This is a genomic window from Streptomyces sp. NPDC030021 (genome assembly GCF_055574035.1).
In genome coordinates this window covers 1-52424 of record NZ_JBVIAH010000037.1, presented here as the reverse complement: position 1 = coordinate 52424, position 52424 = coordinate 1, and the positions used below count along the sequence as shown (strand labels likewise).

Annotated in this window: 52 protein-coding genes and 1 rRNA gene; 23 read left to right on the top strand and 30 right to left on the bottom strand. The window is 71.2% G+C overall.

The genetic code is table 11. The features are described from left to right. Nucleotides 1-91: 91 nt before the first annotated feature. From ACZ4YL_RS39930 to ACZ4YL_RS39910, 5 genes are all read right to left on the bottom strand, one after another. Nucleotides 92-1330 (bottom strand): ABC transporter permease, encoded by a 1239-nt coding sequence (locus tag ACZ4YL_RS39930; RefSeq protein ID WP_468123294.1) that lies wholly within the window; start codon nt 1328-1330, stop codon nt 92-94. Continuing rightward, the gene (locus ACZ4YL_RS39925) at nt 1320-2000 is read right to left on the bottom strand and encodes an ABC transporter ATP-binding protein (RefSeq protein WP_468123293.1); all 681 of its coding nucleotides are present in this window, start codon (nt 1998-2000) and stop codon (nt 1320-1322) included. Before ACZ4YL_RS39925 ends, ACZ4YL_RS39930 begins: the two co-directional genes overlap by 11 nt. Next, a complete protein-coding gene (locus tag ACZ4YL_RS39920) occupies nt 1993-3549 on the bottom strand; it encodes a peptidoglycan-binding domain-containing protein (RefSeq protein ID WP_468123292.1) in 1557 nt (518 codons plus the stop codon). The genes ACZ4YL_RS39925 and ACZ4YL_RS39920 overlap by 8 nt, the downstream gene beginning before the upstream one ends. 7 nt (nt 3550-3556) lie before the next feature. Further along, nucleotides 3557-4480: a hypothetical protein gene (locus ACZ4YL_RS39915; protein ID WP_468123290.1), complete on the bottom strand. Its 924-nt coding sequence runs from the start codon at nt 4478-4480 to the stop codon at nt 3557-3559. Between the two features lie 92 nt (nt 4481-4572). Then, a complete protein-coding gene (locus ACZ4YL_RS39910) occupies nt 4573-4956 on the bottom strand; it encodes a hypothetical protein (protein ID WP_468123288.1) in 384 nt (127 codons plus the stop codon). Between the two features lie 415 nt (nt 4957-5371). Between ACZ4YL_RS39910 and ACZ4YL_RS39905 the strand changes: the two genes are divergently transcribed. Continuing rightward, nucleotides 5372-5938, top strand: a complete 567-nt coding sequence (locus tag ACZ4YL_RS39905; RefSeq protein ID WP_468123286.1) for a GNAT family N-acetyltransferase — start codon at nt 5372-5374, stop codon at nt 5936-5938. Here the strand turns inward: ACZ4YL_RS39905 and ACZ4YL_RS39900 are convergent. Next, complete coding sequence (locus ACZ4YL_RS39900; RefSeq protein ID WP_468123301.1) at nt 5922-6818, bottom strand: NADP-dependent oxidoreductase; 897 nt, start codon at nt 6816-6818, stop codon at nt 5922-5924. The genes ACZ4YL_RS39905 and ACZ4YL_RS39900 overlap by 17 nt on opposite strands. 173 nt (nt 6819-6991) lie before the next feature. Here ACZ4YL_RS39900 and ACZ4YL_RS39895 point away from each other — a divergent pair, with 173 nt between their 5' ends. Both ACZ4YL_RS39895 and ACZ4YL_RS39890 read left to right on the top strand, forming a co-directional pair. Next, nucleotides 6992-7408 carry a winged helix-turn-helix transcriptional regulator gene (locus tag ACZ4YL_RS39895; protein ID WP_468123284.1) on the top strand — a complete coding sequence of 139 codons (417 nt, stop codon included), beginning with the start codon at nt 6992-6994 and terminating at the stop codon, nt 7406-7408. Between the two features lie 41 nt (nt 7409-7449). Next, on the top strand, nt 7450-8178 hold the full coding sequence (locus ACZ4YL_RS39890) for a Mut7-C RNAse domain-containing protein (RefSeq protein ID WP_468123282.1): 729 nt from the start codon (nt 7450-7452) through the stop codon (nt 8176-8178). A 67-nt stretch (nt 8179-8245) separates the two neighbouring features. On the opposite strand, the gene ACZ4YL_RS39885 is transcribed toward ACZ4YL_RS39890, so the two are convergent. Further along, entirely contained in the window at nt 8246-8695 is a 450-nt protein-coding gene (locus tag ACZ4YL_RS39885; RefSeq protein ID WP_468123280.1) for a hypothetical protein, read from the bottom strand. Nucleotides 8696-8833: 138 nt separating this feature from the next. On the opposite strand from ACZ4YL_RS39885, the gene ACZ4YL_RS39880 reads away from it, so the two are divergent. Then, complete coding sequence (locus ACZ4YL_RS39880; protein WP_030757909.1) at nt 8834-9178, top strand: YnfA family protein; 345 nt, start codon at nt 8834-8836, stop codon at nt 9176-9178. Nucleotides 9179-9232: 54 nt separating this feature from the next. Beyond that, nucleotides 9233-9997: an SDR family NAD(P)-dependent oxidoreductase gene (locus ACZ4YL_RS39875; protein ID WP_468123278.1), complete on the top strand. Its 765-nt coding sequence runs from the start codon at nt 9233-9235 to the stop codon at nt 9995-9997. On the opposite strand, the gene ACZ4YL_RS39870 is transcribed toward ACZ4YL_RS39875, so the two are convergent. Further along, complete coding sequence (locus ACZ4YL_RS39870; RefSeq protein ID WP_468123276.1) at nt 9994-10665, bottom strand: polysaccharide deacetylase family protein; 672 nt, start codon at nt 10663-10665, stop codon at nt 9994-9996. The genes ACZ4YL_RS39875 and ACZ4YL_RS39870 overlap by 4 nt on opposite strands. Before the next feature lie 292 nt (nt 10666-10957). Here ACZ4YL_RS39870 and ACZ4YL_RS39865 point away from each other — a divergent pair, with 292 nt between their 5' ends. Then, nucleotides 10958-11776 carry a hypothetical protein gene (locus ACZ4YL_RS39865; protein ID WP_468123275.1) on the top strand — a complete coding sequence of 273 codons (819 nt, stop codon included), beginning with the start codon at nt 10958-10960 and terminating at the stop codon, nt 11774-11776. 77 nt (nt 11777-11853) lie between these two features. Here ACZ4YL_RS39865 and ACZ4YL_RS39860 read toward each other — a convergent pair whose 3' ends face one another. Next, complete coding sequence (locus tag ACZ4YL_RS39860; RefSeq protein ID WP_468123273.1) at nt 11854-13047, bottom strand: RtcB family protein; 1194 nt, start codon at nt 13045-13047, stop codon at nt 11854-11856. 191 nt (nt 13048-13238) lie between these two features. Here ACZ4YL_RS39860 and ACZ4YL_RS39855 point away from each other — a divergent pair, with 191 nt between their 5' ends. The 3 genes from ACZ4YL_RS39855 (at nt 13239) to ACZ4YL_RS39845 (ending at nt 16476) form a co-directional block, all read left to right on the top strand. Continuing rightward, on the top strand, nt 13239-14084 hold the full coding sequence (locus tag ACZ4YL_RS39855; protein WP_468123272.1) for a DUF3558 domain-containing protein: 846 nt from the start codon (nt 13239-13241) through the stop codon (nt 14082-14084). Between the two features lie 115 nt (nt 14085-14199). Then, the gene (locus ACZ4YL_RS39850; protein WP_468123270.1) at nt 14200-14961 is read left to right on the top strand and encodes a DUF3558 family protein; all 762 of its coding nucleotides are present in this window, start codon (nt 14200-14202) and stop codon (nt 14959-14961) included. Nucleotides 14962-15144: 183 nt separating this feature from the next. Further along, the gene (locus ACZ4YL_RS39845) at nt 15145-16476 is read left to right on the top strand and encodes a DUF2637 domain-containing protein (protein ID WP_468123268.1); all 1332 of its coding nucleotides are present in this window, start codon (nt 15145-15147) and stop codon (nt 16474-16476) included. 88 nt (nt 16477-16564) lie between these two features. Here the strand turns inward: ACZ4YL_RS39845 and lysS are convergent, their stop codons facing one another. After that, entirely contained in the window at nt 16565-18292 is a 1728-nt protein-coding gene (gene lysS, locus ACZ4YL_RS39840; protein WP_468123267.1) for a lysine--tRNA ligase, read from the bottom strand. Nucleotides 18293-18461: 169 nt separating this feature from the next. Between lysS and argS the strand changes: the two genes are divergently transcribed. From argS to ACZ4YL_RS39820, 4 genes are all read left to right on the top strand, one after another. Further along, a complete protein-coding gene (gene argS, locus ACZ4YL_RS39835) occupies nt 18462-20222 on the top strand; it encodes an arginine--tRNA ligase (RefSeq protein WP_468123265.1) in 1761 nt (586 codons plus the stop codon). Nucleotides 20223-20378: 156 nt separating this feature from the next. Further along, nucleotides 20379-21848 (top strand): hypothetical protein, encoded by a 1470-nt coding sequence (locus tag ACZ4YL_RS39830; protein ID WP_468123263.1) that lies wholly within the window; start codon nt 20379-20381, stop codon nt 21846-21848. Between the two features lie 410 nt (nt 21849-22258). Continuing rightward, a complete protein-coding gene (locus ACZ4YL_RS39825; RefSeq protein ID WP_468123262.1) occupies nt 22259-24478 on the top strand; it encodes a hypothetical protein in 2220 nt (739 codons plus the stop codon). Nucleotides 24479-24582: 104 nt separating this feature from the next. Further along, nucleotides 24583-25380 (top strand): VOC family protein, encoded by a 798-nt coding sequence (locus ACZ4YL_RS39820; protein ID WP_468123299.1) that lies wholly within the window; start codon nt 24583-24585, stop codon nt 25378-25380. 181 nt (nt 25381-25561) lie between these two features. Here the strand turns inward: ACZ4YL_RS39820 and ACZ4YL_RS39815 are convergent, their stop codons facing one another. Further along, nucleotides 25562-25684, bottom strand: a complete 123-nt coding sequence (locus tag ACZ4YL_RS39815; protein ID WP_468123261.1) for a hypothetical protein — start codon at nt 25682-25684, stop codon at nt 25562-25564. 312 nt (nt 25685-25996) lie between these two features. After that, on the bottom strand, nt 25997-26467 hold the full coding sequence (locus ACZ4YL_RS39810; RefSeq protein ID WP_468123260.1) for an ATP-binding protein: 471 nt from the start codon (nt 26465-26467) through the stop codon (nt 25997-25999). Nucleotides 26468-26520: 53 nt separating this feature from the next. On the opposite strand from ACZ4YL_RS39810, the gene ACZ4YL_RS39805 reads away from it, so the two are divergent. The 4 genes from ACZ4YL_RS39805 to ACZ4YL_RS39790 are packed head-to-tail and all read left to right on the top strand — an operon-like array spanning nt 26521 to nt 29604. Continuing rightward, nucleotides 26521-27345, top strand: coding sequence for a helix-turn-helix domain-containing protein (locus ACZ4YL_RS39805; protein WP_468123298.1), 825 nt, complete (start codon nt 26521-26523; stop codon nt 27343-27345). Continuing rightward, on the top strand, nt 27342-27587 hold the full coding sequence (locus ACZ4YL_RS39800; RefSeq protein ID WP_468123258.1) for a DUF397 domain-containing protein: 246 nt from the start codon (nt 27342-27344) through the stop codon (nt 27585-27587). Before ACZ4YL_RS39805 ends, ACZ4YL_RS39800 begins: the two co-directional genes overlap by 4 nt. Nucleotides 27588-27617: 30 nt before the next feature. Next, nucleotides 27618-28850: a hypothetical protein gene (locus ACZ4YL_RS39795; RefSeq protein ID WP_468123256.1), complete on the top strand. Its 1233-nt coding sequence runs from the start codon at nt 27618-27620 to the stop codon at nt 28848-28850. Beyond that, complete coding sequence (locus ACZ4YL_RS39790; RefSeq protein WP_468123255.1) at nt 28831-29604, top strand: alpha-ketoglutarate-dependent dioxygenase AlkB; 774 nt, start codon at nt 28831-28833, stop codon at nt 29602-29604. The genes ACZ4YL_RS39795 and ACZ4YL_RS39790 overlap by 20 nt, the downstream gene beginning before the upstream one ends. 2 nt (nt 29605-29606) lie before the next feature. Here ACZ4YL_RS39790 and ACZ4YL_RS39785 read toward each other — a convergent pair whose 3' ends face one another. Further along, nucleotides 29607-30398, bottom strand: coding sequence for a TetR/AcrR family transcriptional regulator (locus ACZ4YL_RS39785; protein ID WP_468123253.1), 792 nt, complete (start codon nt 30396-30398; stop codon nt 29607-29609). 101 nt (nt 30399-30499) lie between these two features. Here ACZ4YL_RS39785 and ACZ4YL_RS39780 point away from each other — a divergent pair, with 101 nt between their 5' ends. Both ACZ4YL_RS39780 and ACZ4YL_RS39775 read left to right on the top strand, forming a co-directional pair. Further along, nucleotides 30500-31435: an ABC transporter ATP-binding protein gene (locus tag ACZ4YL_RS39780; protein WP_468123252.1), complete on the top strand. Its 936-nt coding sequence runs from the start codon at nt 30500-30502 to the stop codon at nt 31433-31435. Then, nucleotides 31432-32187 (top strand): ABC transporter permease, encoded by a 756-nt coding sequence (locus ACZ4YL_RS39775; RefSeq protein WP_468123250.1) that lies wholly within the window; start codon nt 31432-31434, stop codon nt 32185-32187. The genes ACZ4YL_RS39780 and ACZ4YL_RS39775 overlap by 4 nt, the downstream gene beginning before the upstream one ends. A 65-nt stretch (nt 32188-32252) precedes the next feature. Here ACZ4YL_RS39775 and ACZ4YL_RS39770 read toward each other — a convergent pair whose 3' ends face one another. The 3 genes from ACZ4YL_RS39770 to ACZ4YL_RS39760 all read right to left on the bottom strand — a co-directional run bounded on the left by ACZ4YL_RS39770 (nt 32253) and on the right by ACZ4YL_RS39760 (nt 34784). Continuing rightward, nucleotides 32253-32525 carry a DUF1876 domain-containing protein gene (locus tag ACZ4YL_RS39770; RefSeq protein ID WP_030722627.1) on the bottom strand — a complete coding sequence of 91 codons (273 nt, stop codon included), beginning with the start codon at nt 32523-32525 and terminating at the stop codon, nt 32253-32255. 98 nt (nt 32526-32623) lie between these two features. After that, nucleotides 32624-33625, bottom strand: coding sequence for a porphobilinogen synthase (hemB, locus tag ACZ4YL_RS39765; RefSeq protein WP_468123248.1), 1002 nt, complete (start codon nt 33623-33625; stop codon nt 32624-32626). 97 nt (nt 33626-33722) lie between these two features. After that, complete coding sequence (locus ACZ4YL_RS39760) at nt 33723-34784, bottom strand: saccharopine dehydrogenase family protein (RefSeq protein WP_468123246.1); 1062 nt, start codon at nt 34782-34784, stop codon at nt 33723-33725. A 98-nt stretch (nt 34785-34882) separates the two neighbouring features. On the opposite strand from ACZ4YL_RS39760, the gene ACZ4YL_RS39755 reads away from it, so the two are divergent. Then, a complete protein-coding gene (locus ACZ4YL_RS39755) occupies nt 34883-35833 on the top strand; it encodes a GlxA family transcriptional regulator (RefSeq protein ID WP_373038161.1) in 951 nt (316 codons plus the stop codon). 110 nt (nt 35834-35943) lie between these two features. Here ACZ4YL_RS39755 and ACZ4YL_RS39750 read toward each other — a convergent pair whose 3' ends face one another. The 5 genes from ACZ4YL_RS39750 to ACZ4YL_RS39730 all read right to left on the bottom strand — a co-directional run bounded on the left by ACZ4YL_RS39750 (nt 35944) and on the right by ACZ4YL_RS39730 (nt 41691). Then, nucleotides 35944-37611: a bifunctional uroporphyrinogen-III C-methyltransferase/uroporphyrinogen-III synthase gene (locus ACZ4YL_RS39750; protein ID WP_161288883.1), complete on the bottom strand. Its 1668-nt coding sequence runs from the start codon at nt 37609-37611 to the stop codon at nt 35944-35946. Beyond that, on the bottom strand, nt 37608-38576 hold the full coding sequence (gene hemC, locus ACZ4YL_RS39745) for a hydroxymethylbilane synthase (protein WP_301368100.1): 969 nt from the start codon (nt 38574-38576) through the stop codon (nt 37608-37610). The genes ACZ4YL_RS39750 and hemC overlap by 4 nt, the downstream gene beginning before the upstream one ends. Beyond that, complete coding sequence (locus ACZ4YL_RS39740; RefSeq protein WP_468123244.1) at nt 38573-40327, bottom strand: glutamyl-tRNA reductase; 1755 nt, start codon at nt 40325-40327, stop codon at nt 38573-38575. The genes hemC and ACZ4YL_RS39740 overlap by 4 nt, the downstream gene beginning before the upstream one ends. Next, on the bottom strand, nt 40324-41130 hold the full coding sequence (locus ACZ4YL_RS39735) for a redox-sensing transcriptional repressor Rex (RefSeq protein ID WP_468123242.1): 807 nt from the start codon (nt 41128-41130) through the stop codon (nt 40324-40326). The genes ACZ4YL_RS39740 and ACZ4YL_RS39735 overlap by 4 nt, the downstream gene beginning before the upstream one ends. 273 nt (nt 41131-41403) lie before the next feature. Next, complete coding sequence (locus ACZ4YL_RS39730) at nt 41404-41691, bottom strand: glutaredoxin family protein (RefSeq protein WP_314247780.1); 288 nt, start codon at nt 41689-41691, stop codon at nt 41404-41406. A 98-nt stretch (nt 41692-41789) separates the two neighbouring features. On the opposite strand from ACZ4YL_RS39730, the gene ACZ4YL_RS39725 reads away from it, so the two are divergent. The 3 genes from ACZ4YL_RS39725 to ACZ4YL_RS39715 all read left to right on the top strand — a co-directional run bounded on the left by ACZ4YL_RS39725 (nt 41790) and on the right by ACZ4YL_RS39715 (nt 45380). Continuing rightward, nucleotides 41790-42764: an HAD family hydrolase gene (locus ACZ4YL_RS39725; protein WP_468123240.1), complete on the top strand. Its 975-nt coding sequence runs from the start codon at nt 41790-41792 to the stop codon at nt 42762-42764. Between the two features lie 360 nt (nt 42765-43124). Continuing rightward, nucleotides 43125-43940: an ECF subfamily RNA polymerase sigma factor, BldN family gene (locus tag ACZ4YL_RS39720; protein WP_030757828.1), complete on the top strand. Its 816-nt coding sequence runs from the start codon at nt 43125-43127 to the stop codon at nt 43938-43940. Nucleotides 43941-44168: 228 nt separating this feature from the next. Then, nucleotides 44169-45380, top strand: coding sequence for a DUF5667 domain-containing protein (locus ACZ4YL_RS39715; RefSeq protein WP_468123238.1), 1212 nt, complete (start codon nt 44169-44171; stop codon nt 45378-45380). Between the two features lie 79 nt (nt 45381-45459). Here the strand turns inward: ACZ4YL_RS39715 and ACZ4YL_RS39710 are convergent, their stop codons facing one another. The 9 genes from ACZ4YL_RS39710 to rrf all read right to left on the bottom strand — a co-directional run. Beyond that, on the bottom strand, nt 45460-46440 hold the full coding sequence (locus ACZ4YL_RS39710; RefSeq protein ID WP_468123237.1) for a lysophospholipid acyltransferase family protein: 981 nt from the start codon (nt 46438-46440) through the stop codon (nt 45460-45462). Continuing rightward, nucleotides 46440-47525 carry an NAD-dependent epimerase/dehydratase family protein gene (locus ACZ4YL_RS39705; protein WP_468123235.1) on the bottom strand — a complete coding sequence of 362 codons (1086 nt, stop codon included), beginning with the start codon at nt 47523-47525 and terminating at the stop codon, nt 46440-46442. Before ACZ4YL_RS39705 ends, ACZ4YL_RS39710 begins: the two co-directional genes overlap by 1 nt. A gap of 95 nt (nt 47526-47620) precedes the next feature. Beyond that, the gene (locus ACZ4YL_RS39700; RefSeq protein WP_003948845.1) at nt 47621-47719 is read right to left on the bottom strand and encodes a 30S ribosomal protein bS22; all 99 of its coding nucleotides are present in this window, start codon (nt 47717-47719) and stop codon (nt 47621-47623) included. Between the two features lie 142 nt (nt 47720-47861). Further along, a complete protein-coding gene (locus tag ACZ4YL_RS39695; RefSeq protein ID WP_008738568.1) occupies nt 47862-48071 on the bottom strand; it encodes a helix-turn-helix domain-containing protein in 210 nt (69 codons plus the stop codon). Between the two features lie 114 nt (nt 48072-48185). Then, nucleotides 48186-49016: a phosphatase gene (locus tag ACZ4YL_RS39690; protein ID WP_373038724.1), complete on the bottom strand. Its 831-nt coding sequence runs from the start codon at nt 49014-49016 to the stop codon at nt 48186-48188. Nucleotides 49017-49123: 107 nt separating this feature from the next. After that, entirely contained in the window at nt 49124-50272 is a 1149-nt protein-coding gene (locus ACZ4YL_RS39685) for an acetoin utilization protein AcuC (protein ID WP_468123296.1), read from the bottom strand. Then, nucleotides 50244-51470: an MFS transporter gene (locus tag ACZ4YL_RS39680; RefSeq protein WP_468123233.1), complete on the bottom strand. Its 1227-nt coding sequence runs from the start codon at nt 51468-51470 to the stop codon at nt 50244-50246. The genes ACZ4YL_RS39685 and ACZ4YL_RS39680 overlap by 29 nt, the downstream gene beginning before the upstream one ends. 43 nt (nt 51471-51513) lie before the next feature. Then, entirely contained in the window at nt 51514-52179 is a 666-nt protein-coding gene (locus ACZ4YL_RS39675) for an HAD family hydrolase (RefSeq protein WP_468123232.1), read from the bottom strand. Nucleotides 52180-52352: 173 nt separating this feature from the next. Further along, nucleotides 52353-52424, bottom strand: a 5S ribosomal RNA gene (rrf, locus tag ACZ4YL_RS39670); the annotation flags it as partial.

The following is a 52424-nucleotide window of genomic DNA, read 5'->3' as shown; positions in this document are numbered from 1 at the left end:
CGGCTCGTACTGGACGTACTTGCGCGGTCCGACAACGCAGCGAGGTGCCGTGCCGGGCGTCGCAACCCGGTGAACCTTGCCGGTCACAGCACTAGACGCCCGCGCGCAGGGTTTCGGCGGGCAGGATGCGGGCGGCCGCCAGGGCCGGGTAGAGGCCTGCGGCCAGGCCCACCACGAGGCCGACCAGCGGGCCCGCGGTGGTGAGCGCGGGGTCGAGGACCACCAGCCAGTTCTTGGCCAGGCAGGTCACCGCCGTGATCTGGATGCCGAGCACCGTGCCCACCACACCGCCGGCCAGCCCGACCAGGCCGCTCTCGATGCAGAACTGGCCGGCGACCGCCCGCCGCGAGGCACCCAGGGCCCGGCGCAGGCCGATCTCGGAGCGCCGCTCCAGCACGGACACGTAGGCGGTGTTGCTGACGCCGAGCGCGCCCACACCGAGGGAGACGGCGGCCAGGCCCAGGAACAGGGCCCGGGTCTGCGACTCGACACCCCGGCGCAGGGACCGGGGGTCGGGCGGTACCAGCGCGACGAGCTTGTCCGGGGCGCCCGGGGCGAGGGCGAAGGGGGCCTCGTCGCCGACCTGGTCGGCGGCGCCCAGATCCGTACGAATGATCATTTCCGCGGGGGCGAAGCTCAGTCCCGCCGGGTCCTGCAGCGCGGCCCAGTACGGGATGACCACCGAGCCGGTGAGGTTCGTGTCGCCGGTGGGGGCGTGGAAGACACCGAGCACGGTGAAGGCGATCCCGTTGACGTGGATCACCGAGTTGCCCGCCCCGCCGTCCACGGTCAGCCGGGACGCGGCGGCCGTGTCGATCAGGGCCACCCGTTCGCGCCGGGCGTCGTGCCCCGTGTCGAACCAGCGGCCCTGCGTGAGCTCGGCCGACATGGCGAGCAGCGCTTCGGGCTGCGCGGCCATGACCGTGCTCTCGGGCAGGTCGTTCACCTTGCCGCCGGGCAGCCGCGAGACGGCCGGCTGCTCGCCGGCCCTGCTGACCAGACCGGCGCTGCGGACGCCGTTGAGGTCGCGCACCCGCTGGCTGTCGGCGCCGTCGGGCCGCGGCCGGACCCCGGCCACGGCCTCCGACGGGTACTTGACCGTCACCCGCGTCGCCTTGAGGGCGTCGAACTGGTCGGAGACGGCGCCGGCCGCGCTGGCCGTGATGCCGAGCGTGGCGAGGGCGGCGGCCAGCCCCACGGAGATGCCCACCATGGTGAGCAGCGTGCGGAACCGGCGGCCGAACAGCGCGAGGAACGCCTGGACGAGCAGATCCGCCGCCGACGTACGGGGGTGCCCGGGCGGCCGGCCCGAAGCCCGTCTACGCGACACGGCCGTCCACCACCTTGAAGACGCGGTCGGCCCTGGCCGCGACGTCGGGTTCGTGGGTGACCACGACCACGGCCCGGTCCTGCGCGACCAGTCCGGCCAGCAGGTCCATGACGCGGGCCGAGTTGGCGGTGTCCAGGTTGCCGGTCGGCTCGTCGCACAGCACGACCGCGGGCCGGTGGACGATGGCCCGCGCGACCGCGACCCGCTGCCGTTCTCCGCCGGAGAGGGTGGTGGGCTTGACGTCGAGCCGGTGCCCGAGGCCCACGGACTCCAGCGCCCGCACGGCCTGCGGCCGCCGCTGGGCGCGCGGCACGCCCAGGTGCACCAGCGGCAGGGCCACGTTCTGCACGCAGGTCAGGTGCGGGACCAGGTGGAAGGCCTGGAAGACGAAGCCGAGCGTCGAGGCCCGCAGGGCGGTGCGGGCCCGTTCGGACAGGGCGGTGGTGTCGTTGCCCTGCAGCAGGTACCGGCCGCGGGTCGGGACGTCGAGCAGTCCGAGCACGCTCAGCAGCGTGGACTTCCCGGAGCCCGAGGGGCCGACGATGGCCGCGAGCCGGCCGGGCCGGATGTCGAGCGTGACGTCGGCCAGCGCGTGCACGGGCGGCGGTCCCGGATACGTCTTCGCTATGCCGGTCATCTCGATGACGGGGGCCGGATCGTCCTCAGTCATCGGTACCTCCCGAGGCGCCGCCGGATCCGCCGCCCGAGCCGCCGCCCGCCTGGCCTCCGCGGCGGACGAGGACGACCGTCTGGCCGGCGGCGAGGTTCTCGTCGAGCGCGTGGACCGCGCTGAGGCCCTCATGGGTGAACAGCACCTCGACCGGGATGTTCCGCTCCTTGCCGCCCTCGGTGACGGTGACCGTCGACGAGCCGCCGAGGTCGGTCCAGACGGCCGACACCGGGACGGTCAGCGCGCCCTTGGGGCTGCGCCGGAGTTCGACGCTGATCTGCTGGGTCGAACCCTCCTTGGCCTCCGCGCCGGTGGGCACGAACAGGGCCTCGTGCTGGCCGCCCGCGGTGCCGGAGCCGTTGCCGGCACCCGCGCCGTTACCCGCTCCCGTTCCCGCTCCCGTTCCCGCCGTGCCGACGGTGGCCGCGCCGTCCTGTCCCCCGCTCTTGCCCTGCTGGTCGCCGCTCTTGCCGTCCGAGGGGCTGTTGAGGGAGCCCAGGGTGCCTTCCCGGCCCTCGTACGGGCCGGTGCCGAAGCGGATGACCGCGTCGGCCGGCAGATCGCGCAGCTGCGTGCGCTGGTCCGGGCTGAGGGCGGCCCGCACCTGGCGGCCGCCGCTGCCGAGGACGGCGAGCGGCTTGTCGGCCGCGTCACCGACCGCCGCGGTGACCTGCACGACCGTGGCCGGCAGGGCGCTGACGTACGCGACCTCCGCGGTCGGCAGCAGCTCACCGGGCTTGGCCGGCCCGGCGGCGGGCGGCGTGTCCGGACCGCGGGCGGGCGGCGCGCTCGCGCCGCTCGTGCCGTTCGCGCCACTCGCGCCGGGGGCCGCCCCGGTGCCGCCGTCGGTCTCCGCGCCGCCCCGGGGAGCCGTGCCGCCTCCCGGGGACGCCCCGCCTCCGCGGGCCGTGCCGGAGGTGGAACCGCTGCCGCCGGTGGTGCTCTGCCCCTGCCCTGCGGGCGCCTCGTACCCGGCCGCCACGTACAGCTTGCGCACCGCCTCGACGGTGGCCGGGCCGTACGTGCCGTTCACCGCCGTCCCGTACAACGGCTGCAGCGCGCGCTGCAGTTGCTGCACGTCCGGCCCCTTGTCGCCCGCCTTCAGGTCCCGGTACGCGGGGAAGCGCCCCGGGAGCAGCAGGACCGGCCGGCCCGACACCTCCGCGACGACCGCCCCGGCCTTGAGGCTCTTGCCCGCGGCCGCGGGCAGGGCCGTCACGACCGCGCGGCTGGTGCCCTGCGGCTGGACGCCGGTGATGGTGGTGCGGGAGGCCGTCTCGACCTTCCCGGTCAGCTCCATCCGCTCGACGAGCTGCTGGTCGGAGACCTTCCCCGTGATCTGGGAGGGCGGGGGCGCGGCGGCGTTCGAGGCACGCTGCTCCGGGGTCCTGGCCTGGGAGGCGATCCACCAGACGGAACCGGAGCTGCCGAAAAGCACGACGACGGCGGCGGCGACGACCAGGCCCCGCCTGGACCTCTGCCGCGCACTCGTCGCGACCGCACCGGACGGCTGGGCCACCTGTGTCTCATCGGGGTGTTCGAGGCTCATGACAGTATTAGGACGTCTCTCGCAGTAGATCCTGGGCCTTGCCCTTGGCCTTCGTGATGAGTTCCAGCCACGCGGTGATCTCCGCTTCGTGCTTCACCAGCGAAGCGGCCGAGGCCTTGCTCTTGGCCTCCCGCGCCTTCGTGTTGAGACCGACCTTCGTGGCGCACCCGGCATCGGTGGTGGCCTGCTTGATCTCGGCACGCTGGGCGTTGTCGAGCGCCGCGGTGTCACCGTCGGGAATATTCGCGTAATGCGTGAGCGCCGATTCCCTGGCCTTCTCCGGAGTCGCGATTTCCGGATAGCCGCCGGACTTCATGCAGCCGGCCCACTCGGAGAGCGCTTTCTGATATCCGTCGTCATCGGCGAGGATATGCGCGCCGTTCTGCTTGACGCTGTTGTAGACCGTCCAGTTGAGCCGGAGGTATTCCTTCACGTCCCCGTACACGGCCTTGAGGGTTTCACCGCGGCAGCCCGTCGACGGCACCATGACCTTGCCGCCGCCGAAGTCGAACTCCACACCGCCCTCGGGCTTGTCGACGTACCCGTCCATGGCCATGCTGTGCGCCCGCTTGACGTCCTCGGGCAGCGCGTCGAAGTCGTCCGGGCCCTCCTGGGCCTTCTGGTTGTCCGACCTGCGCGGGTCCGCCCCGTAGCCCACGGTGCGCGCGGTCTCGGCCGACGGGGAGAGGTCCTCGCTGCGCTTCTTGCCGGTGTTCGTGGCGGAGCCGCTCGCCGGGAAGACCTTGAAGCCCTTGTCGTTCATGCACTTGCGGATCAGTTTGGACTCCGCGTCACGCTCCTGGTCCAGCGCCGCGTTGGCACTGTCGAGGGCCGTCTGCGCCCTGCGGGCCGTCTCCATGTCCTGCGGGGCTTCCTCCGAGCAGGCAGAGGCGGCTGCGCCCAGCAGCACCGTCACCGCGATCGCCGTCATACCCCGGGTGCGCTTCTTCAATGTCCGTGTCCTCTTGAAGGTGCGGCCGGGCCGCCTCCGCGACGCGGGGCGACCCGGCCTTCAGACGGTGATCAGCAGCCGTTGCCGTCGTTCAGGGTGTTGCTCGCGCCGTCGTCGTTGGCGTCCCAGTAGTAGTTCACGGAACCACCGGGGACGAGGCAGATCTCCACGCCCCACGACATCCAGCGGCCGCCGTAGGTCTTGGACGACTGACCGCGGCGGTTCCACCAGGAGCTGTCGGCCTCGTAGACGGCCGGCATGTCGATGTCCCAGCGGGCGGACTCGTACTTCGTCCGGTACATCGAGTTGTTCGTGCTGTAGTCGCTGTCCTTGTAGATGCAGAAGTTGCCGTCGTAACACGTACGGTCCACGGCCGCTGCGGACGGTGCCGCGGCGATGACGCCTGCCACGGCCGCCATCGCGATGAATCCGGCCGAAATCCTCTTACTGAGCACTCGTGACTCCCCCTTGTCGGGTGGTGACTGATGCAGTGAGAGGGCAGGGCAGCCGAAGCCCTTCCCCCCGGTCGGCTGAGGTCAGGCTAGGCCAAGCCCACCGGAAACAAAAGGTCAATTCGCTTTATCCAAGGGGCTGTTGGTGATTGGAATTGATCATTCACCGATCGATTCCCGAGGCGCGAATCCATCATTCCGGCGCACCGCCACCCCCTTGGGAAAAGGGGACGGCGCAGGTCAGCCCCACGGGCACCGGGCCGGGGCGGCGGAGCGGCGACGGAGCCGCGCCACCCGGATGCACTCGGTCCGGAAAAACCCCGAACACGACTTGAAAATCGACGCGTTCACGACCGGCGGCACGCCCGGGAGGCCGAAACCCGTGGAGTGGCCGCGCACGCCTCCGTAGGGTGGCCCGATGGAGACGCACGTACGGCTGGAGCCCTGGTCCGCCGGGGACTTCTGGCTGCTGGAGCGCAAGAACGAGCCGGCCATGACCCGGTTCCTGGGCGGCCCCGAGCCGGCCGCGAAGCTCGTCGACCGGCAGCGGCGCTACGAGGCCCTGAGCGCGCGGGAGCCGGCCGCCGGCCGGATGTTCCGCGTCGTGTGGATCCCGGCCGGGGAGGGCCCCGGCGCCGCCGGACGCACCGAGAGCGTCGGATCCGTCGGCTTCTGGGAGCGGGAGTGGCAGGGCGAGCCGGTCTACGAGTCCGGCTGGGGCATCCTGCCCGAGTTCCAGGGCCACGGGCTGGCCGTGGCGGCCCTCACCGAGCTCCTGGCGTACGTCCGCGCCCACGGCTCCCGCGACAGCGTCCACGCCTTCCCCGGTACCGACCACCCGACGTCCAACGCGGTGTGCCGGCGGGCCGGCTTCGAGTACCTGGGCGACGTCGACTTCGAGTACCCGCCCGGTGTGCCCCACCCGAGCTGCGACTGGCGCTACCGGGTGGGGCGTCCGCAGGGCGGCCTCACGCCGTCAGGATGATGCGGCCGCGGACCCCGGGCGTCCCGAGGTGGGCGTGCGCCTTCGCGGCCTCGCCGAGCGGGAAGGTGTCCGCGACCCGCAGGGTCAGCACGCCCGCGTCGACCAGGGCCACCAGGCGGGCCAGGTGCGCCCCGTCCGCCGCGACCTCCTGCTCCACGACCCGGACACCGCGCTCCGCGGCCGGGGCGTGGTTCGGGATCAGGCCCACGTAGACCCCGCCGTCGCGTACGGATCCCAGCGCGGCCTCGCCCAGCACCGCCGCGTCCAGGACCCCGTCCACGGGCCCGGCCGGAGCCGCGCCGCGCGGGACGAACCCGGTGGCGCCCAGGGACCGTACGAACTCCTCGTCCTCGGCGCCCGCCAGGGCCGTCACCTCCAGGCCGGCCTGCACCGCGAGCTGGACGGCCAGCCCGCCGACGACGCCCGCGGCTCCGGTGATCAGCACCGAGGAGCCGGGGGCGAGCCCCAGCAGGTCCACGGCGCGGGCGGCGGTGAGGCCGGCCAGCGGGAGCCCGGCCGCGGCCACCGCGTCCACGGCGACCGGGGCGGACGCGACGGCGGTGGCGTCGAGCACCACGTACTGCGCGTGCGTGCCCAGCGGCTTCACCGGCCCGTAGTGCAGGCCCACGACCCGGTCGCCGGTGCGCCGGCCGGTCACGCCGGCGCCGATCTCGTCGATCTCCCCGGACACGTCCCAGCCGAGGCCGAGCCGCTGCCCGGCGCCGCCGAAGATCCCGGCGCGGACCGCGCCGTCCACCGGGTTGAGCCCGGCGGCGGTGACCTTGACGCGGACCTGGCCGGCCGCGGGGCGGGGCACCGGGACCTCGGCCAGTTCGACCTGCTCCGGGCCGCCGAACCCGGTCACCACGGCCGCCAGCATCGTCTGCTCGCTCATCTTCATCTCTCCCGTTCGCCGATGCGCTCGTTCACTCGCTCGCTCGTTCGCGTGTTCGTGTGTTCGCGCGTTTCCGATGAGCACTAACTTAAGGAGAGGTACTCTCTTTTCGTAAGTACGCACTCGAAGGTGCGTACCCGACCCGGAAGTGGGTACCCATGGCCACCAGCACCGCCGCGGCCCGCCGCGAGGAAGCCCGTTTCGCCTACGACGCCTTCCTCAAGGAGTGCCCCACCGGCCAACTCCTGGCCCGCATCAGCGACAAGTGGGTCGGCCTCATCGTCAGCGCCCTCGGCCAGGCCGAGAACCGCTCCATGCGCTACAGCGACCTCGGCCGCAAGATCCCCGGCGTCAGCCAGAAGATGCTCACCCAGACCCTCCGCTCCCTCGAACGCGACGGCCTCGTCACCCGCACCGTCACCCCCACCGTCCCCGCCCGCGTCGACTACCGGCTCACCGACCTCGGCAGCAGCCTCGGCTGCCTCCTGTCCTCCGTGAAGCTCTGGGCCGAAAACCACTTCGACGAGGTCAGCACCCACCGCAACACCTACGACCAGGCCACCGCGACGTCATAATTCCGCCGCGGCCACCGCCCCGGAAATGGCATGCTGGGCAGGTGAACGGACCCGGCATTCAGCTCACCCTCGCCCCCGAACTGCGCCTCTTCGCCCCGCCCAGCCGGCGCGCCGAACGCGTACCGACCACCACCGACGGCGCCTCCAGCCTCGGCCACGTCGTCGAATCGGCCGGCGTCCCGCTCACCGAAGTCGGCCGCCTCCTCGTCGACGGCCACGAGGTACCCGTCTCCTACGTGCCCCAGGACGGCCAGAACGTCGAGGTGTACGGCGTCGAGCGGCCCCAACAGGTCCCCGGCGCCCCGCTCCGCTTCCTCCTCGACGTCCACCTCGGCACCCTCGCCCGCCGCCTGCGCCTGCTCGGCGTCGACGCCGCCTACGAGAACGAGGACATCGGCGACCCCGCCCTCGCCACCCGCTCCGCGGCCGAACGGCGCGTACTGCTCTCCCGCGACCGCGGACTGCTGCGCCGCCGCGAGCTGTTCGCCGGCGCGTACATCTACAGCGACAACCCCGACGAGCAACTGCGCGACGTACTGGGCCGGTTCGCGCCCACCCTCGCGCCGTGGACCCGCTGCACCGCCTGCAACGGCCCGCTCCACGAGGCCGACAAGGAAAGCGTCGGCGACCGCCTGGAACACGGCACGCACCGCTCCTACGACGTGTTCGCCCAGTGCACCGAGTGCGAGCGCGTCTACTGGCGCGGCGCCCACCACGCCCGCCTGGAACGGATCGTCGACGAGGCCCTCGTGGAGTTCGGCACCGCCTGAGCCGCGTCCGGGCGGGCGGACGGCCCGGGCGGGGCCGGGCCGGGCCGGCGTTCCAGGTCGGGCGGACCTAGAACGCGTAGGCGTCGCCCGTGTCCAGCGCCAGCACCACGTGCTCGTTGTTGGCGTGGTTCCGGTCCGTCGCACCGCCGTTCCACCACGTGTCGACCCGCACCGCCACCTCCGGCACCCGCTCCCGCAGCTCCAGCCTCAGCCCGATGTGCCGCCCCCGCCCGTGCAGCGGCAGCGGTCCCGTCTCGCACACCACCTCGCGCAGACCCGCCCGCGCACAGCCCTCCGACAGCTCCTGCCGGTCCGCGAGCTCCGCCGACAGCCGCACCCGCACCGTCGCGTTCGGCAGCGCGGCGGGCCCGTCGTTCTCCGGGACCAGCCAGATCCGCAGCCGCGCCCCGGACAGGGCCACCCGGCCGTGGTAGGCCACATCGGCCTCCGGCCCGTCCCCCGTCGACGCCTGCGCCGACCCGGGAACACCCGCGCCGAGCGCCAGCAAACCCGCCACCACCACACTTCGTACGGCACCACGGCGCACCGACACCACCTCCTCGCGCGGAGGCTAGCCACCCGCACCCCCGACCGGTCGGACCATCACACGAACGAGGGCGCGCCCACCCCCATCTGCCGTGCGTACCTTTGAGCCATGCCGATCACCCTCCTTGCCCGCTCCGCCGCCCTCTTCCTCCTCGCCGCACTCCTGGAGATCGGCGGCGCCTGGCTCGTCTGGCAGGGCGTCCGCGCCCACAAGGGCTGGGCGTGGATCGGCGCCGGGGTGATCGCCCTCGGCCTCTACGGCTTCGTCGCCACCCTCCAGCCCCAGGGCGACTTCGCCCGCGTCCTCGCCGCCTACGGCGGAGTCTTCGTCGCCGGGTCCCTCGTGTGGGGCGTCGTCGCCGACGGCTACCGCCCCGACCGCTGGGACATCACCGGAGCCCTGGTCTGCCTCGCCGGCATGGCCGTGATCATGTACGCCCCGCGCGGCCGCTGAGCCGCGCCTATGCTGGCGGGTAATCGCCCGTACGAACGACCGAGGAGCCCGCACATGAGCACGGCCGCCACCCGAACCGCCGTAGTCACCGGCGCGAGCAGCGGCATCGGCGCGGCCACCGCCCGACAGCTCGCCGCAGCCGGCTACCACGTCGTCCTCACCGCCCGCCGCAAGGACCGCATCGAAGCCCTCGCCGCCGAGCTCACCGAGGCCGGCCACCAGGCCACCGCGCACGCCCTCGACGTCACCGACCGCACCGCCGTCGACGCCTTCGCCGCCTCCCTGGCCCGCTGTGACGTGCTCGTGAACAACGCCGGCGGCGCCATCGGAGCCGAGCCCGTCGCCACCGGCGACCCCGCCGACTGGCGCACGATGTACGAGGTCAACGTCATCGGCACCCTCCACGTCACCCAGGCCCTGCTCCCCGCCCTCACCGCCTCCGGCGACGGCACGGTCGTGGTCCTCTCCTCCACCGCCGGCCACTCCACGTACGAGGGCGGAGCCGGCTACGTCGCCGCCAAGAACGGCGCCCGCGTCCTCGCCGAGACCCTGCGCCTGGAGATCGTCGGCCAGCCCGTACGCGTCATCGAGATCGCCCCCGGCATGGTCAAGACCGAGGAGTTCGCGAAGACCCGCTTCCGCGGCGACGCGGAGAAGGCCGAGAAGGTCTACGCGGGCGTCGCCGAACCCCTCTCCGCCGACGACGTGGCCGACACCATCACATGGGCGGTGACCCGCCCCAGCCACGTCAACATCGACCTCCTGGTGGTCCGCCCCCGCGCCCAGGCCTCGAACACCAAGGTCCACCGCGATCTCTAAAGAACCCCCGCCGCCTTCAGGTGCGGCATCAGGGCCGCCGGCTTCAGCCCGGCGGCCCTCGCCGCGTCCAGGGCCCGCTGGAGGTCCGCCGCCAGCGTCGGCGTGAAGTGCAGCAGCACGATGTCCCCGGCCTGCAGCCGCGGCGTGGGCGGCGTCTCGCCCCAGGTGGTGAAATCGTGCGTCCAGGTGATCAGCGCCTTCACCCCGCACGCCTTGGCCGCGAGCCGCACGTCGTCGTTCACCGCCCCGTACGGCGGCCGCAGCAGCTTCGGCGTCCGCCCGAAGGCCGCCTGGAGCTGCTCCCCGGCCCCGCACACCTCGGCGTCCTTGCCGGCGGCGTCGAGCGTGGTGAGGTCCGGGTGGCTGACGGTGTGGTTCTCGACGCCGGCCCGCCCCTCCTCCATGAGCCGGGTGAAGTACCCGGTGTCGTACGAGGCCGCCCCGGGCAGCAGGAACAACGAGGCGGGCACCCGCTTCTCCAGCAGGATCCGGGCCGCGGCCGGATCGTGGATCCAGCCGTCGTCGATGGTGATGAAGACGACCTTCTCCCGGGTCGGCACATGCGACACGACGCGCGGCAGCCCCGTCCGCGCCTGGGCCGACCCGGCGGCCCCGAGGGCGAGTGACAACGACGTGAGCGCGGCGGTGAGCACGCGGGATCTCCACATGCGGCACATTTTGGTCTAGACCATTTTGCCGGTCAATCCCCTTACATCAAGCGGAAGTTGATGTCCCGCACCCCTGAGGCCCGTACGGGTGAATGCACAGACGGCGACGCACCCCAGGGGCACCGCCAGTTCGGCGCAATGTGAAATTCCGTCACACGTTCGAGCGATCATCGGGAGATCGGCCAGGCCCACCAGGAATCCGCACCTAAGTTCAGCCGCAGCACGAACGGCCCCCGACCGGGATGGCAGTCCCGGACGAGGGCCTCACCAACAGGGAAGAAAGGACTTCCTCATGGCTGAACAGGACCCTAGCGCCGCCGCGCGCTTCATGGACCTCCAGGACCCGCGCTACGCGTACATGTTCGGCTTCATCCAGGCCGACGGGCATCTCGCCGCGGGAGCAGGGCAGAAGGGCAGGCTGACTGTCGAGATCAACGAGCGAGACATCCACATCCTGCGCGACTTCCAGGCCCTCACCCCGTACTACAGCTCCATCACCGAGCGCACCCGGGCGACCAACTTCGCCGCGTCTCACAACTCGGCGACGTGGAGTCTCTGCTCGCTCGAAGCCCGGAGCACGCTCAACGAACTCGGAATCCCCTATGGACGCAAGTCCATGACGATCAAGCCGCCCCGCGTGGAGTTCTCTCGCCGCGACTACCTTCGCGGCGTCATCGACGCCGACGGCTCCGTCGGCTACACGAGCCAGGGCCTTCCGTTCGTCTCGCTCACCACTGCCAGCACGGCAGTAGGCGCCTACTTGTGCCACTTCGCGAGAACGGTCACAGGGGCGGAGCGAACCATCAAGCGCAACGCCCGGGACGGCATCTACAACATCCTCTACACCAAGGAACCGGCGATGGAGCTGGCCGGGCACCTGTACTACGACGGCTGCCTGGGCCTGGAGCGCAAGAAGGCCAAGGCAGCCGAAATGCGCGACTGGGTCCGGCCGGCGGACATGCGGGTCGCTCCGCCCCGCCGACGCTGGACCCCGAAGGACGACGAGGTCCTCCTGCAGTTGAACGACCCCGCGGCGGCCGGGGTCGCTCTCGACAGGACCGAGCAGAGTTGCTCGATGCGCCTCTGGCGCCTGCGCACCGGCAAGGCCTGACGAAACGACATGGAGGAGCCTGGACCGATCACGATCGGTCCAGGCTCCTCCATTCCCCCGACAGCCGCATGCAGGCGTCAGCCCTTGATGCAAACGACCTGCCTCAGCTTGGCCACGACCTCCACCAGGTCGCGCTGCTGCTGCATGACCTGCTCGATCGGCTTGTACGCCGCCGGAATCTCGTCTACGACGCCTGAGTCCTTGCGGCACTCGACACCGCGGGTCTGCTCCGCCAGGTCGCGCGCGGAGAACCGCTTCTTCGCCGCCGTACGGCTCATCTTCCGGCCCGCGCCGTGCGAGGCCGAGTTGAACGCGGCCGTATTGCCGAGGCCCTTCACGATGTACGTGCCCGTCGCCATCGAGCCGGGGATGATCCCGTAGTCACCGCTCCCGGCGCGGATCGCGCCCTTGCGGGTGACCAGCAGGTCCATGCCGTCGTACCGCTCCTCCGCCACGTAGTTGTGGTGGCAGCTGATCTCCGGGTCGAAGGAGACCTTCGCCTTGCGGAATTCCCGGCGCAGGACCTCCTTGAACAGGCTCATCATCACTGCGCGGTTGTACTTGGCGTACTCCTGCGCCCAGTAGAGGTCGTGCCGGTACGCAGCCATCTCCGGGGTTGCCGCAAGGAACACCGCGAGATCCCGGTCAATCAGCCCCTGGTTGTGCGAGAGACCCCGCGCGATACCGATGTGGTGCTCGGCCAGCTGGTTGCCGATGCCACGGGATCCCGAGTGCAGTGTCAGCCACACCGCCCCCTCGCTATCGAAATTCAGTTCGATATGATGGTTTCCCTGCCCAAGGGTTCCCATTTGCCGCATCGCCCGGTCCCGCCGGAACTTCACCGCATCCGCGACGTAGTCGAAGCGCTCCCACAGATCCCCGAAGCCTGCCTCCGTGAACCCGTACAGCCGCGACGGGTCCACCGCCTCGCGGTGCATCCCCGCCCCCACCGGAATCGCGCGCTCGATCTTCGACCGCAGCCCCGACAGGTCCCCCGGCAGGTCGTTCGCCGTCAGGGACGTCTTCACCGCCGACATTCCGCAGCCGATGTCCACGCCCACCGCCGCCGGGCAGACCGCGTCCTTCATGGCGATCACCGAGCCGACGGTGGCTCCCTTGCCGTAGTGGACGTCCGGCATGACGGCCAGGCCCTTGATCCAGGGGAGGGTGGCGACGTTGTGCAGCTGCTGCATCGCGCTGTCCTCGACCGACGCCGGGTCGGTCCACATCCGGATCGGGACCTTCGCCCCCGGTACCTCTACATACGACATAAGGAATCAATCCCCCGAAAACCACAGAAAAGTCAGAATGCGCAAAAGCCTCGCTCTTGATCCCAAATACGACAGGGGACCGGCGCCAGCACCAGCGTGTGCGATAGACATTGTGTCCAGCCGCGCCCAAGTCGCGGCAACGCATTTTCCTGACCGTCGGGGGGCCCGCCGGTCGAAGGGAGCCAGTGGACGTGCAGCGCAAGGCGGTACGGCGGCGAGTCCTGCCAGGCATCGCGATGCTCACCGCGCTCGCGGCCGGGGCGGCCGGCCTGACCGGGTGCACCAGCGGGAGCGAAGGCGGAAGCACCAGCGACTCGAAGGCCGGCGGCAGCTCCGCCGCGCCCGCCCAACCGGGGAAGTACCGCAGTCTGCCCGCGCCCTGCAAGGCCGGCGCCGACAGCAAGAAGCTCAAGGGCATGCTCCCGGCCGGGGACAGCCTCACCCCCGAGCAGCGCGACCAGATGTACGCCGGTGTCGCGGACGCCTCGTACGACGGCGACCGGCACGTCGGCTGCCGCTGGAGCGGGCAGAGCCCCGAGGAGACACGGCTCCTGTCGGTCGGCTTCGAGCGCGTGGTCTCGTACGACCGGACGGCCGCCAGCGACGACGACAAGGCCAAGCAGGTCTACGTACGCCGGCTCACCGACGCGAAGCTGCCCTTCCCCGGCCCGACCGCGAGCCCCACCCCGGCGGCGCCCACGCCCGCCGCGCCCACCCCGGCGGCCCCGGTCCAGGGCACGCCCGCCTCCGGGACGCCGGCGTCCCCCGGCGCGAGCCCGTCGGCGCCGGTCGAGCTCGGATCGCGCGTCCTGGAAGACCTCGGCAGCGACGCCTTCCTGGAGGACAAGCTCAGTCCCGCCGGGGCCAGCGCCGCGCAGTCCCGCACCGTGCGCATTGTGTTCCGTACCTCGAACGTCATCGTCACCATCGAGTACAGCGTGCAGCCCGCACTGCCCGGCACGGTCCCGCCGAGCACCGAAACCCAGGCCAAGGCACGGCAGTTGGCGCAGGCCCTGGCGGAGCGTTTCAGCGAATGAGCGGTGCGCGCCATGGTCTCGCGTGACGGCGCGCACAGCAGGCGGGTACCCGGTCGGGCTACCGTTGCCCGGGTCCCGCGTCCGAAGAACAACCGACAAACGTACTGAAGGAACCATGCACCGATCAGCCTCGCGCCTCACCCGCGTTCTCGCCTGCGCAGCCGTCCCGGTGATCCTCACCGTCGCCGGGTGTTCGTCCGACTCGGGCAAGGACACGAGCTCGAACGGCGAGAAGAAGTCCGGTTCGTCCTCGTCGGCCAAGCCCAACCCGAAGTCCTCCAAGGTCCTGGAGAAGGCGGCGTTCGCCACGCTTCCCGACCCCTGCAAGGCGCTGGCGACGGCGACGATAGACACGCTCGTCCCGGAGGCGAAGGACAAGAACGGGACGGCGACGAAGTCGAACGACCTGGCCACCCGTGCCAGCTGCTCCTGGAACGGTCTGGACGAGGACGGTCTGAAGGGCTCGCAGTACCGCTGGCTCTCGCTCTCCTTCTTCCGCTACGACTCCCACGCCACCCTCGGCGACGCCAACAAGCGTGCGGAGGAGCAGTACAACAAGGAGGTCGGGACGGCGAAGACCGAGGAGGGCGCGCAGGACCCGCAGACGGAGGCGGTGGCCGGGATCGGCGACCAGGCGACGTCGGTGATCTACAAGGCGAAGAAGGACGTCGACTCCTTCAACACCTCGATCGTGGCGCGCGCCCAGAACGTGGTCGTCCGGCTCGACTACAACGGTGCCGCGTACGAGGGGGCCGGTGCGCCGGATCACGCGAAGCTGCTGCAGGACGCGATCACGGCGGCCAAGGAGGCCGTGGCCTCGGTGGGCGCGGCCAACAAGGCGTCGGCGGAGCAGCCGCAGTCCCCGCAGCCCCAGTAGGGATGAGCGCGGGGGCCGGCTGGGACGGGTGCGGGGCGGGGCCTCCTGGCACGCTGACATCGAGTCACCCGTACGCTGTGCCTGCCGCAGCTCGGTAAAGGTGCGGTAAGTGCCCAGTACTCAGCACCAGCACTCTGCGCTCGGTATGTGCTCGACAAGGGGAGGGGATCGCGGGTGGCCGCGATGCAACTGACTCGTACGCACCGGATACTCATAGGCGTGGTGGTCGCGGGTGCCGTGGTCATCGCGGGGATCGGGTTCGCGGGCTCGTACTCCGCGGTGCGTGCCCTCGCCCTGCAGAAGGGGTTCGGCAGCTTCTCGCTGGTGTTCCCGATCGGTATCGACGCGGGCATCTGTGTCCTGCTCGCGCTGGACCTGCTGCTGACGTGGCTCCGGATCCCCTTCCCCCTGCTGCGGCAGACGGCGTGGCTGCTGACGGCCGCGACGATCGCCTTCAACGGTGCGGCCTCGTGGCCGGATCCGCTCGGTGTCGGGATGCACGCCGTGATCCCGATGCTGTTCGTGGTGACGGTGGAGGCCGCCCGGCACGCCGTGGGCCGGATCGCGGACATCACCGCGGACCGGCACATGGAGGGTGTGCGCATCACGCGGTGGCTGCTGTCGCCGATACCGACCTTCAAGCTGTGGCGCCGGATGAAGCTGTGGGAGCTGCGCTCCTACGAGCAGGCGGTCGGTATGGAGCAGGACCGGCTGATCTACCAGGCCCGGCTGCAGGCGCGGTACGGGCGTTCGTGGCGGCGGAAGGCTCCGGTGGAGGCGCTGATGCCGCTGAAGCTGGCCAAGATCGGTGTGCCGCTCGCGGAGACGACCGCGGAGGCGCTGGCGGCGACGGGCATCGAGCCGGCGGTGCTGCCGCCCGTGGAGCAGCAGGTCCTGCAGCAGGCCCAGCAGGAGCTCCAGCAGGCCCCGGCGCTGGCGGCCGCGCCCGGGCTCGCGCAGCAGGCCGGGCAGCCTCAGCAGGCCGCCCAGCAGGCCCAGCAGCTGCAGAACCCGGCCGGTGCACCCGGTGCACCGGGTGTTCCCGGGGCTGTCCAGCAGACCCCGCCGCCCTTCGCGGTGGACCCGACGGCCATGCCCGCGGCTCACAACAGCGCCTGGTTCGCCGCGCCGCTGGCGCCGCAGGCGGCGTACGAGGGCGGCTACAACCCCCAGTACGTGGAGGGCCTGGAGCCGACCCCGGTCCTGCCGCCGATGGGTCCGGACGAGGAGCAGTCCGCGCAGCAGGAGCTCTCCATCCCGGGTCCGCGCCAGGAGGAGGCCCCGGCCGAGGGTCCCGAGACGCCTGACGAGGCCGAGTTCGGCGAGGCGGCGTACAAGGTGTTCTGCGCGCTGGTCGACGAGAAGCAGGACTACCCGTCGGCGGAGGCCCTCGACATACACCTGTCGGACGGTTACGGCGTGACCCACCCGCGCAGCGGTTCGCTGCTGCGCCGGATGATCCCGGCGTTCAAGCAGCGCTACCACAAGGACCGTGAGGCCGAGCACATCGCCTGACGGTCACGGACAGCGGAAAGGGCCCGCACCTCTCGGGGTGCGGGCCCTTCCACGTGCCGGGTCGGCCGGGTCGGCCGGGGCAGCCGGGTCAGACGGCGAGCAGCTTGCGCACGCGGTCGGCGCCCACCGCCAGCAGCAGCGTGGGCAGGCGCGGTCCGGTCTCCCGGGTCACGAGGAGCCGGTAGAGCAGCGCGAAGAACGTGCGCTGCGCGACCTTGAGTTCCGGCGTCGGCTTGGCGTCGGGCTCCAGGCCGGCCATGACCTTCGGGACGCCGTAGACGAGCGTGGTCAGCCCGTCGAGGGACCAGTGCGAGTCCAGCCCGTCGAGGAGCAGTCGCAGCGACTCGCGGCCCTCGTCGTCCAGGGACGACAGCAGTTCGGTGTCGGCCTCCTCGCGTACGAGGGTGCGCTGGTCGGCCGGGACCTGGGTGGTGATCCAGTTCTCGGCGCGGTCCAGGCGCGGCCGTACCTCGTCGAGGGAGGTGAGCGGCTGCGTCGGGTCGAGGTCGGTCAGGATGCGCAGGGTCTGCTCGTCGTGGCCGGCGGTGATGTCCGCGACGGAGGCGAGCGTGCGGTACGGGAGCGGGCGCGGGGTGCGCGGCAGCTCGGCGGCGGCGGTGCGCACGGCGCGGGTGTGCGCGGCGGCGTCGGCGGGCAGCACGGAGCCGTCGGCGACCTTGGCCTCCAGCTTGTCCCACTCGTCGTAGAGCCGCTGGATCTCCTGGTCGAAGGCGATCTTGAAGGACTGGTTGGGGCGGCGGCGGGCGTAGAGCCAGCGCAGGAGCTGCGGCTCCATGATCTTCAGCGCGTCGGCCGGGGTGGGGACCCCGCCCTTGCTGGAGGACATCTTGGCCATGCCGCTGATGCCGACGAACGCGTACATCGGTCCGATCGGCTGCTCGCCGCCGAAGATGTGCACGATCTGGCCGCCGACCTGGAAGGACGAGCCGGGCGAGGAGTGGTCGACGCCGGAGGGCTCGAAGATCACGCCCTCGTAGGCCCAGCGCATCGGCCAGTCGACCTTCCAGACCAGCTTGCCGCGGTTGAACTCGCTGAGCTTGACCGTCTCGGTGAACTCGTCCTCGGTGCAGACGTAGGTCATCTCGGTGGTCTCGTCGTCGTACGAGGTGACCTTGGTGAAGTCCTTGCCGCACTGGCCGCAGTACGGCTTGTACGGGAAGTACCCGCCCTCGCCGGTGCTGCCGTCGTCCTCATCGGCCGCGCCGGAGCCCTCGGCGGCCTCCAGCTCGGCCTCGTCGACCTGCTTCTGCTGGGGCTTCTTGCCGCCCGGCTTCTGCTTGGTGCGGTACTGGTCGAGGACCGCGTCGATGTCGCCGCGGTGCTTCATCGCGAACAGCACCTGCTCGCGGTAGACACCGGTGGTGTACTGCTCGGTCTGGCTGATCGGGTCGTACTCGACGCCCATCTCGGCCAGTGCCTCGACGAAGGCGGCCTTGAAGTGCTCGGCCCAGTTCGGGTACGCGGACCCGGCGGGGGCGGGCACGGCGGTCAGCGGCTTGCCGATGTGCTGGGCCCACGACTCGTCGATGCCGGGCACGCCCGCGGGCACCTTCCGGTACCGGTCGTAGTCGTCCCAGGAGATGAGGTGGCGGACCTCGATGCCCCGGCGGCGGATCTCGTCCGCGACCAGGTGCGGGGTCATGACCTCGCGGAGGTTGCCCAGGTGGATGGGGCCGGAGGGGGAGAGTCCGGACGCGACGACGACAGGTTTGCCGGGTGCTCGGCGCTCCGCCTCGGCGATGACCTCGTCCGCGAAACGGGAGACCCAGTCGGTCTCGGTGCTGCTCTGAGCCACGACACGTCCTTCTATCTCGAATGCTGGCTTCAGCCATTCTCCCAGACGGAACGGGTCGCTCTGAGGTTGCTTTTCCTCCGGGAAACGGGTTGCCCCCTCGTGGGATACTCGGCACTTGTCGGAACAACCAAGTGCACCCACCGGCACAACCTCACAGGAACGGCAGCTCATGGCCTCGGTCCCTTCCCTCGCTTCTTCCGTCAATCAGCGCGTCGCGGACGCCCTTGCCTCCGCCCTGCCGGAGGCCGGTGGCGCGGACCCGCTGCTGCGACGAAGCGACCGGGCCGACTTCCAGGCCAACGGCATCCTGGCGCTCGCGAAGAAGGCCAAGGCCAATCCGCGCGAGCTGGCGGCGACCGTGGTCGAGGGCATCCCGACGGGTGACCTGATCCAGGAGATCGAGGTCTCGGGCCCCGGCTTCCTCAACATCACCATCACCGACCGGGCGATCATCGAGACCCTGGCCGCGCGGGCCGGCGACGACCGTCTGGGTGTGCCGCTCGCGGCCAACCCGGGCACCACGGTGATCGACTACGCGCAGCCGAACGTCGCCAAGGAGATGCACGTCGGCCACCTGCGGTCCGCCGTGATCGGCGCCGCGATGGTCGAGATCCTGGAGTTCACGGGCGAGAAGGTGATCCGCCGCCACCACATCGGCGACTGGGGCACCCAGTTCGGCATGCTCATCCAGTACCTGCTGGAGCACCCGCACGAGCTGGACCACAAGTCGGACGAGGAGGTGTCCGGCGAGGAGGCCATGTCCAACCTGAACCGGCTCTACAAGGCCTCGCGCGCGCTCTTCGACTCCGACGAGGAGTTCAAGACGCGGGCCCGGGCGCGGGTGGTCGACCTCCAGGCCGGCGACGCGCAGACCCTCGCCCTGTGGCAGCGGTTCGTCGACGAGTCGAAGATCTACTTCTACTCCGTCTTCAACAAGCTGGACATGGACATCCAGGACCCCGACGTGGTCGGTGAGTCCGGCTACAACGACATGCTGGTCGAGACGTGCAAGCTGCTGGAGGACTCGGGCGTCGCCGTCCGCTCCAACGGCGCGCTCTGCGTGTTCTTCGACGACGTCAAGGGCCAGGACGGCAACCCGACCCCGCTGATCGTGCAGAAGTCTGACGGCGGCTTCGGCTACGCCGCGACCGACCTCTCCGCGATCCGCGACCGGGTGGGCGAGCTGGACGCGACGACCCTGATCTACGTGGTGGACGCGCGGCAGTCCCTGCACTTCAAGATGGTCTTCGAGACGGCGCGCCGGGCGGGCTGGCTGAACGACGAGGTCAAGGCCGTGCAGCTGGCCTTCGGCACGGTGCTCGGCAAGGACGGCAAGCCGTTCAAGACCCGTGAGGGCGAGACGGTCCGGCTGGTGGACCTGCTCGACGAGGCGGTGGAGCGGGCCGCCACCGTCGTGCGCGAGAAGGCCAAGGAGCTGAGCGAGGAAGAGATCGCCGAGCGCGCGGCCCAGGTCGGCATCGGCGCGGTGAAGTACGCGGACCTGTCGACGTCGGCGGCCCGTGACTACAAGTTCGACCTCGACCAGATGGTGTCGCTGACCGGTGACACCTCCGTGTACCTCCAGTACGCGTACGCCCGTATCCAGTCGATCCTCCGCAAGTCCGGGGACGCGCGGCCCGCGGCCCGCGCTGAGCTGGCGCTCGCCCCGTCCGAGCGGGCACTGGGTCTGCACCTGGACCAGTTCGGCGAGCTGATCGCCGAGGCGGCATCGGAGCACGCCCCGCACAAGGTCGCGGCGTACCTCTACCAGCTGGCGTCGCTGTACACGACGTTCTACGCGGAGTGCCCGGTCCTCAAGGCCGACACCGCGGAGCAGGTCGAGAACCGCCTCTTCCTGTGCGACCTGACGGCCCGCACCCTGAACAAGGGCATGGCCCTCCTCGGCATCCGCACCCCCGAGAAGCTCTGACCTCTCTCGATCCGCACGACCGCACAACCCGCGCCAAATGCGTACGGCCCCGGCAGCTGCTGCTGGGGTCGTACGCATTTCGTGATCTCCGCGGCCTTCACGATCCAGCCACCCCCATTAATCTGATCGTGTTCAAAACTTAGTGGGGGGACATCTGTGAAGAGCATCAAGCGCATGGCCGCCGTGGCCGCGGTGGCCGTGGCCGGCCCGACCATCCTGACCGCGACGCCCGCGATGGCCGCCGATCAGCCGGCCGTCATCGTCCCGGACGTGGCACCGAAGGACGACGCCGCCGACGCCGGTACGCCGGCCCCGGCCGTGCCGGACGCCCAGGCCCCGGCCCCGGCGTCGGTCCCCGCACCTGCGCCGGCCGTCCCGGCCGCCCAGGCGCCCGCGCCGCAGCCGGCGCCCGTCGCCGAGAAGGCCGCGAAGGACACCAAGAGCGACGAGGACACGCAGGGCGCCGAGTCCGACGGGATCCTCATGGGTCCCGAGGTCACGGTCGCGGGCATCCCGAAGGACGGTTTCAAGGCCGACGGCGGCTGGACCCCGCTGAAGGTGACGGTCGACAACTCGGGCCACATCGCCGTCCCGAACTACACGCCGAGCGTGACCGTCTACGAGGAGGACGGCAAGTTCAAGCCCTCGCAGATCAAGGTCGAGTGGAAGACCGCCGGCGGAACCTGGCAGGCCGCCAAGCTCGTGCAGAGCGAGGAGCTCGGCCCCGGCCTCCAGTACGCCTTCGGGACGGCCCCGTCCGTCACCAAGGACACCTCCTACACGGTCGACGTGCGGATCTCCTTCGCCGCGGACAGCCCGGTGGTGCCCTTCGACCTGGCCTCGGACGGCAAGAGCCGCGTCGGGAACCACGTCAACCACTCGCCCTCCACCTGGTACAACACCCGGATCGCCGGTGCGGTCGGCGGACCCGAGGACCCGTTCGTCGAAGGCCCCGCGCTGACGGTGAACGGCGTACCGGAGAGCATCAAGGCGGGCGGTGACTGGACGAACCTGTCCGTCCACGTGGACAACGCCGGGAAGCAGGCCCTGAAGGGATTCAACGTCGGGCTGGTCATGGCCCGTCCCGACTGGGTCAAGATGAAGCCCTCCCAGATCAAGGTCGAGGTCCTGAGCAAGGACAAGAACGGCAAGGCCGGCTGGCACGAGGCCGAGGTCTGGTCCGAGGAGGAGAGCGTCTTCTTCGGCATCGATCTCGCGGGCGGCCCGGTCGCGGCCGGCCAGAGCTTCGACGTCCAGGTCCGGATCCGCTTCGCCGCCGACGCGCCCCTCGGCGCCGTCAGCATCTTCTCCTGGGGCTCGTCCCAGGTCGGCCCGGACACCCCGGAGCCGTGGGCGGACTCGCGTTCCAAGGCCCGCCTGACGAACATCGTCGCCGCCTCCCCGGACACGGGCGGGAACGGCAACCAGCCGAAGCCGAACGGTGGCGCCAAGCCGATCACCGACACGACCGGCAACCCGGGCACCACCGCCACCACTGGTGGCGAGCTCGCCGCCACCGGCAGCGACCCGGCCACCACCTGGGCCCTCGGCGGCGCCGGCGTGGCCCTCGCGATGGGCGCCGCCCTGGTCGCGGGCACCGGTCGCCGCCGCCGCACCACCGCCTGAGGCCTGAGGCACAGCCCGCGCTCGCCCGTACGGCCCGATTCGGGCCGTACGGGCCGGGTAGGGGGACGACCCCCTCCTTCCCCCACCCACCACCCTCAGAGGCACAGGCCGAAGCTCAGGCCGTGCCGCAGGCCGGTCCCACCGTCGCATTGGATCGCGTCCCACTCCGGCGGGACCCCGATCTGGTGGTCCGACTTCCGGCCGGGCCGCCCAGTGGACCCGGACTCCGGCGAGTGCCACCCGCGCCCGAACCACCTCTCCCCGTAGCGCGCCCGGCGGGTCGTGGGACCGTACATATTTCGCAATCCTGTATCCCTCTGCAAGCCTCTCCCGTCTCACTAACCTTGGCGCCTCCCAAGGGGTTTGGGGTGGCTCCGGTCTGATGTCCGGAGCCCGGGGAGGTAAAGAGCATGCAGTTCAAGCGCATGGCCGTCGTGGCAGCAGCCGCGGTGGCCGGCCAGACGCTCCTGATCGCCGCACCGGCGGTGGCCGAGGAGCATCCGGCGGTGACCGTGCCGGACGCGGTACCCGCGGACACCGCCGGACCGGCGGAGGCAGCGCCGCAGGAGCAGGCCGGGGGCAAGGAACAGGAACAGGAACAGGCCGAGGACACCGGCCCGCAGCAGCCCGCCGTGCAGGCCGTGGCCGCACCGGCGGCACCGGAAGCACCGGAAGCACCCACCGTCCCGGCCGCGTCCGAGGCACAGCCGCAACCACAGCCACGAACGCAGGCGCAGGCGCAGACACAGGAGCTGCCCGAGGCCGTCGAGGACGAGCAGGACACCGGGTCCGACCGGATCCTGATGGGGCCCGAGGTCACGGTCCAGGGCATCCCCGCGGACGGCTTCAAGGCCGACGGCAGCTGGACCCCGCTCACCGTGACCGTCGACAACTCGGGCCATGTCGCCGTGGCGGACTACACCCCGGTGCTGGGCGTCTCGCAGGCCGCCGGACAGTTCGGGCCCGCCCACATCAAGGTCGAGTACCGCACCGCAGGCGGGCCGTGGACGGCCGCCGGGCCGGCCCGGACCACGGCCCCCACGCTCGGCTACGCCCTCGGCAGCGCCGCCGCGGTCCCCGTCGGCGAGGTCCGGACCATCGACGTCCGGATCAGCTTCGCCGCGGACACCCCTGTCGTCCCGTTCGACCTGACGGCGGACGGCACGGGCCGGGTCGGGACGGCCACCGGCAGCTCCCCCACCTCCTCGTACGCGACCAGGATCGCGGGCGCGCCCGGTGGCGACGAGGACCCGCTGTTCACCGACGGTCCCGCTCTGACCGTGAGCGGAGTCCCGGAATCGGTACGTGCGGGCGGCGACTGGACGGACCTCTCCGTCCGGGTGGACAACGCGGGGAAGGGTGAGCTGGCCGCCTTCGACCTGGGACTGGTCCTGGCCCGGCCCGACTTCGTCTCCATGCAGGTCTCGCAGATCGCGGTCGAGGTCCTGCGGCCGGCCGCGGACGGACAGCCGGCGGCCTGGCAGCCCGTCGAGATCACCTCGGACGAGGACGGCTACTTCTTCGCGGGCGGGCTCGTGCGCGGCCCGATCGGCGCGGGTGCGGCCTTCGACGTCCCGGTCCGCGTCCGCTTCTCCGCCGATGCCCCGACCGGCTCGGTCTCCTTCTTCGGCTGGGGCACGTCCCAGGTCGACGCGGAAACACCCCCACCCTGGGCCGGCTCCCGCTCGAAGCGCCAACTCACCACCCTCCTGGCACCGGCCACCACCCCGAGCGAAGGCACTCCGGGAAGCGGCACTCCGGGAAGCGGCACCCCAGGCGGGGGCACTCCGGGCGCGGAAACCCCCGGCGGAGGCACCCCAGGCGGGGGCACTCCGGGAGGCGGAACCCCCGGCGCCGAGACCCCGGGCGGAGGCACACCCGGAGGCGGCACCCCAGGCGGGGACACCCCGGGAGGCGGAACCCCCGGCGGAGGCACACCCGGAGGCGGAACCCCAGGCGGGGGAACCCCCGGAGGGGGCAACCCAGGCGCCGAGACCCCGGGCGGAGGCACCCCGGGCAGCGGAACCCCCGGAGCGGAGACCCCGGGCAGCGGAACCCCAGGCAGCGGCACACCCGACGGAGGCACCCCAGGCAGCGGCACACCAGGCGGGGACACCCCTGGAGGGGGCAACCCAGGCGCCGAGACCCCGGGCGGAGGCACACCCGGAGGCAGCACCCCGGGCGCGGAGACCCCGGGCAGCGGATCCCCAGGCAGCGGCACACCAGGCGGGGGAACCCCCGGAGGCGGCAACCCAGGCACGGAGACCCCGGGCGCGGGCAACCCGGGCGGGGGCACCTCAGGCTCGGAGACCCCCGGCGGAGGCACCCCGGGCAGCGGAACCCCGGGCGGCAGCCCCGCAGGGGAAACGCCCGGTGGAGGAATCCCGGGCGGGGAGACTCCCGGAGGGGGTACCCCGGGTGGTGCACCCGGTGGCAACGTGCCCCAGCCGAGCGGCGGCAACGGCACCGGCACCGGCATTGTCCCCACCAGCGTCAGCGGCAACGCCCTCGCCGCCACCGGCGCCGACCCGGCCACCAGCTGGGTCCTGGGCGGGGCAGGGACGGCCTTGGCCCTGGGCGCCGCCCTGATCGCCGGCACCGGCCGTCACCGCCGCCGCCGCACCGACTGACGCCCCGCCCGGTTTCACCCGTACGGCCCGATTCGGGCCGTACGGGCCGGGTAGGGGACGGCCCGTCCTTCCCCCACCCGCCACCGGAGGCCCCCGTGCCCGACATGAACGGCCCCTACAAGCCCGGCACTCCCTGCTGGATCGACCTGATGGTCCCCGACCAGCAGGCCGCCCTCGACTTCTACTGCGACCTGTTCGGCTGGCAGGGCGAGGTCGGCCCGGCCGAGCAGGGCGGCTACTCCGTCTGCACCCTCAAGGGCCGGCCGGTCGCCGGCATCATGAAGGCGATGAACCCGGACGGCACCGTCCCGGACCCGATGCCGCCGACCGCGTGGACCACGTACCTGTCCACCGACGCCATCGACTCCACCCTCAAGACCGCCACCGACGCCCACGGCACCGTCATGATGGGCCCGATGGACGTCATGGACCTCGGGCGGATGGCGGTCGTCACCGACCCGACCGGAGCCGTGTTCGGCCTGTGGCAGCCAGGCTCCTTCGACGGCGCCGGCATCGTCAACGAGCACGGCGCCCTCATCTGGAACGAGCTGAGCACCAGCGACGTCCCCGCCGCCGCCGCGTTCTACTCCGCCATCCTGCCGATCACGACGGCCGCCTCGCACATGCCCGGCGCCGAGGGGTACACGGAGTTCAAGGCCTCCGGGCGCGTGGTGGGCGGAATGATGAACCTGGACCAGTCGCCGCCCGGCACTCCCCCGAACTGGCTGCCGTACTTCCAGGTCGACAGCGTCGACGACATCGAGGCCGCCGCCGTACGGGCCGGGGCCACCGTCCTCGCCCCCGCCTTCGACATGGTGGCGGGCCGCATGGCCGTCCTGGCCGACCCGCAGGGCGGACCCTTCGCGGTGATCACGTCGACGGTCACGGAGCAGCCCGCCTGACAAGACCGGCGCACAGGGAATTCACCCCCTGTGCGCCCCCTCCTTCCGTGGAAGGATCCCGGACGCGAATGCCCCCCGGCTGATTTCGGCAGCCGGGGGGCATTCGCTCAATTACCGCCTGCGCGGCATTCTCCGACCGGACCGCGGCCGCGAGAATTCCGCACGCTCTGATCCGATCGGATCAGATGGTCTCATTGGAGTTGGCCGGCTTGTAGAAGTTCCAGCTCCCCTGACCGTGATGCTGCCCGTCCGGGGAGTTGCCCGAGGGGCAGGCTCCGTTGTCGGGGCGACCGTTCCACCACATGGCATAACAGTGGTTGCAGAAGCGCCAGTTGTCCTGGAACGTGTTTACGTTGCCGGGGAGGGGGAGGGCCATGACAGCCTTCTTTCTGAAGCGGAGATGGCGTGAACCCCTACGCGATGAGCCCGATATGGCGGGCCCGCACACGGGGGTCGCGATCCGAACAAGGGAATACTACTCACCGAATACCGGGAATTCGGGCACGCCACGTCGCCGCGTCGGCATTTCAAGTCGCCCCACGCGCTACCATTCACGGAGAAACGAATCTCTTGAGGGTGGAATTCATTTCCAGTTACGAATTTCAGGAAAGATTACTCAGGGAAAATGTCGCGCGTTTCCGATTCGGAACTCACACCAGACGATTTTCCCGGGCGCCCGGGCCACCACTCCCGACTCGTCGGCGAGCGCGGTGACGAGGGTGAGGCCCCGACCGTGCGGCCGGTCGCCGATCCGCGTCAGCCCGGGCCCGCCGTCGTGCACCTCGATGCGGACGGTCGCGTCCTCGAAGCCGAACAGCCGCAGCAGGTAACCGCGGCCGGGCGGTACGCCGTACCGCAGGGCGTTGGTGGCCAGCTCGCTCACGCAGAGCAACATCTCGTCGTGGCACTCGGTCACCACCCACGCCCGCAAGGTGTCACGTGTGAACTGGCGTGCAGCTGCGACGGTTCGGGGTGAGCGCAGGTAGAGACGCTCGCGCATGAGCGCCGCCTGGAAAGTTGGATTCACCGGACGATCGTCGCGTTGCGTGACTAGCGTGTGGCTGAGCGCAGACCCGTACTCCTTCATGAGTACGGGTCTGCACGGGGTATTCCGCTTGCGTGGGTGGGGAGTTCGCTGTCATGCCACCGAGGAAACGAGTACGGCCGAACGCGACGACCATGAAGATGGTCGGCGCGATGGTGGCCGCAGCCCGCATCGCCAAGAACCTGACCCAGAAGCAGCTGGGCGAGCTGGTCCGGCTGGACGCGGAGACCATCGCGTCGATCGAGCAGGGCCGGCGGGCTCTGATGCCGAACGTCGCCGAGCTGATGGATTTACACCTGGGGCTGCCGGGGCTGCTGACTGTGGCTGCGAACGAGATGCCGGCGATCGACGCCACTCCGCCGTGGGCCGAGGAATACATGGACCATGAAGCCAGCGCGATCGCGCTTTCCTGGTTCGACAACCAGGTGGTGCCCGGCCTGCTCCAGACGGAGAACTACGCGCGGGCCGTCTTCAAGTGCCGCGTCCCGGCCCACCCTGAGGCGGAGATCGAGGCGCTGACCGCCCGCCGCATCGCACGCCAGGAAATTCTGCGCTGCAGCACGCCGCCGACCCTGAGCTTCGTGATCTGGGAGGCTGCACTCCGCGACCGGATCGGCGGGGACGAGGTGTACGCGGAGCAGCTGCACCACCTGCGCACCTGCTCCGACTTGCCGGACATAAGCCTCCAGGTGATGCCCCTGGGCCGGACCTCGCATGCCGCTCTCGACGGCCCGTTCATCCTCCTGGAAACGCCGGACCACCAGCACCTCGGATACACCGAAACCCAACGCGGCAGCCAGCTCATCTCCGACCCCGATGAGGTCAGCATCATGGCGCGCAAGTATGCAATGCTGCGGACTCAGGCCCTCAACACCGAGGCGACGCGGGGCCTGTTGGGCCGCCTGCTAGGAGAGACATGAGTGCCACGACCGCTCTGAAGTGGTTCAAGTCCAGCTACAGCGGCAGCGAAGGCGGCGCCTGCCTGGAAGTTGCCGTGGCCTGGCGCAAGTCCAGCTACAGCGCCAGCGAGGGCGGCGACTGCGTCGAGGTGGCCGCCTCCGCGACCCAGATCCACGTCCGGGACTCCAAGGTCCAGGACGGCCCCGTCCTGGAGCTCGGTCCGGCGAGCTGGGCGGCGCTGACGGGCTGGCTTGCTCGATAGCCCACAAGATCCGCGAATGGCAGGTGCCGCTTGACGTACCCGACAGAGCTGACGGAAGCCTGCATCGATGATGCGGGCAACATACTCGTCGCACCTTCGACGTTGCAGGACAACGACCTGGTCAGGGACTTCTTCGGGTCCGTGATCACACCGGAGGACCTCGCTTCCGGTGCGACCGACCTCGCACGGAAGACCGTCTACCTGTGTGGCGACGTGTCCGGGATCAGCGGCCGCCAACTGGATGCGGCGGACCGGGTGTTCGTCATCCGGGAGCTGTCGCACGGTTACGACGGGGGCGTCGATACACCTTGGACCCTCGTCGATGTCGGCCGCGTTCCCGTCCGGGTACACGGCGCCGGTGTGTACTACCGCCGCTTCTTCGACCTCGACGCCGATCACTTCGGGCGGATCCGTGCGGAGCACGCCTTCCAGTCCCTGACGGAGTCCACCAAGCCCGGAACGGCCCATCGCAGCGGAATCTATCTGACGCCCGTCGAGCAGGACGGTGACGCACTGCATTTCCGGCTGCTCCGGTGCTCCACGAATCTCTCGGGGCCGACCGAGGGCTTTCGTACGACCGACACCCGCATCGTCGAGGCTCTGAATCGCGAGGCCGCCACCGTCTTCCGGGACCAGGCACCGCTGAATCACGTCCTCGCGCAGATCTACCACAACACCCTTGCCACGGGGGAGCGCAAGCAGTCCAAGGCCAGGATTTCGGCCCATGCCGACAAGACCAAGGACATGCCCGTCAATGGCGTCATGGCCTTCTGCACCTTCTATGACGGGCTCGAAAAGCTGCGGCCCCTGGCCGAAGACCCCTTCGACTACGGCGTGAAGCGTGCCAGCGGGCTGACCAGACTCCGCTTTCGCCTCAAGGAGCCGATCGGGGAACGCGACGGGGTCGCGCTCCCCCCGCAGTTCGACCTGACGCTCTATCCCGGCTCCGTGTTCTTCATGCCGCTGTCCACCAACCGTCTGTACACGCACGAAATCCGGCCCTCGACGCTGGACGCCGAGACCCTCCCGACCCGCCTGGGGTACGTGGTGCGCTGTTCGAGCGCCGAAGCCGTTCACAAGAACGGCCACACGTTCCTCAAAGCGGCCGGGGACCTGGTGAAGCTGGGGCCGCCCACACCAGAGGGCATGGACGAGCTGCGCAGGCTGTACGCCGAGGAGAACAGGACCTCGTCCTTCATCGACTACGGCGACGCATTCCTCTTCAGCATGAACACGGGAGACTATGTTGCCCCCCGCGCCTAGGATCTCCGACGAGATCGTCTCTCACTCGTTGCCGGCCGAGCGGGACCTCTTTGCGGAGCTGTCCACGTCGGCTCGCCTGGAGGCCGCGGGAAAGGGCCGGCACGGCGCCGTGCTCACCAGAAGCGACGAGGCGGAGGGTGTGCCTCTCGTACGCACCACCACCCAATACGGCAGCCCGGCGCAGCGTTTCCGCGCGGTGCACGAACGGCTGGCGCAACGGATCCAAGAACATGCGGCGATCCCGGTCGGCTTCAACAACGCTCTCATCGAGAGCTACACGAATGCCTACAGAACCATGGGGAGCCATTCCGACCAGGCCCTGGATCTGGCCGAAGAGTCCTTCATCGCCGTCTTCTCCTGCTATCAGCATCCCGAAGCGGGTCCGCCACGGAAGCTGATATGCGAATCAAAGGGGTCCGGTGTCGACACCTTCGAGATCCCTCTCACCCACAACAGTGTCGTCGCGTTCTCCGTCGCCTCGAATCGGCGGTTCAAGCACAAGATCGTGCTGGACACGCCCGCCTCGACGGCGGACAACCAATGGCTGGGCGTGACGTTTCGGACGTCGAAGACCTTCGTTCGGTTTCGCGGCGGACACGCGTACCTCCCGCAGGGCGCACGCCTCACATCGGCCGACGACGAGCAGCGGCGCGAGTTCTACCGGCTACGGCGCCGCGAGAACGATGAAACGGACTTCGTCTACCCCCCGTTGACGTACACCGTCAGCGAGAGCGATCTGCTGCCGCCCGTCTGACCTCAAGGGCGGCTCGCCGAAGCCGCCCCCGGCCGCCCCGCCACCAGCGCCGCCAGGCCGTCCAGGATGCGGTCCAGGCCGAAGCGGAACTGGAAGTCCGGCTCGCCGGAGCCGCTGAACGCGTCCGAGTCCAGCAGCCGCGTCACCGCGGGGTGGCTGTCCGGTCCGGTCATGAGCCGCAGCGTGCGGACGTACTGGCCGAGCGCCTGTTCCGGGGCGACCCCGGACTTCACGATGGCGTCGATCATGTCGGCGGCCATCGTGGCCTCGTTGCGCACCAGGCCCCCGATCAGGATGATCGTCGAGAGCTTCTCGCTCTCCGCCAAACCCGTGCCGGCCATGGCGCCGAGGCCCCGGTCCATCCAGGCCAGCTGGTTCGGGGAGACGGGCGCGGCGGTGATCGGGATGCGCAGGATCCAGGAGTTGGCCATCAGGACGGCCCGCTGCGCGTACGCCCAGTTCGTCAGCAGCTCGCGCCAGCCCCACCCCTGCGCCTCCGGCGGCAGGGGCGGCGGGGTGCCGACCCCCGCGTCCGACATGAGGACATAGAGCTCCTCCTTGGCGGCGACGTACCGGTAGAGGGACATCGTCGAGACGCCCAGCTCCTTGGCCACCCGGCCCATGGAGACCGCGTCCATGCCCTCACCCGCGGCCAGCGCCACCGCTGCCTCCACGATCCTCGGCAGCGTGAGCGTGGGGCGCGGCCCCTTGCCGGGGCGTTCGCGCAGGCCCCAGGCCATCTCCAGGCTCGCCGGGAGCCCGCTGCCGCTGTCCTCGTCGTCCTCGCTCGCCATGACCGCCCACTCCTCGATTGACCCCCATCCTAGTTCTATGTATTACTTACACAGAAGAGCGTAAGGCATACGCAGAAACGGCGAAGGGAGCACCGTCCCCCATGACCACGCACGCCTCCGGCGGCCTCGGCATCCACGCGACCGGCCTCACCAAGTCCTACGGCGACCTCCGCGTCCTCGACGGCATCGACCTCGCCGTCCCGCGCGGCAGCGTCCTCGCCCTCCTCGGCCCCAACGGCGCCGGCAAGACCACCACCGTCCGGATCCTCGCCACCCTCACCGCCGCCGACTCCGGCACCGTCCGCGTCGCCGGGCACGACACCGCCACCGCACGCTCCCGGGTCCGCGAACTCATCGCCCTCACCGGCCAGTTCGCCGCCGTCGACGAACTCCTGACCGGCACCGAGACCCTGCGCATGATGGGCCGCCTCGCCGGGCTCTCCCCGCGCGCCGCCCGCACCCGTGCCGACGAGCTCCTTGCCCGGTTCGGCCTCACCGAAGCGGCCGGCCGCACCGCGAAGACGTACTCCGGCGGCATGCGCCGTCGCCTCGACCTCGCCGCCAGCCTCGTCTCCCGCCCCGAGGTGATCTTCCTGGACGAGCCGACCAACGGCCTCGACCCGCGCAGCCGCCAGGACCTCTGGGAGCTCGTACGAGAACTGCGCGCCGACGGCACCACCGTGCTGCTCACCACCCAGTACCTGGAGGAGGCCGACCGGCTCGCCGACCGCGTCGCCGTCCTCGCCGACGGTCGCATCGCCGCCGAGGGCACCCCGGCCGAACTGAAGGCCCGGGTCGCGGGCCACCGGCTCGACCTGACCCTCACCACGGCCGCCGCCTACGAGGCCCTCGCCCCGCGCGCCGTCCACCTCGCCCCCGACGAGCTCACCCTCGGCCTGCCCACCGACGGCACCGCCGCCCACGTCCGGACCCTGCTCGACGAACTCGACCCGCACCGCACCGACATCGACCGCTTCGCCCTGCGCAGCGCCACCCTCGACGACGTCTTTCTCGCCCTGACGGGAGCCGCCCGATGACCGCCACGCCCGTGCGCGCCTTCGCCCTGGCCGGCCGCAGCCTACGCATCAGCAGCCGCCGGCCCGACGCACTGATCGCCGCCCTGATGCTGCCCGTCATGCTGATGCTGATCTTCGTCTACTTCTTCGGCGGGGCCATCGACACCGGCACGGCGTACGTGACGTACGTGGTGCCCGGCGCCATGCTGCTCTGCGCGGGCTTCGGCGCGGCCTCCACCGCCGTCAGCGTCACCGAGGACATGACGAACGGCGTCATCGACCGCTTCCGCTCCCTCGATGTCGGCGGCATCCCGATCCTCGCCGGGCACGTCGCGGCCTCGGTGGTGCGCAACCTGATCTCCACCACCCTGGTCCTCGCCGTCGCCCTCGCGATCGGCTTCCGCCCGCAGGCGGGCCCGGCCGCCTTCCTCGCCGCGGCCGGCCTGCTGCTGACGTACATCACGGCGATCTCGTGGCTGGCCGCCGCGCTCGGGCTGCTCGCCAGGACGCCGGAGGCCGCGGGCGGCTTCACCTTCCTGATGATGTTCCTGCCGTACCCGTCCAGCGCCTTCGTCCCCATCGACACCATGCCCGGCTGGCTCCACGGCTTCGCCGACCACCAGCCGCTGACCCCGGTGATCGAATCCCTGCGCGCACTGCTCCTGGCGCAGCCCGCGGGACATGCCCCCTGGGTGGCCCTGACCTGGTGCGCCGGCATCACGGCCGTGGCCATGACCCTGGCGGCGGTCCTCTTCCGCGGCAGAACCCGCTGATTCCGCGGCAGAACCCGCTGACGGGCTCCGGTCGGAGCCCCTCAGCGGGCCTGTGAGCCTGCCGCTCAGCTATTGAGCGGGTAGGAATGGCGGCCCGTGGCCTCGTCGATCTCGGCGTGGGCCTTCTGCAACATCTGCGACGCGAGATCCATGAGCGCACGAGCGCCCGCGATCTCTTCCCCGACCCTCAGCTGCTCCGGGTCGGAGGGATGACGCAAGGCATAGCCCCGCGCCTTGATCTCGGAGCCGTCCCCGAGTCTTACCAGGGCCGCCGCACTGGTGCGGTGGCCCTCCTCGGTGAATTCGAGCTCCACATGCCACCCGACGAGCGTGGCCATGGTGCATCACCTCCAGGGGGTCACCCTTCCCTCAAGGGTGCGCCTGAGGGGAGAGGAGCGCGAGGCGGGGGCTTCGCGGGAGGGGGGGCGGGAGCCCCTCAGCGCGTCTCGCGCAGCCAGCCCGCGACCTCGGTCGCCCAGTACGTGAGGATCGTGTCGGCACCCGCCCGCTTGATGCCCAGCAGGGTCTCCAGGATGGCGCGGTCGCGCTCGATCCAGCCCTTCTCCGCCGCCGCCTCGATCATCGCGAACTCGCCGCTGATCTGGTACGCCGCCACCGGAACGTCCACCGCCTGCGCGACCCGGTACAGGATGTCGAGGTAGGGACCGGCCGGCTTGACCATCACCATGTCCGCGCCCTCCTCCAGGTCGAGGGCCAGCTCCCGCAGGGACTCCCGGGAGTTCGCCGGGTCCTGCTGGTACGTCTTGCGGTCGCCCTGCAGCGAGGAGGCGACGGCCTCGCGGAAGGGACCGTAGAAGGCGGACGTGTACTTCGCCGTGTACGCGAGGATCGAGACGTCCTCGTGCCCGGTCTCGTCCAGCGCGTCACGGATGACGCCGACCTGACCGTCCATCATCCCGCTCGGCCCGACCACGTGGACGCCCGCGTCCGCCTGGACCTGCGCCATCTCGGCGTAGCGCTCCAGCGTCGCGTCGTTGTCGACACGCCCGTGCTCGTCCAGCACACCGCAGTGGCCGTGGTCGGTGTACTCGTCCAGGCACAAGTCGGACATGATGACGAGGTCGTCGCCGACCTCCGCCTTCACGTCGCGGATCGCGACCTGCAGGATCCCGTCCGGCTCGGTGCCCGCCGTGCCCAGCGCGTCCTTGTTCTCGTCGGCCGGGACACCGAACAGCATGATCCCGGCGACCCCCGCCTCGACCGCCTCCACGGCGGCCTTCCGCAGCGTGTCCCGGGTGTGCTGCACGACGCCCGGCATCGCGGAGATCGCCAGGGGCTCGCTGATGCCCTCCCGGACGAAGGCCGGGAGGATCAGGTCCGAGGGGTGCAGCCGGTTCTCCGCGACCATCCGCCGCATCGCCGGGGTGGTGCGCAGCCGGCGGGGCCGCGAACCGGGGAAGGATCCGTACGCGCTCATCTTCAGTCGCCTCTTCGAGCATCGACAGCAGTCCGCACAAGGGTAGAGCCCGGGCCCCCCGCTCCCGGGCTCCACCCGTCCGTCGACCGCCCTGCGGTCAGTGCGACAGCTCCACCGACAGGTAGGGGGCCAGCGCCCGCAGGAAGTCCGGCGCGTCGAACATCGCGGCGGCCGAGGCCACGCCCGTCGTCCGGGTGCGCCCGGACAGGATGCGCTCCACGGCCTCCACCGCCAGGGGCGCGGTGACCGCGTAGATGTCCTGGCCGTGTGCGGTGGCGCGGCGTTCGACGCCGCCCGCGCGGACCAGGACGTCGACGACGAAGGTCTGGTCGGACCGCCCGAGGTCGTCGACCGCCTCCGGCGCCGGCGTGTCCGCCCCGGCCAGGTCCCGCGCGGCCTCCACGGCCATGTACGTACGCACCTCGGGCACGGCCACGTGACTGGGCACGGTGACGACATCGGCCATGGTGAACTCCGCGATCACCGCCCGCCGGCCGAGCGGCTCGGGGAAGACCCAGTCCTGCTCCGGCAGCTGGTCGTCGTGGTACTGCAGGGCGCCGTCCGTGAACCGCACCCGGCGGCCCCCGCGGCGCTCGTGGGACACCGCGCCGGCCGTCCTGGTGCCCGCCGTGGGCTGCCAGCTGCTCAGCCCGTACGCGATGTGCACCTCGTCCGCCGCGGTCCGCTCACCCATGGCCGCGCCGGCCAGCAGGTCGCCCAGGCCCCCGTAGAAGGCCATGGCCGGCACCACGGGCACCCCCGCCTTGCGGGCCGCTTCCGCGTGGTCGGCGAACATCGCCGCGTTCGCCTCGATCTCCGCCGCGACGTCGACGTAGGGGATCCCCGCGCGCAGGGCCGCCTCGACGACCGGGCCGCCCGTCACGGCGAACGGTCCGGCGGCGTTGATGACGGCCGCCGCTCCGGCGAGGGCCCGGTCCAGGGAGGCCGGGTCGTCCACGGTGGCCGGGCGGACGAGCACGTCCGCGCCCCCGCCCGCCAGCGCCTCCAACCGGGCTTCGTCGCGGCCGGAGACGACGGTGGCGATGCCGCGCCTGCGCAGCTCGGCGACGATGAAACGACCGGTGTGTCCCGTCGCCCCGTAGACCACCACCGCGCCGGTCGTACCCGCCCTGCGGTCCGTGCTGCCCACCGTGCTCATCGCTCTCCCCGTCCTCGTCGTCCTGGTGAACCCAGTCTCGGGGCGGGCCGTGCCCGAACGTGATGGTCCGGAACGACATCACCCGTACACTTTCGGACATGCCCACTGTCGCCCTGGCGGCCGCCGGTCACATGCTGCACTTCGAGCTGGCGGTGGCCTACGAGATCTTCGGCAATCCCCCGCTCGACGCTCCGCAGGGCTGGTACGACGTACTGCTCTGCGGCCCCGGTCCGGTGCGCGTCGGCCCGTTCACCGTCGAGCCCGACCACGGCCTGGAGCGCCTGGTCCGGGCCGACACCGTGATCGTGCCCGCCTGCGCCGACGTGGACGAGCCGCCACCGCCCGAGCTGGTCGACGCCGTGCGCGCGGCCCACGCGGCGGGCGCCCGGGTCGCCTCCCTGTGCACCGGGGCCTTCGTGCTCGGCGCCGCGGGCCTGCTGGACGGGCGGCGGGCCACCACCCACTGGGCGCACGCCGCGGAGCTGAGCGCACGTCACCCGCTGGCCGAGGTCGACCCGGACGTGCTCTACACGGACAACGGCAGCGTGCTCACGGCCGCGGGCAAAGCCGCCGCCGTGGACCTGTGCCTGCACCTCATCCACCTCGACCACGGCGCCGCCGTCGCCAACTCCATCGCCCGCCGTCTGGTCATGGCGCCGCACCGGCCCGGCGGCCAGGCGCAGTTCGTGGCCACCCCGGTGCAGGTCACGGGCGGCGACCACCAGCTCGCCGGGCTGCTCGCCTGGGCCCAGCAACGGCTGGACCGGCCGCTGACCGTCACCGACATGGCGCGCAGGGCCAGTACGAGCCCGCGCCACCTGGGCCGGCAGTTCCGGGCGGTCACCGGCCAGACCCCGCTGCAATGGCTGCTGACCCAGCGCGTCCGCCGCGCACAGGAGTTGCTGGAGGCCACCGACGAGACCGTCGAGGCGGTCGCCGTCGCCACCGGCATGGGTACGGCGACGACGCTGCGCCGCCAGTTCAAGCGGGTCGTCGGCGTCCCGCCCGACAGCTACCGGCGGGCCTTCCGCAGCGCGAACCCCACCTGACGGCCGGACCCCTCGCCGAGGACGAACGAAGGGGCCCGGGCGCGGAATCCCTCCGCACCCGGGCCCCTTCACCCGTTCCGTCGGCCGGAGTCCGGCCGGGCCTAAGGCGCTCACGTCGTACGACGCCGCCGCGCCCCCGGCCGCCGCTCGCTCGGCCGGAACACCGTCTCGCCGGCCTCCTTGGCCGCCTCGCGGCGCGCCGCACCGTACTCGGCGAGGGCCTCCGCCAGCTTCGACACGGACGGCTCCGGGGACAGGACGTCCACGCGCAGCCCGTGCTCCTCCGCCGTCTTGGCCGTCGCCGGCCCGATACAGGCGATGACGGTCACGTTGTGCGGCTTCCCGGCGATCCCGACCAGGTTGCGGACGGTGGACGAGGACGTGAAGAGAACGGCGTCGAAGCCGCCGCCCTTGATCGCCTCGCGCGTGTCCGCCGGCGGCGGCGACGCGCGCACCGTCCGGTAGGCGGTGACGTCGTCGACCTCCCACCCGAGCTCGATCAGCCCGGCGACCAGCGTCTCGGTCGCGATGTCGGCCCGCGGCAGGAACACGCGGTCGATCGGGTCGAAGACCGGGTCGTACGGCGGCCAGTCCTCCAGCAGTCCGGCCGCGGACTGCTCACCGCTGGGCACCAGGTCCGGCTTCACGCCGAACTCCACGAGCGCGGCGGCGGTCTGCTCGCCCACCGCGGCGACCTTGATGCCCGCGAAGGCGCGCGCGTCGAGCCCGTACTCCTCGAACTTCTCCCGGACGGCCTTCACTGCGTTGACCGAGGTGAAGGCGATCCACTCGTAGCGGCCCGTCACCAGGCCCTTCACCGCACGCTCCATCTGCTGCGGGGTGCGCGGCGGCTCCACGGCGATGGTCGGCACCTCGTGGGGCACCGCGCCGTACGAACGCAGCTGGTCGGAGAGCGAAGCGGCCTGCTCCTTGGTACGAGGCACGAGCACCCGCCAGCCGAACAGCGGCTTCGACTCGAACCAGGACAGGTCCTCGCGCCGCGCGGCGGCGCTGTGCTCACCGACCACGGCTATGACGGGCCGGGCGCCCTCGGGCGAGGGGAGCACCTTGCCCTGCTTGAACACCTGGGCGATGGTGCCCAGCGTCGCGCACCAGGTCCGCTGCCGCGTGGTGGTACCGGCGACGGTCACGGTCAGCGGGGTGTCGGGCTTGCGCCCGGCGCTCACCAGCTCGGCGGCGGCCGCCGAGACCGTCTCCAGCGTCGCGGACACGACGAGGATGCCGTCGCTCGCGCCCACCTCGCTCCAGCAGCGCGCCGAGGCCGTCTTCGCGTCGACGAACCGCACGTCCGCGCCCTGCTTGTCGCGCAGCGGGACACCGGCGTACGCGGGCACGCCCACCGCGGTCGCGACACCGGGCACCACCTCGAAGGGGATGCCGGCGGTGGCGCAGACGAGCATCTCCTCGGCGGCGTTGCCGTCGAGCCCGGGGTCGCCCGTGACGGCACGCACGACCCGCCTGCCGGAGCGTGCGGCCTCCATGACAAGATTGGCCGCGTCCCGGATCACCGGGACCCCGGCGGCCGCTGACACTTCATCAGCAATCGTCAGCTGCGGCGTGTCGACGTTCGCCCGCGCATGAGTCCGTACGACCTCAAGCACCTCGGGCTCCGCGATCAGTACGTCCGCGGCGGCGAGCGCCTCAACGGCGCGCAGTGTCAGCAGACCCGGGTCGCCCGGGCCGGCACCGAGGAAGGTGACGCGTCCGTGGGCGGCGACGGCCGGATAGGCGGAGGTGGTCGGAATTGAGGGGTTCAAAGCGATCGCTCCCCCATCAGACCGGCCGCGCCCTTGGCCAGCATCTCGTCCGCGAGTTCGCGGCCGAGCGCCATGGCCTCGTCATACGACTGGGGCACGGGACCGGTGGTGGACAGCTGCACCAGCGTGGTGCCGTCGAGGGTTCCGACGACGCCGCGCAGGCGCATTTCATTGACAATCTCCCCGTCCGCCAGAAGGTCGGCGAACGCGCCCACGGGTGCGCTGCAGCCTGCCTCCAGGGTGGCGAGCAGGGAACGCTCGGCGGTCACGGCGGCCCGGGTGTGCGGGTCGTCGAGTACACCGAGCGCGGCGACGAGGTCCGTATCGGACGCGAGGCACTCCACGGCCAGGGCACCCTGGCCGGGCGCCGGCAGGACGCTGTCGACGGACAGCAGGTCGGTCGCTTCGTCACCGCGCCCGATCCGGTTCAGACCGGCGGCCGCCAGGACGACCGCGTCGAGCTCACCGTCGTGGACGAAGCCGATCCGGGTGTCGACGTTGCCGCGGATGGGCACCGTCTCGATCCGCTTGCCGAGCGACAGCGCCAGGTGGTTGAGCTGGGCGGTGCGCCGCGGCGAGCCGGTACCGATCCGGGCACCGTCGGGCAGCTGCTCGAAGGTCAGACCGTCCCGGGCGACGAGCGCGTCCCGCGCGTCCTCGCGGCGCGGCATGGCCGCGATCACGAGGTCGTCGGGCTGCGCGGTCGGCAGGTCCTTCAGCGAGTGCACGGCGAAGTCGACCTCTCCGCGCAGCAGCGCGTCGCGCAGGGCGGTGACGAACACGCCCGTCCCGCCGATCTGCGAGAGGTGCTCGCGCGAGACGTCGCCGTAGGTCGTGATCTCCACGAGCTCGACGGCCCGGCCGGTGACGGCCCGTACCGCGTCGGCGACGTGCCCCGACTGGGACATGGCCAGCTTGCTCCGCCGCGTACCGAGCCGCAGCGGCTGGTCGGGACGTGTGTTCATGATGCCCGTCCTGGGTCGTCGTCGTTCATCGGATCGGCCGCGTCCGCCCGGCTGACGGAAGCAACCGTCTGAGGGTCGAGGTCGAAGAGTTCGCGCAGCGCTTCCGCGTACCCGGCGCCGCCGGGCTCGCTCGCGAGCTGCTTGACGCGCACGGTCGGCGCGTGGAGGAGCTTGTCCACGACGCGGCGTACGGTCTGGGTCACCTCGGCGCGCTGCCGTTCGTCGAGGTCGGGCACGCGCCCGTCGAGCCGCGCCACTTCCATGGCCACGACCTCGGCGGCCATGGCGCGCAGGGCGACGACGGTGGGCGTGATGTGCGCGGCCCGCTGCGCCGCCCCGAAGGCCGCCACTTCCTGGGCGACTATCCCGCGTACGGCGTCGACGTCGGCCGCCATCGGGGCGTCGGCGGACGCCTCGGCCAGGCTTTCGATGTCGACGAGCCGCACCCCGGGGATCCGGTGCACGGCGGCGTCGATGTCGCGCGGCATGGCCAGGTCCAGCAGGGCCAGTCGTACGGGCGCCGCGTCGACCTGGCTGCGGGCGCCCTTGCGGGGCTGCCGCTGCGCGGCGGCCTCGCCCTGGTCGGCCCAGGTCCCGTGCAGTTCGAGCGAGTTCGCGTCGACCCCGGTCAGCGCGGAGCGCCCGTCCGGCCCGACGGGACACCCGTCGGCCTCGACGGCACCGGCAATGGTCCGCACGGCCCCGGCATCGGCCAGCCGTCCTCCGTCCCGGGCAGCGGCAACCAGCCGGGCCAGCACCTCGGCATCCTGCCCCGCCAACTCCGGCCCCGCCAGGGGGTACCTCCCAGCGGTAGCTGGGGGAGTTTGAGGCGCGGGGATCCGGGGGCGGAGCCCCTGGGAGGCCTGGGGCGCAGCCCCGGCCTCGTCCTGCTCCGCCGGCGCGAGCCCACCGGCGCCCCAGGAGACGGCGGCGAGCACGTCATCGGCGGTCAGCACGAGCCCGGTAGCCCCGGTGCAGGACACGACCATGTCGACTCGTGTCAGCTCATCGGCGACGCGCGCCATCGGCACGGCCACCGCCGCGACCCCGGTGCCCGAGGCAACCAGAATCTCCGCAAGCCGCTCCGCCCGGTCGGCGGTCCGGTTCGCCACGACGATCTCGGCGACCCCGACCCGCGCCAGCGTGGCCGCGGCCAGCGAGGACATCGACCCGGCGCCGATGACCAGCGCGCGCTTGCCCGCGGCCCACTCGGCCACCGGCGTCCGCACGGCGAGCTGCTCCAGCCCGAAGGTCACCAGCGACTGGCCGGCCCGGTCGATCCCGGTCTCGGAGTGCGCCCGCTTGCCGACCCGCAGCGCCTGCTGGAACAGGTCGTTGATCAGCCGCCCGGCGGTGTGGAGCTCCTGCCCCAGCGCCAGCGCGTCCTTGATCTGGCCGAGGATCTGCCCCTCGCCCACGACCATCGAGTCCAGGCCGCACGCCACCGAGAACAGGTGGTGCACCGCCCGGTCCTCGTAGTGCACGTACAGGTAGGGGGTGAGCTCCTCCAGCGCGACGCCGCTGTGCTGCGCGAGCAGCGTGGACAGCTCGGCGACACCGGCGTGGAACTTGTCCACGTCCGCGTACAGCTCGATCCGGTTGCAGGTGGCCAGCACGGTCGCCTCGGTCGCCGGTTCGGCGGCGAGGGTGTCGTGCAGCAGCTTCACCTTGGCATCGGCGGACAGCGAGGCCCGCTCCAGCACGCTCACGGGTGCGCTGCGGTGGCTCAGCCCTACGACGAGCAGACTCATGCCGGCATCACCGCCGGGACGTCACCCTCGGGCCCGCCCTTGCGCTGCTCGGCGGCGGTCCGCCCGGCCGGCGGCACCACGGCCGCGGCGGGGGCGGCGCCGCCCACGGAGGAGCCGCCGGCGGCGGAGGCGGCCGCTTCCTCACCGGCCTTGCGCTGCTCGTGGAAGGCGAGGATCTGGAGCTCGATGGAGAGGTCGACCTTGCGCACGTCCACGCCCTCGGGCACGGACAGCACGGTGGGCGCGAAGTTCAGGATGGAGGTGACACCGGCCGCGATCAGCCGCTCGCTGACCTGCTGGGCCGCACCGGCGGGCGTCGCGATGACACCGATTGAGACGCCGTTCTCCTCGATGATCTTCTCCAGATCATCGGTGTGCTGGACGGGCATGCCGGCGACCGGCTTGCCGGCCATCGCCGGGTCGGCGTCGATCAGCGCGGCCACACGGAACCCGCGCGACGCGAAGCCGCCGTAGTTGGCGAGGGCGGCGCCGAGGTTACCGATGCCGACGATGACGACCGGCCAGTCCTGGGTCAGGCCGAGTTCGCGGGAGATCTGGTAGACGAGGTACTCGACGTCGTAGCCGACGCCGCGGGTCCCGTAGGAACCGAGGTACGAGAAGTCCTTGCGCAGCTTCGCGGAGTTGACTCCGGCGGCGGCTGCGAGCTCCTCGGAGGACACCGTGGGCACCGATCGCTCGGAGAGCGCGGTGAGGGCACGCAAGTACAGCGGAAGCCGGGCGACAGTGGCCTCGGGAATACCTCGGCTGCGCGTCGCCGGTCGGTGAGTTCGGCCAGTTGCCACGATGCTCCTGCGGGATGAGCGGGGCTGCAGGCGGCCACTTGTCCCAGGACCGCCCCGTCGACAGCAGGCTATGCCTTTGTGAACGCGTGCACAAAGATTGTGTCCGCTTTGTCCGACCAAAGTGACCGGGGTCACGCGACTCCGGCACGTAAAGCCGGAACCATCGGCACGTCGAACCCGTTCAAATCCCAAAGGGGGCAAAACCGTGCACACTCCTCACAGATACGCCCCCGAGACCCCATAAATCGCCCATGATGGTAACCGGGAAGAGGGTCAGGCCCCCAATGCCCGCCGGAGCCGGTCGGGGTTCACCCTCCAGAAGGTGTGCTGCTCGCCGTCCACCAGCACCACCGGAATCTGCTCCCAGTGCAGCCGGTAGAGCTCCTCGTCCTGCGAGATGTCCTTCTTCTCCCACTGCGCACCCGTCTCGGCGCACACCTTCGCGACCACCTCCTCCGCCTCGTCGCACAGGTGACACCCCGGCTTCCCGATGAGCGTCACCGTCCGCTCGCCGGGCTGCTTCTTTTCCTTACGGCGCAACAAAGGGCTCATGCCACCCATTCTCCCGCGCCCTCACGTAACAGCAGCGCCCCGAAGAGTTCACACCTCCGCATCCCATCGGTTCGGGAACTCCCGAACACAGTGGCTATGCTCGCGTCATGGCCGCTCTCGGATGGCTCCCCCCTCGTCGGCGCTCCGCCACCGCACGCAGCGTGCTGGCGGGCGAGGCCTCGGCCGAGGCCGCCCGCAAGACCGCTCTGGCCGAGGCCCCAGCATTCACCGAACCCGAAACGGAACCGGAAGCCCTCGCCGAAGAGGGCCCGGAGCAGACCCCGGACGAGCCCGTCTTCCCGGTCGCGGGCGACGATCTCGCCGCCGCCTTCTTCGACCTCGACAACACCGTCATGCAGGGCGCCGCGATCTTCCACTTCGGCCGCGGCCTCTACAAGCGCGAGTTCTTCCGGCGCCGCGAGCTCGCCCGCTTCGCCTGGCAGCAGGCCTGGTTCCGGCTCGCCGGGGTCGAGGACCCCGAGCACATGCAGGACGCCCGCGACAGCGCCCTGTCCATCGTCAAGGGGCACAAGGTCTCCGAGCTGATGGCGATCGGCGAGGAGATCTACGACGAGTACATGGCCGAGCGGATCTGGCCGGGCACCCGCGCCCTGGCGCAGGCCCACCTCGACGCCGGCCAGAAGGTGTGGCTGGTCACGGCCGCCCCCGTGGAGACGGCCACAATCATCGCCCGCCGCCTCGGCCTGACCGGGGCCCTGGGCACCGTCGCCGAGTCCGTCGACGGGATCTACACGGGCCGCCTGGTCGGCGAGCCCCTGCACGGCCCCGCGAAGGCGGAGGCGGTCCGCGCCCTGGCCGCCGCCGAGGGGCTCGACCTCGAACACTGCGCCGCGTACAGCGATTCGCACAACGACATCCCGATGCTGTCACTGGTCGGACATCCGTACGCGATCAATCCCGATACAAAACTGCGCAAGCATGCCCGTACCAACGACTGGCGGCTGCGCGACTATCGGACCGGCCGCAAGGCCGTGAAGGTCGGCGTCCCGGCGGCCGCCGGCGTCGGCGCGATCGCCGGCGGCGCGGCCGCGGCCATCGCCCTGCACCGCCGCCGCAAGTAACAACGCCAGGCCCGGGGCCCACGCGCCCCGGGCCCGCCCGGACCACGGCCCGGACCCGGGCATTCGCTCACCTCTACCCGCGCCCCCGGCGCGGCACTCCGGCATGCCCGACTCGGTCGCGGGACCCCTTGGAAGCGTCCATTCCGCGTACCCAAGTGATCAAGAATCGATCACCAACTGCGACCGAATATGCCCTCGACACGCAACGGAAGTGTCGGAACCGGTGATTTGTGCAACTGGGTGTAGTGCTGCCTGTACGAAGCGTTATTCTCCTCAAACGCATGCCACCGGCCATCTGTCGCCACGACGGGTGAACGGTCCCGCACTGCACGTGATGGAAGCTCTGCCTCTGGGAGTCCCGTGTACCCACCTGTCGGGGTTGACGCCTCGGGCCTGGCTCAGCTGCGCGCAACGGTCCTCGACCACCTGCGCGGCTTCGTCCCCACCGCGTACGCCGTCCCCGCCTTCGCCGCCGCAGTCCCTGCCGGCTTCGGCCCGGCCGGTCCTTGCTATGCCCTGACCGACGGCGGCGCGACGGTGGGCAGACGAGGTCGCGCCGCCGGCGGCTCGAACGCCGCCGGCACCGGCACCCAGGCCACCACCCACCGCCGCCCCACGGCGGACAGCGACCAGGCCCGCATGATGGACCTGGTCGAACGCGCCCAGGCGGGCGAGGCCGAGGCCTTCGGCCGCCTCTACGACCAGTACAGCGACACGGTCTACCGGTACATCTACTACCGCGTCGGCGGTAAGGCGACCGCGGAGGACCTCACCAGCGAGACGTTCCTGCGCGCGCTGCGCCGGATCTCCACCTTCACCTGGCAGGGCCGCGACTTCGGCGCCTGGCTCGTGACGATCGCCCGCAACCTGGTGGCGGACCACTTCAAGTCCAGCCGGTTCCGGCTGGAGGTCACCACCGGCGAGATGCTCGACGCGAACGAGGTCGAGCGCAGCCCCGAGGACTCCGTCCTGGAGTCCCTCTCCAACGCGGCCCTGCTGGAGGCCGTGCGCAAGCTCAATCCGCAGCAGCAGGAGTGCGTGACCCTGCGCTTCCTGCAGGGCCTCTCGGTCGCCGAGACGGCCCGGGTGATGGGGAAGAACGAGGGCGCCATCAAGACGCTCCAGTACCGGGCGGTGCGCACCCTGGCCCGTCTCCTCCCCGAAGACGCCCGCTGACCCTCCGACACCACACAACCTCACATTCGGTGACGCCTCGATGACGCTGTGGTCAGATCATCCTTCGTCCGTAACCCAAGTGCCGCGACGCTCGTTGTGCGGAATGCAGGCTCCCTGTGGACACGCTTTGCCCGAAGCCGCTCACTCGAAAGTGTGGATGCGCTCAAGGAAGGCAACCTTCCGGACACCTTGGGGAGTCGATCGTCATGACGAGAGGAGGTGCCGCCAGTGATCGCGAACGTGACCCCGCACCGGCGGGCGAACGCCTTCGCCCAGGCCCTGGAGGATCGGACCCTGTCCGATCTTCCGGATCCGGACTCGGCGGCCGAGCAGTCCGAGGCACCTGCCGAACCTGCCGACCACGACCGGCTGTTGGCCCTGGCGAGCGTGCTCGGCGAAAGAATGCCGCGCCCAGTGCTGGACCCCGAGGTCAAAGTGGTGCAACGAGCCCAGCTCATTGCCGCCATGGAGACCATGGTGCTGGAGGAGAGGGCCGGGGGAGGTGCCGCCTCGGACCCTCAGGTGCCCGAACAGCGGACCGGCCGCGGCGCCCACCGGGCGACCCCGCTCCGGAAATTGCGGCCCCGCTCCCGCTGGTCCAAGGGCATCGCAGCGGGCGGCCTCACCGTGGGTGTGGCCGCCGGGGCCTTCAGCGGAGTGGCCGCTGCCAGCACCGACGCCCTGCCCGGTGACCACCTCTACCCCGTGAAGCGGGGCATGGAGGACCTGAAGCTGGGGATGGCCGACGACGACTCGGACCGGGGCGAGCTCTATCTCGACCAGGCCTCGAACCGTCTGTCGGAAGCCCGCCGGCTGATGGAACGAGGCCGGCTGGGCGACCTGGACCACGAGTCCCTGGGCGCCATCCGCCGCGCCCTGGCGGGTGTGAAGCACGACGCGGAGGAAGGCCACCGCCTCCTCCAGGCCGCGTACGAACGGGACGGCTCGCTCGGCCCGATCCAGAAGCTGTCGTCGTTCTCCCGCTCCCACCGCGACGCCTGGGGCAAGCTCCGCGAGAAACTCCCGGCGCAGCTCACGGACGTGGGCGGTGAGGTGGAGTCGGTCTTCCAGGCCATAGACGAAGACGTGGCGCCGCTGCAGAGCCTGCTCCCCAAGCCACCGGAGCAGACCCGCGGCACCGGAGGCACACCGGGCTCGTCCGCCAAGCCGGGCGGCACCCCCAGTGGCGGCGGCCACCCGTCCGCCCCGGCCGCCGGCACGCCGTCCGGCAGCCCCGCGGCGCCGTCCCCCTCGGGCAGCTCCCGGCCCCCCGCCGGCGGCCTCCTCGGCGGTACGGGCGACCTGCTCAACCCGCCTGCGGGACAGTCGGCCCCGCCCCCCTCGGGCACCCCGGAGAACCCGAAGCCGGACATCACCATCCCGCCCCTGCTCCCGGGACTCCTCCCGGGCCTGGGCCTGGGCGCGGAGGACGCCGAGTAACAGGAAGGGCGGGGCTGCCTCGGCAGCCCCGCCCTTCCCTTCGGCCCATCCGCCCTTCGGTTCTTCCGCCGACCGTGCGTCAGAAGAACACGGACCGCCGCTGCACCAGCAGCTTGTAGAGCGTGTGCTGGATCTGCTCCCGCACCTGGTCCGTGAGGTTGAACATCAGCATCGGGTCCTCCGCCGCCTCCGCGGCGTACCCGTCCGTCGGGATCGGCTCCCCGAACTGGATCGTCCACTTCGTCGGCAACGGCACCGCACCCAGCGGCCCCAGCCACGGGAACGTCGGCGTGATCGGGAAGTACGGGACCCCCAGCAGCCGCGCCAGCGTCTTCGCGTTGCCGACCATGGGGTAGATCTCCTCCGCCCCCACGATCGAGCACGGCACGATCGGCGTCCCCGCCCGCAGCGCCGTCGACACGAACCCGCCGCGCCCGAACCGCTGCAGCTTGTACCGGTCCCCGAACGGCTTCCCTATCCCCTTGAAGCCCTCCGGCATCACACCGACCAGCTCCCCGGCCTCCAGCAGCCGCTGCGCGTCCTCCGCGCACGCCAGGGTGTGCCCCGCCTTGCGGGCCAGCTCGTTGACCACCGGCAGCATGAACACCAGGTCCGCCGCCAGCAGCCGCAGGTGCCGCTCGGCCGGGTGGTGGTCGTGCACGGCGACCTGCAGCATCAGCCCGTCGAGGGGCAGCGTCCCGGAGTGGTTCGCCACGATCAGCGCACCGCCCTCCGCCGGGATGTTCTCGATGCCCTTGACCTCGACCCGGAAGTACTTGTCGTACAGCGGCCGCATCAGGGACATCAGGACCTGGTCCGTCAGTTCCTTGTCGTAGCCGAAGTCGTCGACCTCGTAGTCCCCGGTGACCCGCCGCCGCAGGAACGCCAGCCCGCCGGCGATCCGGCGGTCCCAGCTGTCGCCGGGCGCCGCTGCAGGCGCCGGCTCCGGAACCGCCGGCGGCTCCACCACCGGCTCGGCGGCGGGCACCGCCCGCACCCGGCGGGGGATCCGCCGCCGCGGCCGGTCCTCGTCGAACGGAATGACCTTGGCGTCCGCCACTATCGCTTCGCTCCTTCAGCCGCGTAGGCGTCGTCCTTGAGCCCGTCGAGCCCGTCTGCGTCCAGCATGGCCGCCACCCGGTCCACGACCCGTCCGACCCGCTCCGGCGGCAGCAGCCCGGTCCCCCGGCTCCGTGCGAAGTCCGCGAAGGTCTCAGCGGTCGTGTAGAGCGGATCGAAGCCGAGCACCTCACGCATCTGCGTGGTCTCCACGACCCGGCCATGGGTGAGCAGCCTTATCTGCTCCGGCGAGAAGTCGCTGGCCCCGACCGCCCGCAGCGCGGCGCCCACCCAGTTCAACGCGGGCAGCAGCAGCGGCAGCGTGGGCCGCCCGAGCCGCCGCGAGCACTGCGACAGCAGCAGTACGCCGTCACCCGCGATGTTGAACGTCCCGCTGTTCAGGGTCCCGCGCCTGGGCTCGCGCGCCGCCAGCCGCAGCACTTCGAGGACGTCGTCCTCGTGGACGAACTGCAGCCGCGGGTCGTACCCCAGCACGGTCGGCATCACCGGGATCGAGAAGTACTCGGCGAGCGCCGAGTCCGCGAAGGGCCCCAGGATGTTCGCGAACCGCAGGACGCACACCGCGACGTCCGGCCGTCTGCGCGCGAAGCCCCGTACATAGCCCTCGACCTCGGCGGCGTCCTTGGCGAAGCCGCCCGCCGGGAGGGATTTCGGCTCCGTGGTCTCGGTGAAGACGGCCGGATCCCGGGGGGTGCCGCCGTAGACGCTGGTACTGGACTTCACCACGAGCCGTCGTACCGTCGGCGACTTCTGGCAGGCCCCGAGGAGCTGCATGGTGCCGATGACGTTCGTTTCCTTGACGGTGCTGTGCGCACCGCCCGTTCCCGCACTGCCTCCGGTGACCGCAAGGTGGACCACCGTGTCCACGGCGTGCTCGGCCAGCACTCTGGCGATCGCCGACTGTCTGATGTCCGTACGGACGAACTCCGCCGATCCGAGCCGGTGCGGCGGTGTCACCGCGTCCACCGCGATCACCCGCTCGACGTCCGGGTCACGCTGGATCCGGCGCACGAAGCGGCCGCCCAACTGCCGGGCAGCCCCGGTGACGAGTACGACCTTCCCCACGAGCTCAGCGCCTCCCTCGAAGAAGTCCCCCGGCTGCACCGCAGCCCCTCCACCAGGATGGTGGAGGGGCTGCGGAGAACACGTACAGCTGCCGTTTACTTCTTGTTACGGCGCTGGACGCGGGTGCGCTTGAGCAGCTTGCGGTGCTTCTTCTTAGCCATCCGCTTGCGCCGCTTCTTGATAACAGAGCCCACGACTACCCTCGCTCACTTCTCTTCACTGGTGCGGGGCGTCTGGGCCCACACGACCTACGTCGGCCTAGCCTACCCGCCCGAGCTCTGAGCTTGTAATCCGAGCGCTTCCGCGTCGTAGCCAGGGGCGTCCCGAGCCTCAGTCTCAGGCCGACTCCACCCCCACATAGGACTCTCGGAGGTACTCGTGGACCGCGTTCTCGGGGACCCGGAAGGACCGGCCCACCCGGATTGCGGGCAGATGACCGTTGTGCACCAACCGGTACACGGTCATCTTCGACACTCGCATCACCGAGGCGACCTCCGCCACGGTCAGGAACTGAACCTCACTGAGAGGCCTCTCGCCAGCAGCCATGACACACCTTGACCTTCCGCGCATGACGGGCACCGGCTTCCCCTCCGGTTACTCCTCGTCGTCGCACGCTCACTCCCCAGAGTAGGGGCGCGTGATACGAGTGGGGAAGAGGAGCTACGGCCACTCCTGCCGCCCCGTCAGACTCGCACGGCCGAGCACGTACCGCGTGAGCGGTCGGTAGTAGTCCGCTCGCACCGCGTCATCAAGTGGAACGGCCACCGAGACCCGCCCCTCGGCCTCCCCGACGAACAGCGCGGGATCATCCGTATCCGCCAGCCCGATGGCCTCCACACCGAGCTGACCTGCACCGCAGACCCACCCGTGGTCCCCCACCACCAACTCCGGCAGCGGCCCGCCGGCCTCCGCCAGAGCCCCCAGCGCCACCCGGACCGGCAGCGGCGAATGGGTGTGCACGCCGGTCGCACTCCCCGGCACCCGCACGCCGGGTTCCCGCACCAGTGCGACCCCCCGTACGTATTCGATGCTGTACGTGCGTACGCCGAACCGGGTCGCCATGTCGACACTCACCCCCTGCGCCGGAGTGAGGACAACACATCCCGCCGCCGACAAAGCCTCCGCCAAACCGGCGTAGAAGCCCAGGAGTCGATGCGGATGGCCCGTCCCGAACAACACCGGCGACCGCGCCCTCGCCGCCTCGCACAGCCGCCCCGCGAAGGCCTCCAGCGCGGCCACCGTCCGCTCCGGATCGATCACGTCCGGCCCACTGACGTGCGCCGGATCCGCCGAGACCCCGCACTTGTCCGCCATCAGCCTCAGCAGATCACCCTCGCCCCACGCCCACTCCGGATCCAGCCCCAGCATCACCCGCGGATCCCGCGCCGCGAACAGCCGGTAACTGCGCAGGCTCTCCTCCCGGGAGGTGGCGACGGGCCCGGCCAACCGGGCGGCCAGCAGATGCGCACGCAGCGCGCCGGTGCTCAACACCCTCCGATGCTGCCCCAACGCATCTGGCGGTTCATCAATTCCACCGAACAGCCCCACAGTTGGCGTAACGATGCATCAACTTCGCCGCCGCAGTTCCGGCCGCACGCTCAGGTCAGCATGCCGCGCAGCGGGAACACCGCCCGACGCGTGGCCAGAACGGCCTGATCCGTCCGGTCCGCCGGGTCGTAGCCCGCATCCCAATCCGGCCACGACGGGGTCCGCCCGTCCGTCATCCGGGCCGGCGCCAGCTGCCGCGTCCGCGCGTACACCTCGTCCCGCCAGGAAGCGGGCACCGCCGACTCGGGATCCACCGGCCGGTGCGCGGCGATCCCCACCAGATGCGTCCACGACCGCGGAACGACGTCCACCACCGCGTACCCACCCCCGCCCAGCGCCAGCCACCGCCCGTCCGCGTACTCGTGCGCGAGCCGGTGACAGGCCTCCTGGACGGCCCGCTGCGCGTCCAGCGAGACCGCCAGGTGCGCCAGCGGGTCCTCGAAGTGCGTATCGGCCCCGTGCTGGGTCACCAGCACCTGCGGCCGGAAGTCCGCCAGCAGCTCCGGCACGACCGCGTGGAAGGCCCGCAGCCAGCCCGCGTCCCCGGTACCGGCGGGCAGCGCGATGTTCACCGCCGACCCCTCCGCCCCCGGACCGCCGGTCTCCTCGGGCCAGCCGGTCTGCGGGAACAGCGTCCGCGGATGCTCGTGCATCGAGATGGTCAGCACCCGCGGGTCGTCCCAGAAGGCCGCCTGCACACCGTCCCCGTGGTGCACGTCCACGTCCACGTACGCGACCCGCTCGGCCCCCAGCTCCAGCAGCCGCGCCACCGCCAGCGAAGCGTCGTTGTAGACGCAGAAGCCGGCCGCCCCGCCCGGCATGGCGTGGTGCAGCCCGCCGGCGAAGTTCACCGCGTGCTCTGCCTCACCGTGCCAGAGCGCCTCCGCGCCCGCCACGGACTGCCCGGCGATCAGCGCGGAGGCCTCGTGCATCCCGTGGAAGGCAGGATCGTCCAGGGTCCCCAGCCCGTACGAACCGTCCGCGACCCCCGGGTCGGCGGACACCTCGCGCACCGCGGCGACGTAGTCCTCCCGATGGACCAGCCGCAGCGTCGAATCCCCGGCCGCGGGCGCCGCCCGTACCTCCATCGCCCGGTCCAGCCCGAAGGCACGCACCAGGCCCATGGTCAGCGCCAGGCGCACCGGGTCCATCGGATGGCTCGGTCCGAAGTCATACCTCGTTACCGCCTCGTCCCACATCAACAGCCCGGTCACCGGCTCGCCGCTCATGCCGGACACCGTATCGGGCGCCCTCGGAGCCGAACGAGCGGGCTTGGAAGAGTGTCACCAGGACCAGCGCCATCGGCACCAGCATCGCGCCCCGGTAGCTCCAGGCGTCGCCGACCGCACCGACGAGCGGAGACCCGATCAGGAAGCCGACGTAGTTGAAGATGTTGAGCCGCGCCACGGCCGTGTCGGACGCACCCGGGAACAGGCGTCCCGCGGCGGCGAAGGTCTGCGGCACGATCACGCACAGCCCGATCCCCAGCAGCGTGAAGCCGAGCATCCCCACCCACGCCCCCGGCGCCGCCGCCACCACGGCGAACCCGGCGGCCGCCACCAGCGTCCCGGCCCGCACCACGGCCGCCGCCCCGAAGCGCCGCACGCCCAGGTCCCCGACGGCCCGCCCCACGAGGGTGGTCACCATGTACACGTTGTAGGGGACGGTCGCCATCTGCTCCGAGCTCCCGAGCACGTCCTGGAGGTACTTGGCACTCCAGTTCGCCACCGTGGAATCCCCGATGTACGCGCACGCCATCACCAGGCAGAGCGGCAGCAGCAGCTTGAAGCCGCCGGTCCCCAGTCCCTTCCCGCCGGTCTCCCCCTGGCCCGCCGTCCCGTCGACGTAGCGCCGGCTCCCCAGCAGCGCCAGCGGCAACAGCACGACCACGGCCGGCAGATAGCTGACGAAGAGGTTCAGCTCCCAGTGCGCCCCCGCCCACGCGGCCGAAGCCCCCAGGATCCCGCCGAGGCTGTACGCGGCGTGGAAGCCGAGCATGATGCTCCGCCCGTACGCCCGCTGCAGGCTGACCCCGAGCATGTTCATCGAGGCGTCCAGCGCACCCACCGACAGCCCGAACGCCCCCAGCGCCACCGCCACGTGCCACATCTGGCCGCCGGCTCCGACGCCCAGCAGGGACAGCAGCACCAGCGGCTGCGCCCATCGCAGTACGGCGCTGGGCGCCACCCGCTTCACCAGGTGCTCGGTGGCCACGCTCGACGCCCCCGCGAGGACCGGCACGGCCGCGAGGAAGGCGGGCAGCAGGCCGTCGGATATCCCGTACCGGTCCTGGATGGCCGGGATCCGCGTCACGAGCAGCGCGAAGGCGACGCCTTGCACGAAGAAACTGAACCCCAGAGCGCCGCGGCCGCGCCGCAGCCGCACATCATCCGTCATGGCGGGTCAGCGTAGGGCCACGGGCTACCCGTGGGTAGAGAGATCACATACCCAGTCCGGCCTCCAGCCCGAGCATTCCGGTGAGCTGCTTCATGTCACCGAAGTGCCCGGTGGCCCCGGCGAGCTGGTCGGCGGGCAGCATCGCCGTGAACGCGAACACGTCCATGCCCGCGGCGACGGCGGCCTGGATGCCGAGCGGACTGTCCTCGACGACCACACAGCGGGCGGGCTCCACGCCCATCTGCCGCGCCGCGTGCAGGTACAGATCCGGGGCCGGCTTCCCCTGGCCCACGTCCTGCGCACTGAAGATCCACTCCTCCTCGAACCACCCGTCGAGCCCGGCCACCCGATGCCCGGCCCGGATCCGGTCGTGACTCCCGGAGGAGGCCAGGCAGTACCCGACCCCTTGCGCGGTCAGCGCCCCCAGCACCTCCTCCACGCCGGGGACGGGCTTCAGCTCCTGCTCGAACGCGGCGACGGTCCGCGCGTACAGGGTCTCGTCGAAGTCGGCCGGCAGCTGCTGCCCGGTCCGCTCGACGACGAGGTCGTGCACCCGGTGCACGGCGGCCCCCATGTAGTCGCGGACCGACTCCTCGTAGGTGGTCGGGTGCCCCAGCTCGGTCAGGTACCCGGCGAGGATGCTGTTGGCGAGCGGCTCGCTGTCCACCAGCACGCCGTCGTTGTCGAAGATGACGAGGTCGTAGCCCATACCCCCACAGTACGAACTAAAGGGACGTAGGGCCCGTCTCGCCGGGCCGCCGACGACGCGTCACCGGGCTGCTGCGGCCATTCGGACGACAGACGGAAGGCCGCGAGCACGGTCACCGACCCCAGAACGCAGAAAAGCCCCGCACCATAAGGTGCGGGGCTTCCGCAATGATTGTTCGGCGGCGTCCTACTCTCCCACAGGGTCCCCCCTGCAGTACCATCGGCGCTGAAAGGCTTAGCTTCCGG

What these genes read in the sequence shown, in the direction of transcription:
- ACZ4YL_RS39925 (WP_468123293.1), bottom strand. Translation starts at nt 2,000, where the DNA reads ATGACTGAGGACGATCCGGCCCCCGTCATCGAGATGACCGGCATAGCG.
- ACZ4YL_RS39920 (WP_468123292.1), bottom strand. Translation starts at nt 3,549, where the DNA reads ATGAGCCTCGAACACCCCGATGAGACACAGGTGGCCCAGCCGTCCGGT.
- ACZ4YL_RS39915 (WP_468123290.1), bottom strand. Translation starts at nt 4,480, where the DNA reads ATGACGGCGATCGCGGTGACGGTGCTGCTGGGCGCAGCCGCCTCTGCC.
- ACZ4YL_RS39905 (WP_468123286.1), top strand. Translation starts at nt 5,372, where the DNA reads ATGGAGACGCACGTACGGCTGGAGCCCTGGTCCGCCGGGGACTTCTGG.
- ACZ4YL_RS39900 (WP_468123301.1), bottom strand. Translation starts at nt 6,818, where the DNA reads ATGCTGGCGGCCGTGGTGACCGGGTTCGGCGGCCCGGAGCAGGTCGAA.
- ACZ4YL_RS39895 (WP_468123284.1), top strand. Translation starts at nt 6,992, where the DNA reads ATGGCCACCAGCACCGCCGCGGCCCGCCGCGAGGAAGCCCGTTTCGCC.
- ACZ4YL_RS39880 (WP_030757909.1), top strand. Translation starts at nt 8,834, where the DNA reads ATGCCGATCACCCTCCTTGCCCGCTCCGCCGCCCTCTTCCTCCTCGCC.
- ACZ4YL_RS39875 (WP_468123278.1), top strand. Translation starts at nt 9,233, where the DNA reads ATGAGCACGGCCGCCACCCGAACCGCCGTAGTCACCGGCGCGAGCAGC.
- ACZ4YL_RS39870 (WP_468123276.1), bottom strand. Translation starts at nt 10,665, where the DNA reads ATGTGGAGATCCCGCGTGCTCACCGCCGCGCTCACGTCGTTGTCACTC.
- ACZ4YL_RS39865 (WP_468123275.1), top strand. Translation starts at nt 10,958, where the DNA reads ATGGCTGAACAGGACCCTAGCGCCGCCGCGCGCTTCATGGACCTCCAG.
- ACZ4YL_RS39860 (WP_468123273.1), bottom strand. Translation starts at nt 13,047, where the DNA reads ATGTCGTATGTAGAGGTACCGGGGGCGAAGGTCCCGATCCGGATGTGG.
- ACZ4YL_RS39850 (WP_468123270.1), top strand. Translation starts at nt 14,200, where the DNA reads ATGCACCGATCAGCCTCGCGCCTCACCCGCGTTCTCGCCTGCGCAGCC.
- ACZ4YL_RS39845 (WP_468123268.1), top strand. Translation starts at nt 15,145, where the DNA reads ATGCAACTGACTCGTACGCACCGGATACTCATAGGCGTGGTGGTCGCG.
- argS (WP_468123265.1), top strand. Translation starts at nt 18,462, where the DNA reads ATGGCCTCGGTCCCTTCCCTCGCTTCTTCCGTCAATCAGCGCGTCGCG.
- ACZ4YL_RS39825 (WP_468123262.1), top strand. Translation starts at nt 22,259, where the DNA reads ATGCAGTTCAAGCGCATGGCCGTCGTGGCAGCAGCCGCGGTGGCCGGC.
- ACZ4YL_RS39820 (WP_468123299.1), top strand. Translation starts at nt 24,583, where the DNA reads ATGAACGGCCCCTACAAGCCCGGCACTCCCTGCTGGATCGACCTGATG.
- ACZ4YL_RS39815 (WP_468123261.1), bottom strand. Translation starts at nt 25,684, where the DNA reads ATGTGGTGGAACGGTCGCCCCGACAACGGAGCCTGCCCCTCGGGCAAC.
- ACZ4YL_RS39810 (WP_468123260.1), bottom strand. Translation starts at nt 26,467, where the DNA reads ATGAAGGAGTACGGGTCTGCGCTCAGCCACACGCTAGTCACGCAACGC.
- ACZ4YL_RS39805 (WP_468123298.1), top strand. Translation starts at nt 26,521, where the DNA reads ATGCCACCGAGGAAACGAGTACGGCCGAACGCGACGACCATGAAGATG.
- ACZ4YL_RS39800 (WP_468123258.1), top strand. Translation starts at nt 27,342, where the DNA reads ATGAGTGCCACGACCGCTCTGAAGTGGTTCAAGTCCAGCTACAGCGGC.
- ACZ4YL_RS39790 (WP_468123255.1), top strand. Translation starts at nt 28,831, where the DNA reads ATGTTGCCCCCCGCGCCTAGGATCTCCGACGAGATCGTCTCTCACTCG.
- ACZ4YL_RS39785 (WP_468123253.1), bottom strand. Translation starts at nt 30,398, where the DNA reads ATGGCGAGCGAGGACGACGAGGACAGCGGCAGCGGGCTCCCGGCGAGC.
- ACZ4YL_RS39780 (WP_468123252.1), top strand. Translation starts at nt 30,500, where the DNA reads ATGACCACGCACGCCTCCGGCGGCCTCGGCATCCACGCGACCGGCCTC.
- ACZ4YL_RS39775 (WP_468123250.1), top strand. Translation starts at nt 31,432, where the DNA reads ATGACCGCCACGCCCGTGCGCGCCTTCGCCCTGGCCGGCCGCAGCCTA.
- ACZ4YL_RS39770 (WP_030722627.1), bottom strand. Translation starts at nt 32,525, where the DNA reads ATGGCCACGCTCGTCGGGTGGCATGTGGAGCTCGAATTCACCGAGGAG.
- hemB (WP_468123248.1), bottom strand. Translation starts at nt 33,625, where the DNA reads ATGAGCGCGTACGGATCCTTCCCCGGTTCGCGGCCCCGCCGGCTGCGC.
- ACZ4YL_RS39760 (WP_468123246.1), bottom strand. Translation starts at nt 34,784, where the DNA reads ATGAGCACGGTGGGCAGCACGGACCGCAGGGCGGGTACGACCGGCGCG.
- ACZ4YL_RS39755 (WP_373038161.1), top strand. Translation starts at nt 34,883, where the DNA reads ATGCCCACTGTCGCCCTGGCGGCCGCCGGTCACATGCTGCACTTCGAG.
- hemC (WP_301368100.1), bottom strand. Translation starts at nt 38,576, where the DNA reads ATGAACACACGTCCCGACCAGCCGCTGCGGCTCGGTACGCGGCGGAGC.
- ACZ4YL_RS39740 (WP_468123244.1), bottom strand. Translation starts at nt 40,327, where the DNA reads ATGAGTCTGCTCGTCGTAGGGCTGAGCCACCGCAGCGCACCCGTGAGC.
- ACZ4YL_RS39730 (WP_314247780.1), bottom strand. Translation starts at nt 41,691, where the DNA reads ATGGGTGGCATGAGCCCTTTGTTGCGCCGTAAGGAAAAGAAGCAGCCC.
- ACZ4YL_RS39725 (WP_468123240.1), top strand. Translation starts at nt 41,790, where the DNA reads ATGGCCGCTCTCGGATGGCTCCCCCCTCGTCGGCGCTCCGCCACCGCA.
- ACZ4YL_RS39695 (WP_008738568.1), bottom strand. Translation starts at nt 48,071, where the DNA reads ATGGCTGCTGGCGAGAGGCCTCTCAGTGAGGTTCAGTTCCTGACCGTG.
- ACZ4YL_RS39685 (WP_468123296.1), bottom strand. Translation starts at nt 50,272, where the DNA reads ATGTGGGACGAGGCGGTAACGAGGTATGACTTCGGACCGAGCCATCCG.
- ACZ4YL_RS39680 (WP_468123233.1), bottom strand. Translation starts at nt 51,470, where the DNA reads ATGACGGATGATGTGCGGCTGCGGCGCGGCCGCGGCGCTCTGGGGTTC.
- ACZ4YL_RS39675 (WP_468123232.1), bottom strand. Translation starts at nt 52,179, where the DNA reads ATGGGCTACGACCTCGTCATCTTCGACAACGACGGCGTGCTGGTGGAC.